The sequence below is a fragment of the Streptomyces sp. NPDC002896 genome, from assembly GCF_040295225.1.
Taxonomy (GTDB): domain Bacteria; phylum Actinomycetota; class Actinomycetes; order Streptomycetales; family Streptomycetaceae; genus Streptomyces.
The window spans coordinates 57672-113794 of sequence record NZ_JBEOVA010000013.1 but is presented as its reverse complement, the minus strand read 5'-3'; the positions used below and the strand labels follow the sequence as shown (position 1 = coordinate 113794).

The window sequence follows — 56123 nt, the reverse complement described above, 5'->3', positions numbered from 1 at the left end:
GTCACGGCATGACGACGCCGCCGTTGGGCCGCAGCGTCTGGCCGGTGACGAAGCGCGCCGCGTCGGAGGCCAGGTAGAGGACGGCCATGGCGATGTCCCAGGGCTCCCCCGTGACGCCGAGCGGTGACTGCGCGGCGCGGTCGGCGAACACGGCCTCGCGGGCCCCGCGGTTCACGGAGCCGTCGGAGCGGACGAAGTTGTGGCTGACCATGGGGGTGTCGACGAAACCGGGGGCAATGCTGTTGACCCGCACGCCGTAGCGTCCGACCTCGGTGGCGAGGCTGCGGGTGAGCATGAGCACCGCCGCCTTGGACATCGCGTAGGCGGAGATGCCGGCGGCCGGCATGTCGGCGCCGGCCGAGGCGGTGTTGACGATGGCGCCGGAGCGCTGGGCGGTCATGATGCGGGCCGCGGCAGCGCAGCCGAAGTAGGTGCCCTTGACGTTGCTGTCGAGGACGAGATCGAGGTCTTCCTCGGTAGTGTCGGTGACCAGCCCCGTCCGCATGACGCCGGCGATGTTGGCCCAGATGTCCAGGCTGCCGTGCCGGGCCGCGGCCTGCTGGGCGAGCGCGTCGACGGCGGAGCGGTTGCGCAGGTCGACCACGACCGTGAGAGGGTCCTCGACGCCGAGGCCGATGAGCTCCTGACGGGTCTTCTCCAGACCCGCCGCGTCGATGTCACAGATCACCGGGGTGGCGCCCGCCCGGGTGAGGACGAGGGCGGTCTCGCGTCCGATGCCGGACGCCGCGCCGGTGACGACGGCAGTCCTGCCGGTCAGGCGCAGCGCCGCAAGATCGGGGGACGAGGTCCGGGTCTCGGGCATGTCTCCTCCTGGGGTCGCCGGCACGGGCCCGTTCGCCTGCGCTGGTCCGGTAAGCCGCGCGGGCAGGGCGCGACGGAAGTGGGCTTGGGGCGTTGGGCTCAGTGCGGGGCAATGTCCATGTCGGGCATGGGGTAGGGGAACTTCGCGCTGACTCCTCCGTCGACGGTGAGCACCTGGCCGGTGACGTAGCGGGCGAGGTCGCTGGTGAGGAAGAGCAGCGCGGCGGCGATGTCGGACGGCAGCGCGACGGAGCGCAGGGGCGCGTTGTCCGCATTGGTCCGGTGGCCCTTGGCCCCGAGGTAGCCGGAGACCCGCGGGGTCCAGACGGTCCCGGGTGCGACGGCGTTGACACGGATGCCCTTGGGGCCCAGTTCGACGGCCGCGGAGCGGACGAGGGCCATCAGCGCGGCCTTGGCGGCGCCGTAGGCGGCGTGCATGGGTGCTCCGGTCTGGCCGGAGACGGAGGCGACGAAGGTCATCGTTCCGCCGCCCTGGGCGACCATGTGCCGGCCGCCGTATCGGATGGCCAGCAGGGCGTGCCGCAGCACGATGTTCTGATGCCAGGCCCAGTCCTCGTCGGTCGTGGCGAGGAGGTCCTTGTAACGGCTCATGCCGATGATGTCGACGACGGAGTGGACACGCCCGAGGCGCTCCTCCGCGTCGTGCCACAGGCGCTCGGCATCGTCGCGGGAGGTCGCGTCGCCGGACCAGGCGATGGCGCCTGTCTCCTTGGCGACCTGTGCGGCGCGGGTCTCTTCGAGGTCGACGGCCAGCACCTCGGCCCCGCACTGGGTGAGGGCGTGGGTGACCTGCCGGCCTATTCCCTGGCCCGCGCCCAGCACGATGATGCCGCGGCCGTCGAGCCTCAGTCGGCCGGGGTAATCGACAACAGCGTCGCCGTCGGGCAGGTCCGCGGTCTCCGGGTTCTGCGTCATGGTTGCTCCAGGAAGGGCGGCGTGTCGGGGAGGTGCCGATGGGCGGTGCGACGTGCGTTCGGGTGCCCACGGCGCGCACCGGTGGCCGGGCCCCACGTGCGACGGTCCGGGACGGATGCACCGTGTGTGGAGGCGCGCGGGTGTCGCCGAGCGGTCGTACAGGCTGGCGGGGCGTCAAGTGCGTGCCCGACGACCTTGCCACCGCGTCCCACGGATTTCGATATTTCGAAGAAGGCTTTGGAACCTCAGAGGATTGTGTGCGAGGTGACGCAAGGTCACAAGACCCGGCGCAGAGCGCGTTGCTGTCGCCTCTGTGCCCCGGGCCTCATTCCATGGGCGCTCCATCAGGAACGAGCCCGGGAACCACAGTCGTACACGGCAACCACCACGCGGCGCGCACACGGTGGCTCAGCCGGCCGGCTGCTCCGGGTAGGCCTGGTTGCCGTGGAGCCCACGCAATTCCCGCTTGAGGATCTTGCCACTCGGGTTCTTCGGCAGCGTGTCGGCGAACACGACGTATTTCGGGCGTTTGAAGGAGGCGAGATGGCGCTTCGCGTGCGCGTGCACCTCCTCCTTCGTGAGCGTCACTCCCGGCTTCACGACGATCACCGCGGTGACCGCCTCGATCCAGCGTGGGTGGCTGATCCCGAAGACCGCGACCTCGGCGACCCCGTCGAGCCGATAGATCGCCTCCTCCACCTCGCGGCTCGCCACGTTCTCCCCACCGGTCTTGATCATGTCCTTCTTGCGGTCGACCACCGACAGGTAGCCGTCCTCGGTCAGCACTCCGAGGTCACCGGAGTGGAAAAAACCGCCGCGGAACGCCTCGGCGGTCTTCTCCTCGTCACCGTAGTAACCCAGTGCCGCGTGCGGGCTGCGGTGCACGATCTCGCCGACCTCGCCGGGCGGAAGCGGCCGATCCTGGTCGTCCACGACCAGCGTCTCGACGTTGATCGACGCCCGGCCCGCAGAACCGGCATGGGAGAGCTGCTCATGCGGGCGCAGGATGGTGGCCAGCGGAGCCATCTCCGTCTGGCCGTAGAAGTTCCACAGCCGCACTCCCGGCAGCCGCCGCGAGAGCTCGCGCAGCACCTGCACGGGCATCGCCGACGCGCCGTAGTAGCCCTTGCGCAGGCTCGACAGGTCGGTGGTGTCGAAGTCCGGGTGGCGCAGCAGCGAGATCCACACCGTCGGCGGGCAGAACAGCTTGGTGGCCCGCTCGCGTGCGATGGTCGCCAGGAGCGTCGCCGGGTCCGGGCCCGGCAGGATGACGCTGGTGGCGCCCAGGTAGACGTCGACGGACAGGAAGCAGTCGAGCTGCGCGCAGTGGTAGAGCGGCAGCGCGTGCACCTCGACGTCCTCGGCGCTCATCTCGCCGTCGATCGCGCACGAGACGTACTGCGAGATAAGCGAACGGGAGGTGAGCATCACGCCCTTGGGCCGCGACTCGGTGCCGGAGGTGTACATCAGCCGCAGCGGATCGTCGTCGGCGATCAGCACATCCGGTGCGTCTGCGGGGCCGGCCGTCCACCAGCCGGCCACGTCCTCCCAGCCTTCACGGGTCGCGCCGACACAGCCACGGACGCCGATCCCGGTGTCCGCGGCGGCCAGCGCCTTCTGCGCGGTCGGCACCAAGGCATCCTCTGCGACCATGGCGGTCGCTGCGCTGTGGCGCAGGATGAACGCGATCTCGTCGGCGTTGAGCATGAAGTTCACGGGTACCAGTACAACGCCGAGTTTGGCGGTGGCGAACGCGAGCACCACGTACTCCCATGAGTTGTGGGACAGCAGCGCGAGCCGGTCGCCCTTGGTGAGGCCACGCGTGGTGAGCGCGTGCGCGGCGCGGTTCACCGCGGTGTCGAACTCGGCGTAGGTGGCGCGCAGTTCTCCGGAGACGATGGCGAGCTTGCCCGGGTGCCGGGAGGCGGTCCGGTGCAGCAGGTCGCCGATCGAGTGCTGCCGGGCACGAACCACCAGGCCGGCTGTACGGGGGGTGAATCGGGCATCCATCTCAGCGGACCCCTCTCGCAGTCCTGGACGTGCTGAAGCACGCTTCGGTGACGCTGTTGCTAATACGGTGAGCAGTCTGACGTGAAGTCAGGAGAACTGTGCACGCACATGGACAACCGAATAAAATTTATATTATACAAAAGGCAGTGTCGCAGTCGCCGCTTCCGAGGTTCGCGCTCACCGATCGCGCGCTCGCCGATCACCGGAGGGATCGTGCCGTACTCGTTCGACGATGAACTGAGTCCGATCGCCTCGATGCTGCCGCCCCTTGATGTCCGGGACGTCACGGCAGCCAGGGCAACGCTCGCCGCCATGGGCGGCCCCGACGCCGCGCCCTCCCCGCCACCGGGTGTCACGGCGGAGTGGGCCACCGTGCCCGGCCCGCCCGGCGCCCCGGACGTCAAGGTCCTCGTCATGCGTCCCCGGAAGGCATCCGGGCCCCTGCCCGCCGTGCTGTTCATGCACGGCGGGGGCTATGTGCTGGGTAGTGCAGGCACGATGCAGGACATGCCGGCGCTCCTCGCCGGCGAGGCGGGAGTCCTGGTGGCTTCGGTGGACTACCGGCTAGCGCCGGAACACCCTTACCCCGCCGCCCCGGACGACTGCTACGCGGCGCTGGTCTGGCTCGCCAAGGAAGCCGCCACACTGGGCGCCGACCCCGAGCGGATCGCCGTGGCCGGCACCAGCGCCGGCGCGGGCATCGCGGCTGCCGTGGCACTGATGGCCCGCGACCGCGGCGGGCCACCACTCTGTTTCCAGCTCCTCGACTCCCCTATGCTCGACGACTCGCTCACCACCTCGTCGGCACGTGCCTTCACGGGCGCCCCTCTGTGGGCGAGTTCCAGCAACGAAGACGCATGGCGCCATTACCTGGGCGCGCGGGCAGGCGAGCCCGCTCCGCCCTACGCGGCGGCCGCGCGCGCCACCGACCTCACCGGACTCCCGCCGGCCTTCGTGGCCGTCGCCTCGTACGACCCGCTGCGGGACGAGGGCATCGACTACGCCCGCAGGCTCACGGATGCCGGCGTACTCACCGAACTCGTCCTCTATCCCGGCACGTTTCACGGTTCCTCCGGCGCGGTGCGCGAGGCGGCCGTGTCCCGCCGCGCCCGCGCCGACCTCGTCGCTGCCGTCGTCCAAGGAGTGGCTCCATGAGTACCAGCGAGCGCGGCGCCGACCGCGCCACAGTCACCGCCGGGGCACCGCTCGACCACGACGTCATCCTCATCGGCGCCGGATTCGGCGGTCTTTACCAGCTGCACGCGCTGCGCCAGGCCGGCTTCTCCGCGCACGCCTTCGAGACGGGCAGCGGCGTCGGCGGCACCTGGTACTGGAACCGGTATCCCGGCGCCCGCTGCGACGTGGAGAGCATCGACTACTGCTATTCCTTCTCCCGCGAACTGCACGAGGAGTGGGCCTGGTCGGAGCGGTTCGCCGGGCAGCCGGAGATCCTACGGTACGCCGAGCACGTCGCCGAGCGCTTCGACCTCCTACCGCTGATCACTTTCAACACACGGGTCACGGCGGCCACATACGACGACGGCGATCACACCTGGACCGTCGAGACGGATCAGGGTGATCGGCTGCGCTGCCGGTTCCTCGTCACCGCCGTCGGCGCGCTGTCGGCCTCCCAGATCCCAGAGCTACCGGGCCGGGACCGTTTCACGGGCCCCACGTACCACACCGGCCGGTGGCCCCACGAGGGAGTCGACTTCACTGGCAAGCGGGTCGGGATCATCGGCACCGGCTCGTCCGGGATCCAGGCCATCCCGGAGATCGCCGCCGAAGCCGCGCACCTGACGGTCTTCCAGCGCACCCCCAACTACAGTCTCCCTGCCCGCAACCGGCCCATGTCCAGCCGCGAGATCTGGGCGGCCCAGCGGGACTACGAGGGACTTCTCATCGCCAACACCACCACCCACACCGGCGGGGTCTATATCGCCGGCACCGACCGCAGCGTCATGGCCGACACCCCTGAGCAGCGCACGGCGGAGTTCGAGCACCGGTGGGCCATCGGCGGCCCCGAAGTGCTGCGCACCTACAACGACACCGCGCGCAGCGTCGAGGCCAATGACATCGTGGCCGAGTTCGTACGCGGCAAGATCCGCGAAAAGGTCACCGACCCGGGGACCGCGGAGTCGCTCGTTCCGAAGGACTACCCGATCGGCGCGAAGCGGATCTGCCTCGACTCCCACTACTTCGAGACGTACAACCGCGACAGCGTCACCCTGGTCGACCTGCGCCGCGAACCGATCACGACGATCACCGAGACCGGGATCGACACCGCGGCGGGCTCCCACGAACTCGATCTGCTGGTGTTCGCCACCGGCTACGACGCCCTGACCGGCCCGCTCACCCGCATCGACATCCGCGGCGTCGACGGTGTCTCACTCGCCGAATGCTGGAAGAACGGCGCGCGCAGCCTGCTGGGAATCGCCATAGCCGGATTCCCCAACCTGTTCACCCTCACCGGGCCCGGAAGCCCGTCCGTGCTGGCCAACGTCATCCGCGCGCTGGAGCAGCACTCCGACTGGGTCGTCGCCTGCCTGAAGCATCTGCGCGCCACGGGCATGACCCGCATCGAGGCGGACGTCGAGGCGCAGGACAAGTGGGCCCAGCACGTGCAGGTGGTAGCGGACCAGACCCTGTACGTGCGTGCCGACTCCTGGTACCTCGGGGCCAACATCGAAGGCAAACCGAGGCAGTTCCTGCCCTACGTCGGCGGGATGCCCGCCTACCGCGAGGCATGCGAGGCATGTGCCGACGCCGGCTACGCCGGATTCCAGCTGTCAGGCGCCACGCTCGGCGGAACCACGTCGGCCGGTACGGCCACCGCAACTTCCTGATCCTCCATCTCTCTCGGAACCATCTTTCTGGGAAAACGACAAGGCAGGAGCACTGATGGGACGGTTCGACGGACGCGTGGTCCTCATCTCCGGCGGAGCGCGCGGGCAGGGCCGGTCGCATGCGCTGCGGTTCGCCACCGAGGGCGCCGACGTAGCGGTCTTCGATGCGCCCGCGCAGCCCGGATCCGTGGTCTACCCGGTGGGTACGGCCGAGGAGCTCGCGGAGACCGCCAAGCTGGTCGAGCAGCTCGGCCGGCGCTGTGTGACGGTCACGGCCGACGTCCGCGACCCGGCGCAGGTCGCGGAGGCGGTCGCGACGACCCTCGGCGAGCTGGGTCGCCTCGACTTCTGCCTCGCCAACGCCGGCATCTGCAGCATGAGCGCCATCGGCGACATGACGGACGAGACCTGGCAGGACGTCATCGACATCAACCTCACCGGCGTCTTCCACACCTTCAGGGCAGTGCTGCCGGCGATGACCGAGCAGCGCTTCGGCCGCATCGTCGCCACGTCGTCGCTGGCCGGGCGTATCGGCGCTCCCCACCTGGGCCACTACGCCGCCACCAAGTGGGGCGTCATCGGCCTCGTCAAAACGCTCGCCCTGGAGGTCGCGGAGCTGGGCATCACCGTGAACGCGGTCCTGCCGACCTCGGTCGAGACGCCGATGATCACCAGCCAGGAGATGCTCCGTGAGATGCTCCCGGATCGGGAGAACCCCACGCCCGCGGACGCGGCCGATGCCTATGGCAAGACGCACGCCATCCCCGTGCCCTGGGTCGACCCCGCCGACATCTCCGGCGCCATGGCCTACCTCTGCTCCGATGACGCCCGGTACGTCACCGGCGAGACGCTCACGGTGACGGCCGGGGCGATCGCGAAGAACTCCGCATGAGCCTCTGAGGCCAGGCACCAGGAACGGACGGCGCGCCATGGGCCAAGGGCCTGGACGGGCGTGCCGATACACAACCGCAGCACCGTATCGGGCCATGGCTCCTGCCTCCCCTTCCAGGCGCTCCGGGGCAGAGCGTCAGGCCAGACGGACCGAGCTCAGGAGTCGCGGCATGACCTCAACGACGCGTTCGCACCGCCTCATCGATCTGCACGTGCCACCCGGACGCCCCGACAGGGCGGAACTGGAGAAGCACCTCTCCGGGGGAGATCCCGCGCCCTTGCTGATGGCTCTTGTACAGATCACGGGAGATGTTTCGCTCCTGGACCAGTTTGGTCCCCCTCTCACCCTGGAACCGCGCACCGGTGGGCGTCTGCTGCCTGTGGGCCGCCTTCCGGAGGAGGACCGCGCCGAGTTGCACAGGCTCCTGATCGAAGCTCTTGCCGAAGACGGTCCGACCGACTACGTGCAGGTCCCCGACGACGAACTCTTCCTGCGGATGATCAGCCTGGTGGCCGGTACCGAGGTGGATCCCGAGTTCGTCGGCGTGGTCAAGGAGCAGGCAGGCTTCGTCCCGAGCACGCCCGCCCCCGACGAGGCGGCCGTCGGCGACTTCACCGTGGCGATCCTCGGCGCGGGCATGTCCGGCATCGGTGCGGCCATCGCCCTGGCCGACGCGGGGTTCTCCTACGAGATCTTCGAGCGCGGCGACGACATCGGCGGCACCTGGCGTATCAACACCTATCCCGGCGTCGCCGTCGACACCCCGAGCGTTTACTACTCCTTCTCCTACGAGCTGGAAGCGGGCTGGTCGAGGTGCTACCCACTGGGCGGCGAGTACCAGGACTACCTGCGCCGCGTCGTCGACAAGTACGGCGTCGGGCAGCACATCCGGTTCAACACCGAGATCACATCCATGGCCTGGGACGACGAAGCCCAGGAATGGATCATCACCACCACCCAGGGCGGACGGACCGTCACCTCCCGCGCCCACGCGGTCATCACCGCGGCGGGCTTCCTCAACCGGCCCAAGTACCCCGATGTTCCCGGCCGTGACACCTTCGCCGGCGTCAGCATGCACACCGCACTGTGGGACCACACGGTGGATCTCGCGGGCAAACGCGTCGGAGTGATCGGCGCCGGCGCCACCTCCGTCCAGGTCGTCGACGCCGTCATCGGCGAAGTGGAGCACCTCACCCTGTTCCAGCGCCAGCCCCATTGGATCCAGCCCAACCATCTCGGCAAGGGGATCGTCCCCGACAGCGAACGGTGGCTGCTCGCCAACCTCCCCTTCTACGACCGATGGTCACGCGCCAAGGCATACTGGTTCATCAGCGACACCAACTACCCCGTGATCCGGGTCGACCAGAAGTGGGCAGCCGAGCACGAACGGTCGATCTCACCGGCCAACGAGGTATTCATGCAGAGGTGCATGGCGCACCTTCAGGCGTCCTTCGGCCACGATCCCGATCTGCTGGCCGAGATGACGCCGGACTTTCCCGTCTTCGGCAAGCGGATCGTCCGGGATCCGGGCGGCTACTACGCCGCGCTCGCCTCCGACCGGGCCGATGTCGTCACCAGCCCGCTGACCGAGGTCATCCCGGAAGGCATCCGGACGGCGGACGGCGACCTGGTCGAACTCGACGTCATCATCTACGCGACGGGCTTCACCCTGGACTTCCTGTCCCCGATCGATATCACCGGTCGGGGCGGGGTGCGGCTGGCCGACCAGTGGGCTCAGGGCGAAGACCCGCGCGCCTACCTGGGCGGCACCGTCCCGGGCTTTCCCAATCTTTTCGTCACTTCGGGCCCCAACTCCTCCAACGGCCACGGGGGCGGCCACAACTTCCTCACCGAGATCGTGGCGCACTACATCGTCCGATGCCTGCAGCTGGCCGTCGCCAGCGGCGCCCGCTCGATCGAGGTGACCCAGGAGGCGCACGACGCGTTCCTGCAGGAGATCGAGACCCAGACGGTGGGCTCGATCTGGGATCACGCACGAGGAGCCCACACCTACTACCGCAACACCACCGGCCGGGTGATCCTGCCCAATCCCTGGCGGATGGTCGACTACTGGCGGCTGCTGCGCTCCCCCGAGCCGTCCAAGTTCGTCCTGCGCCGGGACGAGGAGAGCAGCCGATGACCATACTCGACGCCGATGCGGCGGCCATCGTCGAGGCCATGGAGAAAGCCGGCATCCCACCGCTGTACCAGGTCGGGCTCCAGGCGGCCCGCGCCCGGGCAGCCGCCGTGCTGCCATCCCCCACACCCGAGATGACAGAGGTCACCGACAGCTCTTTCGAGGGCCCACATGGCACAGTGCCCGTGCGCGTCTACCGGCCCACCGAGACCGCCAATGCTCCCGCCATCGTGTACTTCCACGGCGGCGGCATGATCATGGGAACACTCGACACGTTCGACGGACTGGCCCGCAACCTGGCCGCCTCCTGCGAGGCCGTCGTCATCAGCGTCGACTACCGGCTCGCTCCAGAGCACCCCTATCCCGTCGCCAACGACGAAGCGTACGAGGCGCTCGCCTGGGCCCACCGCTCGGCACACGACCTTCGCATCGACCCGGCCAGGATCGCGGTCGCCGGGGACAGCGCCGGCGGCACGCTCGCCGCCGCGGCGGCCCTGCACGCCCGCGACGAATCCGGACCGCCGATCCTGGCTCAACTCCTCTTCTACCCCGGCGTGGAGCGCGAGGTCGACCGGCCCTCCATGGCCGAATTCGCCGACGGCCCCGTGATCACCCGCGGGGACATCGTCTGGATGAAGAACGCCTACCTGGGACCCGATCCCTCCACCGACACCGCGTACGGCGTTCCGGCACTGACCGAGGACCTGTCCGGGCTCCCGGACGCCATCGTGGTGTCGGCCGAAGCAGACCCGATACGGGACGGCGTCGAGGAGTACGGTCAGCGGCTGCGCGCGGCGGGAGTTCCCACCGCGCTGCTGCGCTACCCCGGCGTCTGCCACGGCTTCCTCTCCCAGGCCGCCTCGGTCGGCCGGGCCCGGACCGCCTTCGCCGAGATCGGCGCCCTGACCCGCACCAAATTCGCCGCGGCCCGCTGACCGTACGGAGCGGCCTGGTCCAAACGGCTTCGGGCGGCGGGCGCGCTCGGTTCCTCAGCGTGCCCGCCGCCCCTCGGACCCGGCAGATCTCTCAGTACTGGGTGGTGAGTCCTCCGTCGCAGATGTACGCGGCACCGGTGAGATAGCGGGCCTCGTCAGAGGCCAGGAACGCCACCAGCGCGCCAGCGTCCTCGGGCGTTCCCACCCTCTTCAGAGGGGCGTTCCGCTCCATGGCCTGGTAGGCGGTCGCTGTGTCCGGGTACTGGCCAAGACCCACTCGGTGCTCGAAGGCCTCACGGAGCAAGGGTGTGTCGATGGTGCCGAAATGGATGGAGTTGACCCGAACGTTCTTGCCGCCGAGTTCGCGAGCGGCACACATCGACAGCATGCGTACCGCGGCCTTGGAGACGGCGTACGTGAGGTAGGTCGGGTCGGCGAGGTAGGCGCCCACGGACGAGTTGTTGATGATCGCTGTGCCGCCGGGCCACCGGTCCGCCCGCTCGATCAGTGAGCCCATGCACGTCTTGATACCGATGAACTGGCTCTCGAAGTTCACGCTCATGCCCCTGCGCACATCCTCCAGGGAGAGCGTCGCCAGTGAGCCCGGGCAGCCGGCGCCGGCGTTGTTCACGAGGATGTCGAGGCCGCCGAACCGGTCGAGCACAGTGGCGTGGACCTGCTCCCAGTCCGCCTCGGACGAGACGTCCTGTCGGAGGAAGAGCACTCGGTCGTCACCGAACTCGCTCGCGGCGACCTTCAGGGACTCGGCGCCGGAGCCCGTGTCGATGTCGGTGAACAGCACGCCTTCGGCACCGGAGCGCAGCAGGGCCTTCACGACGCCCTGGCCGATGCCGTCAAGGTGACCGGCACCAGTGACCAGCGCGACTCGTCCTTGCAGATTCGTCATGTCACGTCCTGTCTAGAGGTTCGGGCACGTAACCGTTCCGGGCACAGGACCTCGCCAAGTGCATCGAGGCATCGGGGAACCCCACTACGCCCGTGTCAGCGACTTCTCTGAACGGCCCTCCGGCAGGCGTGGTGAACCGCTGGAAGCCCGGAGCGTGGCAGCCGGCTAACAGGCAAACGGGGTGGTCAGCCAAGCAAGGGTGATGGTGGTGTCAGATCCCCGGTCCTGCAGACATCGCCGGCCGCCATTCCAGCGGGGCTTTCGTGAGCACCCGCACGGCACCATCCCGTTGTTTGTAGCATTCACCCCTATTGGTTGCCTAGGCTCTGGGCGGCCCTGAGGAACGGCTACCGCTACCGGTCCGGGCCTGCCGTGCTGCGGGGCGTTCTCCTCGGATCGGCCGCCGGCGCATCAGGGAGGGCAGCGGGGATGCGTCCTCCTGTCTCCTTGGTGATCCCACGCGCAATCGCGGCCAGCGCCTCGCCGATGTCCATGACTTGACGGCCCGTCACCTGACGTAGGCCATTGACCGTCAAGGCAAACGCGACAGAGCCTGCGGAGTCGTGCACGGGAGCCACCAGAGCAGCGATGTGATAGAGGGCATCGGGCTCGATGTCGATCAGTTCGTAGTCGTGTTCACTGAGAGCCGCTGCGAGGGTGTTGAGGCGGTCGTGCAGCTCATCCGCCTCCGCGGGGTTGTCCGCGAGGCGTTGCAGGACGGTGCCGATCTCGACGCGCGTGGGGCTCTCCACAGCAGCCGAGTACCCGCGCTGCCGCACGGCCGTGAGTGCGGCCGGCATATAGATCCGGGCCATGGGCTGGACGCGGGGGTCGAGCCGTTTCAGCCACCCCTCGACACGACCCTCGGGCGACCAGGCGTAGAACACCTGGCCCAGCGGAGGGATGAGAGGGACACGCTGGCCCGGGCGGACATCGGCCGAAGCGACTTGCGGAGTTCCCTCGGTCGCAAGGATGACCACGTCTTCGGCGACGGCAGCGGAGATCACGGTCTCGGTGCCGAGCTCTTCCGCCAGGGCGCGCATCCGGCCACGGGCCAGGTCCACCGCTGGATTTCCCCGCAGCGCGGCGTCCCCCAGAGCGACAGGGTACGGCCCGAGCTCGTAGGTCTTGCGGCGCGGATGACGGACCAGATAGCCGGCGTCCTCGAGTGCCTGGAGCACCGACAGCGTCGAGGCCAGGTTGATCCCCAGAGCCGACGAGATCTCGGAGAGGGTGAAGGATCCGCCGGGGTGTGCGGCGAAGAAGCTCAGTATCGCGACGGAACGGGTGGCGGCGAGCGCGGGACGGACCATGGGTCTCCTCCTAGGTGACTCCCCATCAGAAAAGTGCCGTCAACCGCTGTGAGAGGGCTTGCGGCTGCCGGACAGCGACCCCACAATCCTTCCGCACTCCAAAGCCGTTTTCAAAATGTCAAAAACGGAGGCCGGCATGAAGCTGGATGTGCTCTACGAGGTCGACGTCCCCCGCCCCTGGGAAGGCCCCCATCCGTACGGCCAGCGCCGCGAGGAGCAGCGCGCCTACCGTGAGGCGGTGGAACAGATCAGGCTGGCGGACCGGATGGGCTTCAACACCATCTGGGCGGTGGAGCACCACTTCCGCGAGGGCCGCTCGCACATGCCCGCTTCCGAGGTGTTCCTCGGCCACCTGGCCGGGCTTACGGAGCGGATCCGGCTGGGTTTCGGCGTCACCCTCACGCCGTTCGGATTCACCCCGCCTCAGCGCATCGCGGAGAAGGTCGCCACCGTCGACATCCTGTCAGGAGGTCGCGTGGAGTGGGGAACCGGGCGATCCACGCCGATGGAGCAGACGGCGTTCGGCGTCGACATCGCCAAGTCCCGCGCCGACTGGCGCGAGGCCATCGAGATCGTGTGCGGGATGTGGCGTGAGGAGTACTTCGAGTACGAGTCGGAGCGCTTCAGCTTCCCCCGGCGGATGGTCACGCCCAAGCCGTTCCAGGACCCGCACCCGCCGGCCTGGATGGCCGCGACCTCCAACGGCTCCGCCGAGGTGGCCGGGGCCAACGGCCTGGGCCTGCTGTCCTTCTCCATCATGCAGCCCCTGGAGGTGATGGCCGCCCAGGTGGCCGCGTACCGCGCCGCCGCGGCCGCCGCCCAGCCGCTGACCGACGTCACCACCAACAAGGTCGCCGCCTACACCCTCGTGCACTGCCCGGGATCCAAGAAGGTCGACCGCAAGGTCTGGGACTCCGTGGCCTGGTGGTACAGGAACCTGGCGATGTTCACCCTCGAGTGGGAACTGCCGCACCTGTCGGAAGAGGAGCAGGACAAGACGTTCCCCCTGCTCAAGCCCATGTTCGAGGGCAACGTCCCGGTGGAGACCTTCGACGCCGCCGACATGATCGTCATCGGCGATACCGAAACCTGCATCACCAAGATGAAGCGCTACGCCGACCTCGGCGTCGACGAACTCATCTGCTACGTCCAGTGGGGCTACCTCGACCACCAGGACATCCTGCGCACCATCGAGGTGCTCGGCAAGGAAGTCATCCCCGAGCTCAACGCCTACACCCCCAAGGCCCAGCCGCCCACTGCCGGTTGAAGCCCGCAGGACCGTTGGGACCGGTCAGGTGGGACCGGTCAGGTGCTCTGCCGAGAACCCGTTGCTCCCCCACGAGCCCCGCTCAACATCGCCTCTCCTGGGAGGTCCGCATGACCCGTACCCCCTCGTGCACAGCCGCACCGCCCGGCTCCGCCTCGATCATGGACTCGACCGAGTTCCGCCGGGTCCTGGGGCACTTCTGCAGCGGTGTCACGGTCATCACGTCGATCCACGACGGCGTCCCCGTCGGCTTCGCCTGCCAGTCCTTCCAGTCACTGTCCCTGGAGCCGGCGCTGGTCGCCTTCTCCGTCGCCCGCACCTCCACCACCTGGCCGCGTATCGAGGCATCCGGCCGCTTCTGCGTGAACATGCTCAGCGCCGAGCAGGAGCGGCTGTGTCGCGACTTCGCCATGAGCGGCGGCGACAAGTTCAAGGGCGTCGGCTGGCAGCCCGCCCCCTCGGGTATGCCTCTCCTGGACGGCTCGCTCGCCTGGGTCGACTGCGTCATCCAAGCGGTCTACGAGGGCGGCGACCATCAGATCGTCGTCGGCTGCGTCGAGGCCCTCGACGCCCCGTACGAAGGCGAGCCGCTCCTGTTCTTCCGCGGCGGCTTCGGCCGCTTCGGCGCCTGAGCAGGTGCCCAGGGTGCTCATGACCAGGATCACTCCTGACCAAGATCACCCATGACGGCCCGGTTCGCCGGGTGCAGCATCGACGAAGGGAACGGCGATGGGTGCACAATTCGACCTGACCGGCAAGGTCGCGATCGTGACCGGCTCGACGAAGGGCCTCGGCCGAGCCATGGCACACGGGCTCGCTGCGGCGGGTGCCAGCGTGGTGGTCAGCAGCCGCAAGCAGGATCTGTGCGAAGAAGTGGCGAAGGAGATCGCGGCCGCCACTGGCGCCGAGACGCTCGGCCTCTCGTGCCATGTCGGCGACTGGGACGCGATCCCGGGGTTCGTCCAGCAGATCGTCGAGCGCTTGGGGACGGTTGACATCCTCGTCAACAACGCAGGGATCAACCCAACTTTCGTCGGCATGGCCGACATGCCGCTCGATCTGTGGCGCAAGGTGTTCTCGGTGAACCTGGAGGGCCCCTTGCGCATGAGTCAGGCGGTCGTGCCGGTCATGCGCGAGAGGGGCGGCGGCAGCATCATCAACATCGGAACGATGGGCGCGTACGGGGGCGGTACGGGGGTCGGTGCCTACGGCCCGTCGAAGGCGGCGCTGCTGAGCCTCACCCGTATCTGCGCGACCGAGTGGGCGCCATGGCGGATCCGCGTCAACGCCATAAGCCCCGGCCCGATCGAGAGTGAGATGACCAAGAGTGCAGAGCGCAGCGCTCCCGGATTCCGCGAGCGCATGGCGAAGGCCACCATGCTCAATCGGATCGCGGAGTCGCATGAGATCGCCGGACCGGTCGTGTATCTGGCAAGCGACGCGTCCTCCTTCGTCACCGGGGAAGACCACCTCGTCTCCGGCGGTATGCTCCGTTGACTTCCGGCCATGCTCCACGGGTTGCGTTCAGCCGGCGAATTCCCGCCAAGGGCCCGCGAGATGACCACCGTCGATGACGAACTCAGCCCCGGTGCAGTACGAAGCCTCGTCGGAGGCCAGAAACAGCACGAGATTCGCCACCTCGTCCGGTGTTCCCATACGGGCCAGGGGCTGGCGATCCAGATAGGTCCGCAGTTTGTCGAGTACTTCCTGCGGAGCCTGCTCCACCATGGGGCTGCTGATGACGCCCGGGTGCACGGAGTTGACGCGGATACCGTGTCGCCCCCATTCGAGGGCAGCTGTCCGGGTGAGGCCCGTGACCGCGAACTTGCTCGCGGTGTAGCTCGCCATTCCTGCCACACCCACGAGCCCGTCGATGGACGAGATATTGACGATCGCTCCGCCACTCCGCCTGCGGAGGGCCGGCAGAGCCGCACGCATCCCCAGCCACACACCGTTGAGGTTGACATCCAGGATGCGGGCGTGGTTCTCGGGATCCATGTCCTGCAGCGGCTCCGCGGGCAGGCCGATACCCGCGTTGTTGACCAGGATGTCAAGGCCTCCGAAGTGCTCCTCGGCCGTTGCGACGGCCCGCGCCCAGTCCTGCGCGTCGGCTACATCGAGGTGGACGTAGAGGGCGTCATCACCGAGTTCCTTCGCCAGGGCGAGGCCCTCCTCGTCCAACACGTCACTGACGACGACCTCAGCGCCTTCGCGTACGAACCGGCGCGCTTCCGCCGCGCCCTGTCCGCGCGCGGATCCGCTGATCAGCGCGATCTTGCCATCCAGCCTTCCCACAGACGCCACGACCCCTCCCTTGAACCGACGACACGAGTCCTCGCATGGAACTGAAAACTGACTCCAATTGACACACACTCACTTATCAAGAATATTATATACATTCGTCTTTCCTGTAAGGAAGGACGCCGGCGGCGGGAGGCAGACCGCGATGCTGTCCAACCAGCTCGATACCCTGCCAGACCAAGTACGCGAAGCTCTGACGGGCCCGGGCGGTCCGTTCGAGCTCACCACCGAGGAAGTGCGCGGGGTGAAGATGACGGTCTTCGCCCGCCGTGCGCCGAATCTGCCCGCTCTTCTGATCAGCGCGGCCCAAAGCCACCCCGACCGCGACTACCTGGTCTTCCCTGGCAAGTCGGTCAGCTATGGCGAGACCGTACAGCTCGTGCCCAGGATCGCCGGCGTGCTGCGCGATCGCTTCGGCGTAGGCCCGGGTGACCGTGTCGCGCTTGCTGGCGCCAACAGTCTCGAACATGCCCTGACGCTGTGGGCGGTGCTGTGGCTGGGCGCGGTGGTGGTCGGTCTCAACGGCTGGTGGACCGGTGACGAGCTGCGGGAAGGGATCGACCTGACCGCACCCCTGGTTCTTCTCGGGGACGAACGCAGGCTGGCCAGGCTCGAGCAGCAGCCCGGATCCCGCGTTGCAGGGACGACGTTCACGGACTGTATGCCTGGCCCCGGCGCCGACGCGGTGCCGCCCGCCGAGATCGACGAGGACAACGCGGCATCGATCCTCTTCACCAGCGGCACCACGGGCCGCTCGAAGGGAGCGGTGATCACCCATCGCGGGCTGGTCAATTACGCGATGGACGCCCAGCTCCGGGGCGCGATCGACGCCGCACTGAGCGGGGAGACCCAGCAAGCGCCGGGCCCCGCGCCGGTGATGCTGCTCGCCAGCCCCCTGTTCCACATCTCCGGCATCGGACCGCTGCTTGCCAACGCGCCGTCGACCGGCATGAACCTGGTGTTCCCGCCCGAGGGCCGCTGGGATCCCGGCCGCCATCTGGAACTGACCGCGCGGTACGGGGTGACGTCGTGGACCGGTGTGCCGACGCAGCTGATCCGGCTGCTGCGCCACCCCGACGTAGATCGCTACGACCTCCGCCAGGTGCGCTCGGTGGGGTTCGGCGGGGCCCCGCTGCCGGCCGCGCTGGCCGCGCTCCTGGGGGAAAAGCTGCCGCACGCCCGGGTGGCCAGCGGGTACGGCATGTCCGAGACGTGCGGGCTCGGCACCGCCACGTCCGGCGCGCGGCTGCTCGGGGACCCGCGTTCGGCCGGACCCGCCACGCCCACCTGTCAGGTGGTGCTGCGGGACGCTGAGGGGAACGATATTCCGGACCGGCGGACAGCGACGCACGCAGAGGAGTACGGGGAGATCTGTATCCGGACCCCGAGTTGCTTCCTCGGCTACTGGAACGACGAGCCGGCCACTGCAGCGGCGCTGGACATCGACGGCTGGTACCACACCGGGGACTACGGACGGATCGCCGACGGCGTGCTCTACCTCGAAAGCCGCATGCGCGACCTGATCATCCGTGGCGGCGAGAACATCTACCCGGTGGAGATCGAAAACCGGCTGACCGAGCATCCTGGTCTGCTCGATGCCGCAGTCATCGGCGTGCCCCACGAGGAGCTCGGCCAGGAGGTCATGGCGGTGGTCGTGCCGTGCGACACCGCCGCTCCCTCGGCAGCCGAAGTCCGGTCTTGGGTGGCGCAGAAGCTCGCCCCTTTCAAAGTGCCCAGTCAGGTTCGCTTCGTCTCCGGCCTGCCCTACAGCCCGACCGGCAAGCTGCTCAAGCGTGAGCTCGAGCAGCAGATCGCGGCGGCCCAGCGCTGAGGCCGGTTCAGTTACCGGCGACGGGAGCCGGATGCGCATGCGCGCGCCTCCGCTAGCTCCGCACCGCATGGTTGCTCTTGCGCGATGGTCGTTCTTGCGCGACGGCGCCCTCGCCGTGGCCGGGCTGCCTGCCTGGCCGCAACAACGCGGTCAGTTCTCGTCCGAGACGACGCCCTGGTAGCTGCCGAACACCGCGAGTTTCTGCCCGTCGCGCTCGACCTCCGTCAGCTTCACCGTCCGCCCGGTCACCTCGGTGTCGGCGGGCAGCACGCTGAAGCGGACATGGACGGGGCGGGAGGTCTCGGGGTCGGTGATCTCGACCAGGATCGCGATGATGCCGGTCTTCTCATCACACTCGACCTGCGTCACACGATGTCGCGAGGTCAGCTCGAGGAAGGTGTGCTGACCGTGAAGTTCGAACCGGACCGGCGCGCAGAGCTCCCCCTGTCGCGGCGGAAGGCACAAGGTGATGGGTTTCACCGGACTCCTAAGTCGCTCGTCTGGACAAGGTGTTGTTGCCGCCCGGAAGTGCACCGGGAAGAGTTCATCCTCCGCGTGCGGATAAACGGCCGCCCCCGGACCGTCGCGTCCGGCTGTGCGCTCACAGCCCCTCCGGCCTGGTGCCGATCACCTTCTGTTCGGCCAGCGCACGGATCTCCGCCTCGTCCTTGCCGAGAACACCCGCCAGGATCTCGTCGTTGTGCTGGCCGAGCAACGGAGCGGCAGTCCGGGTCCAGGGCTCGGTGACGCTCGCGAATCGGAAGGGCATGCCGGGGCTCTGGAACCCGCCCACCACAGGATGCGTGACCCGCTCCCAGAACCCGCGTGCGGCCAGCTGCTCGTCGGCGAGCACATCGGCCGGGCAGTTGACCCGCACGGCAGTGACACCGGCCTCGCGCAGCCGCTCCACGGCAGCGTCCACTTCCAGCTCGGCGATCCACGCGCCGATGACCACGTCCAGTTCATCGGCATGCTCCCGGCGACCGGACTCGTCGGCCAGCTCAGTGCGCTGCGCAAGGTCCTCGCGGCCCAGTAGCCGGGCCAGGCCCGCCCATTGCCCGTCGTCGAGCACGGCCAGGGCCACCCACTCGTCGTCGCCCTTCGCACGGAAGACGCCCTGCGGGCCGGCGCCCGGCCCGCGGTTGCCGTCGCGCCGCAGTTCCCGGCCATAGGCGGTGGCCTCGACGACCGCTTCGGCCGCGACGTTCAACGCGGCCTCGATCATCGTCGATTCGACGTGCGGGCCGACGCCGGTGGCGTCGCGGACCTCGATCGCGGCGAGCGCAGCGAAAGCCGCGTGCAGCCCGGCGATCGGATCGCACACGCCCCGCGGGATGAGCGGCGGGCCGTCGACCGGGCCCGTCATCCACGCCATACCGCTGGCCTGCTCCATCGTCTGGGCGAAACCCACGCGATCGCGCCACGGCCCGTCCAGGCCGAAGGCCGGCATGCGGACCACGGCCGCGCGCGGGTTGTGGGCGTGGATGGTATCCCACGTCAGGCCGAGGTTTCCCATCACACGCGGCGAGAAGTTCTCGACCACCAGGTCGGCCGTGCCGATCAGCTCCAGTGCGATGTGACGGGCGGAGTGAAGACTGAGCTCGAGCGTGAGATCGCGCTTGTTGCCGTTGTTGGCCAGGAAGAAGGATCCCGTTTCCCACCAGGACTCGGTCGTGGGCGGGCGAGCGCCCGCGAAGCGCATCCCGTCCGGGCGGTTCAGACCCTCGATCTTGATGACGTCGGCGCCGAGCGCGGCCAGGGTCCCGGTCGCCGCCGGCCCGGCCCAGAACGCCGTGAAGTCCACCACCCGCAGCCCGGCCAGTGGGCGCTCCCCGGACCGGCCGCCTTCGCGCATGCGCGACCGCGCGGGCCAGTGCACCGAGCCGCTGTGCGCACCGGGTTCCGGTACTTCGCCCGGCGGTACGGTGTCGAAAGCCGCGCTGCGGTAGGGGACCCTGGGCTGAAGATTCCCGGCGATGTTCTTGAGGAAGACGCCGCGCTCGCGGAAATGATCGATCTCGGTGATCGTGCGGGGCGTGGCGATCGGGGCCACCGGAATCCGCAGCGCGGCGGCGACTTCGATGATCTCAGACGTGGTGCGGGTGGCGGCCCAGCGGTGGACCATCTCGAGGAACTCGTTGCGACGCCGTGCGCGGCCCGCGAAGGAGGCCAGGTCGGTGTCCTCGATGAGGTCCGGCCGCTCGATCAGCACGAGGAAGTCGGCGAACTGCTGGGCTGTGATCGTGCAGAACCCCACCAGACCGTCGGCCGTGGGCACGACCGAGGGCAGTTCATGGCTCCGGCCCACCGCCGGCTGGCCGGTCTGAAGCAGGCTGGCCGAGACCGCGGTCAACCCGCCCATCGTCAGCACCATCGCCTCGAACACGGATACGTCAACCAGATCCCCCTGGCCTGTGTGCCGGCAGCGGCGCAGGGCAGCAGCGGCCGCCACTGCCCCGTACGTCCCGGCCACCCACTCCCCGATCCGGCCGCCGGCCTGCAACGGCTCCTCGCCGGGCCAGCCGCGGCTGCCGATCGAACCGCAGAGGGCCTGGAGGATGAACTCGTTCGCCGCGAGTCCGTCCCGTACATACGGTCCGTCCAGCCCGAACGGAGTCAGGGTGAGCACCACTGTGGCGCTGCCGTCGGGCAGCAGTTCCCGGATCGCGCCGGGGCCCCAGCCACCCGAGGTGTCGGTAACGACGAGGTCGACGTCGCGGAACAGACCGGTGGTGCCCGGGCCTGGCCGTACCGAACGTTTGCCCGCATGCAGGTAACCGAACAGGGCACCGCTGCGCCCCTCTGCGATCGAGGCTCCCGATGCGCTCCACCGGCGCATCGGGTCGCCCTCCGGTGGTTCGATCTTGACCACGTCGGCGCCCGCGTCGGCGAACATCTTGCCGCAGTAGGCTGCGGGAATCCCCGCTGAGACCTCCAGGACCCGGAGTCCGGAGAACGGCGTTCGCTGCGTCATCGTCACCTCGTCGTGGAAGGATGCGGTGGGCGGGCGGCCAGTACTCAGGTGCCACCGGAACCGGTGTCAGCTCTGCTTGGCCGACTGGGCGGCCTGCGCGAAGCGGGTCATCCGCGCCCACGCATCACGATCGCGCTGGCTGGCCTTGCGGCCGACATGTGTGACCACGTCGACGTCGGTGGCCTTGGCGCGCAGCGCGCCGGCTCGAGCCTCGTCCTTGGGAACGTACGCGAACGGGTCGAAGGAGTAGGCGTTGATCGCGTTCTCGTGGGTGATCTTGTTGATCACGGCGTCGTCGAGATGGCCCATCGTCTCGACGACGTCCTCCGGCGCGAAGGGCCAGTTGCTGTCGGAATGCGGGTAGTCCGACTCCCAGCACAGCTGGTCCTCATTGAAGTACTCCATCAGCTTGACTCCGACCTTGTCGCTGATGAAGCACGTGTAGATGTGCTTGCGGAACACGTCGGTGGGGCCGCGGTACCCCTTGGGGAAGCTGGCATTGGTCCAGCCGGAGTGCCGGTCGAGCACGTGCTCGGAGCGCCACAGGAAATACGGGATCCACCCGACATCGCCCTCGGTGAGGGAGAACTTCAGATCCGGGAACTCGCCCCAGAACTCCGCCCAGAGCAGCTCGATGAGCGAGAACATGCTCATCATGGACGAAGCCGACATCGCCACACTGGGCGGTGCGTCGGAGGACACCATCGGGCGCCTCGAGGACGAACCCACGTGGCAGCACAGCACCGTTTTCGTGTCACAGGCCGCTTCGAACAACGGGTACCAGTAATCCGTGTGGATACTGGGCATGCTCAGCGCCTCGGGGTTCTCCGAGAAGGTCACCGCGTGGCAACCCTTGGCCGCGAGCCGCCGCACCTCCTTGGCCGCCTCCTGCACATCGAACAGCGGCAGGATGCCGCAGGGGATGAACCGGCCCGGGTAGGCACCGCACCACTCGTCCACGTGCCAGTCGTTGTACGCCTTGATCATGATCAGGTTCAGGTCGCGGTCCGGCCCCTGGTTGAGAACCTGTCCGGAGAACCCGGTCCAGTTCGGGAAGTTCAGCCCCGCCAGTTGCCCGCCGGCGTTCATGTCCCGTACGCGCTCGTCGACGTTGAAGCATCCCGGGCGCATCTCGTCGTAGCTGCTCGCGTCGATGTTGTACATGTCACGCGGCTTGCCCGCGACCGCGTTCAAACCCAGGTTCCGGCCCCGCAGATCCCCGTAGTACCACTGCTGGGTGCCGTTCTCCTCGAGCACAACGCGTGGAGCCCGGTCCTTGTACCGCTGCGGCACGTGCGCCTCGAACATGTCCGCCGGCTCGGCAATGTGATCGTCCACGCTGATCAGAATCAGATCGTCTTTGCGCACCAGAACCTCCGTTGACCTACTTGGCGGCGAGACGAACAAGTGGGCTGACAAGGATCTCCGCGCACCGGGCCGCCTCAGGCAAGCAATCTTAGATAAGATAACCTACTTAGCCTTTGCAGCACATCGACTGAACGCTGGTGAATCCCCGGGACACCTCGAAGGACGGACCGACGTGAAAGAAACGCGAAGCATCCCACGGCGAAGGGACTCCGACCGGTGAGCCCGCGGCGCGCGGCCATCGTCGGCGTCTACAACACTCGTCAGGCAAGACGCCTCGATGGATACAGCACCGCCACCCTGACCGCCGAAGCCGCAGCCGGCGCACTGCGCGACGCCGGCCTGACCCTGACCGACGTCGACGGAGTGACCTACGACGGCGGTGCCACGTCCCTGATCTACGACCTCCGGCTGGGTCCCGCCTGGCAGGGCGCCCAGTTCGGGCTGCCCGCCATCACGGAAGCGGCCCACGCCATCGAGGCCGGCGAAACAGATGTGGTCCTGATCGTCGCTGCGGCCACCGGCATCTACACCGACCGCGCGGCCACGGCACCGTGGACGCGGCCGGAGAACGAGTGGGTCGCCCCGTTCGGGCTCTTCACTGCCGCTGAATTCGCCTTGATCGCCCGCCGTCACATGACGACCTACGGGACCACGCCGGAGCAACTGGCCGCGGTTGCGGCGACCATCCGCAACAACGGCCATCACAATCCCGAAGCCGTCTACTTTGGACGCGGACCGTTCAAGCCCGCCGACGTGCTCGCCTCCCGCATGGTGGCCGACCCGTTCCACCTGCTCGACTGCTCGATGACGTCGGAGGGGGGCTGCGCGCTCGTGCTGGCGAGCACCGACCGGCTGCCCGACATCCCTGCGAAGCCCGTCTTCATCCTCGGCAGCAGCGCCGACCACTTCGGCCCGGCGTACCGGTATCCGCCGAGCTGGGATCTCGCGGGCCGGCGCGGTGGCCCGGTCAACGGCGAGGTCGGCCGGCGAGCCGCGGACCTGGCCTTCCGCCACGCGGGACTGCGCCGGTCCGATGTGGACGTTCTGGAGCTCTACGACCCGTTCTCCTTCGAGATCATCCGCCAGTTGGAGGCGTTCGGCTTCTGCGGGCCGGGCGAGGGCGGTCCGTTCGTGGCGGACGGCCACATCGGCATCGACGGCAGCCATCCGGTCACCACCGATGGCGGAACGATGTCCTTCAGCCACGCGGGCGCGTCACCCCAGATGTACCAGCGTGTGATCCGCGGTGTTCAGCAACTACGCGGAGACGCCGGTCCGTTGCAGGTGCCCGGTGCCGATGTCGCGCTCTGCAGCGGCGGTGGCGCGGGAGCCCTGTTCACCTCTGTCATGCTGCTCGGATCGGAGGTTACGCAATGAGCACACTCCTCGTTCCGCAGCGCGGCGAGCTGCCGCATCCCGTACCGCGGGCCCTAAGCGCCCCGTTCTGGAAGCAGTGCGCTCAGGGGAAGCTCGTGTTCCAACGCTGTTCCTCGTGCCGCTGGGCCTGCTTCCCCCCGGCGGAAGTGTGCCGCAACTGCCTTGGCACGGACCTGAAGTGGGAGACGAGTTCCGGCCGTGGCACCCTCTACAGCTGGACCGTGGTGTACCGCCCGGTGACACCGGCCTTCGAAGCCCCGTATGCGCCCGCGATCGTCGACATGGAAGAGGGCTACCAGTTCCTCACCAACCTCATCGGGATCGCGCCGGAGGACATCCGGCCCGGAATGGCGGTAACGGCCGAATTCCACGAGGTGGGCTCCGGTCTGCACCTGCCGTACTTCCGGCCCGTGTGAGCCTGCTCGCGTCAGTACCCGCGCACGCCACGACCGGGGCAGTTCCTCCACGAACTGCCTCTTGGTGTAACCCGTGCATGGCTTGCCCTGGGCGCTCCGAAGCCGCAAGGCGGACTTCGCCGCAGAGCGGCGGCCCTCAGCCCTGGGCCTGGTGGTCCAGCTCCGCCTCCGGGCCCTGGTCCGGGCGGTAACACGCTTTCAGCAGCCCGGCCGCTGCGGCGCCACCCAGTGCCGCGGCGATCAGCGCCTGCGCCGGACCGTCGCTGCGGCGGCCCAGCATGCCGTCGAGCGAGAACCGCCCGTGACCGAGAGCAGCAAGCGCCAGGGCGGCGCCAGCGACGACTCCGGTGTACTCCCAGCCACCCTTGAAGACGAAGAATCCCTTGCCGCGGTGGTCGGTACGTGCGGCCACGGCCATCAGTCCGACGGCCGCAGCGGCCGGAAGGGGGTTGGCCAGGCCGAGCGCGAGTCCGGCCCCGGCTGCTATCTCCGTACCGGCGGCCATCCGTGCGTGGATCGCGGCAGGGCGCAGGCCCAGGGACTCGAACCAGCCTGTGGTGCCCTTCAGTCCGCCCGGCCCGGCGACCTTGTTCCAGCCGTGCGCGAACAGCATCGGCCCCAGTGCGGCGCGCAGTACGAGGGCCGCGGTGTCCCGGACGGCCGGACTGGCGGCGGTTCGGGAGCGGGTCGTCACGGTCATGGCTAGCTCCTCCTCGGTGGCGGAATGGGCTCGGGCAGAGGCCTGCGGTCGACTGGCCACGCCGGCGACCGAGGGCCGGCCGCGGCGGTCAGGACCGCTCGGCGATCCGCCATCGCACGGTTTCGCCTGGTTCTTCGTGTACCAGCCCGCGCCGTGCCAGAGCGCGCAGATGGGCAAAGGCCTCGCCCACGGCAGCCTGCTGCGTGAAGCCTTCCATCCCTCCCCAGGGGCGCGACCAGTGCATGTGCGCGGCCACGTCCCAGGCGACCTCCGCCCCGGCCTCCAACGCCGCCAGGACCTCCTCGAAGCGCTGGTCGTGATGGCGCCGCAGATCGGCGAGCCGACCCTCGAGGTCCGTGAACCGCCGCTCGTGGGCGGGCAACGCCTCGGACGCACCCCACCCGTTGAGACGGTCGAGCGAGCGGAGGAAGTCCCCGAGCGTGTCGGCCCCCTCATCGCGGGGCGGGGGCACGTTGGGCGTGATCCGTGGCAGTACATGGTCGCCGGTGAGCATCAGGCGGTGGCGGGGCTCCCAGAAGCACAGGTGACCTGGGGAGTGACCCGGGGTCCAGATCGCGGACAGCTCCCACCCGGGCACGGCAGGCCGGTCACCGTCCTCCAACAGCACATCGGGCTTCGGCATGTCGCGCCGCGGATCCAGAGCACGCAGCCGCCGGTGCTGACGGTCGAGTACATCCTGCGGCGCCCCGGCGCGGCGGAGCATGGCAAGGCCGAGCGGATCCGGGTCGGCTTTCTCCAACACGGGAATGACGGCCGCGTCGGCGGGGTGGAGGGAGATCCATGCGCCGGACGCCTCACGGACACGCCCTGCGAGCCCGTAGTGATCGGGGTGGATGTGCGTGACCAGGACTCCCTGGACGTCCTGCATACGGGTGCCGATGCCGGCCAGCCCCGACGCAAGGGCGTCGTACGCCTCGTCGGTGTCCCAGCCCGCATCGACGAGGTACGGTCCGGCGTCGGTTTCGAAGACGTACACCAAGACGTAGCGCAGCGAGGTGTTGGGGAGCGGCACGGGGATGCTCCACACTCCGGGACGCACCTGGCTGACCGGCGGCAGCGGCCGGTTCGGGTGCCCGGTGGGAGCGGTGCCCCCTGAATCGGGCACGTGCGGGGCGGGGCTCGTCATGACGTCCTCCTCGGACGTGACTGCGGCTGGTTCACGGGCCGCGGATAGTGAAATGACTATGGTTGACCACAGCACTCTGGCGGCCCGGTGGGCGCTGCAGGTGCCAGGCGCCCGCAGGTCTCACCAACGGCCCGCGCACGAGCCGAGGAGCCCTGGCCGTGCACGGGCGACCCGTCACTCCCGATTCGATGCCGAGGCATCGTCAATCGAGTTCATCCGTAACCCCGTTCCCGTGTCTGGAACAGCAGCGCTCGGTGCCGACCGAGAAAACCACTGTAGCTACAGGCACGTTGCCTGCAGGTGTGACTCCGCGCACAAACGGCTGGTCTGATCCCGGCGCTACTCACGACCTCAGCGAACAGATCCGCGAGGAGTAGTCATACGGACGTTGTCGGCCACCTGGGTGCGGGTGTCCTGTCCCTTCGGGTCACACGAGGTTCGAGCCCACCTCGGATATACAATATGCATGTAGTCAAAGGGAGCTGGTCCGGGAAAGTCAATCAGGCCGCCAGAAGCCCCCGGGACTTCAGGAGCGACACGACACTCACCGCTTCGGTCCGCAGTATCTCGGCGTACTCCGCTTCCGCCGTCAGCCCGTCGCCGGCTTTGATGGCACGCAGCACCGCCCGCAGGCCCTTCTTGTGAATCCGAACGGCTCCGGCAACCTCTTCGAAGTACTTTCCCGACACGATGCTGATGGCCATGACGCGTGACATCGCGGCGATCCGCCGCGACCGCGCCATGACGAGCAACTGACGGTTGAATTCGAGGTTGATCTCCCAGAGCTCATCCGGGTTGTCGGTAGCCTGGAACGCGCGGTTCAGTTCTGTCAGAGCCTTCACTCCGACCGGAGTTCCGCGCTCGGCGGCACGCCGAGCGGCAAATCCGTAGAGCATGCCGAGGAACTCGTAGTGGTCCAGGACGGTGTTCTCATCCAGACCGTTGACAAACGCCCCACGGTGGGCTTCCGTTGTCACCCACCCCTCGCGGTCGAGGGCGATGACAGCCTCGCGGACCGGCACCCTGCTCACTCTCAAGGCGGCAGCGATGTCATCCTGGGGGACCCGTTCCCCGGCGCGGAGCTCGTTGTTGAAGATCATACGCCGGATGTGCTCAGCAACCTGCTGGGCACTCGTGGGGCGTGACAGTCCACCGGAGTCGCCGATATCGAATCTGGGGCCGTGCTGTGCGACCGACCGAGTAGCGATCACGACCTCCTGGGCCTCGTGTGGATCCGGGCAAATCCCGGGCTTAGTAAAATATATCATTCGTCGCAGCTCACGCAGCACAGGAATCCACACGCGCCGCCTGGCCGAGCCGACTCGGCCGCCATGCGGTCGATGGCACGGCCGCCTTGCCTGGCATCGCTGGGTGTGTGGCGGCGCGCTCACGGTGGCAGTGGCTTGAACGGCCGCTCCGTCCACCACGGGTAGAACGAGGGCATGTCCGTACTGACCCGGCCGGGGAAACGTGCAGGCCGTTTCTCCAGGAAGGCGGTGATGCCTTCCTTGACGTCCTCCGACCGCCCGCGTTCGTACATCGCCCTGGAATCGAGCTCGTGAGCCCGCATCGGGTCACTGGCTCCCAGCATCCGCCACAACATCTGCCGGGTCAGCGCCACAGCGACCGGGGCGGTCGCGTCCGCCATCTCCCGGGCCAGCGCACATGCGGCCGGCAGCAGCTCCTCCGGTTCGTGCACCGAGCGGATCAACCCGGCCTCGAGCGCCTCCGCGGCACCGAACACCCGCCCCGTGACAGCCCACTCCATCGCGCGGCTGATGCCGACAACGCGCGGCAGGAACCAGCTCGACGCCGCCTCGGGAACGAGCCCGATCCGCCCGAAGGTGTACCCGAACCGCGCCCGGCTCGAAGCAAGCCGGACGTCGGTGGGGAGCAGAACCGTCGCGCCGAAGCCTACCGCCGCGCCGTTCACGGCGGAGATCGTCGGCTTCAACGACGCGAAGATCCGCATCGCGATCTTTCCGCCGAAGTCGCGATGGTTCGTGCCGTCAGGGTAGTCAAACCGCGATGGCCCACCTTCGGCGAGGTCGGCGCCTGCGCAGAATGCCTTGCCCGACCCGGTGAGGACGACTACGCGCACATCGTCGTCGGCATCGGCCCGGTCGAAGGCGTCGAGCAACTCCTGCCCCATCAGTGGGGTGTACGCGTTGAGCCGCTCCGGGCGGTGCAACGTGAGCGTCAACACGCCGTCGACCACCTCGTACCTGACATGCCGGTACTCCCGCCCCATCACGGGTCCACGTAGAGGTCGATGGTGGGGTGGTCGCCACCCCCGTACCGACTCAGATCCGTGACCCCGCTCTCGGCGAGCACTTCGGCGTCGATCAGAGTACGGCCGCTCCGCGCCGACGGCGCGGTCGAGAGCACCTCGATCGCGGCGTCGGCCATGATCTGCGGGCTCCGTGAGCGAGCGGCTGCCCCCTGGCCGCCCAGCAGGTTGACGACCACCGCGGTCGCGATCCGGGTCTGGGGCCAGAGGCAGTTCGCGGCGATGCCCGCTTCCGCGAACTCGGCAGCCCAGCCGAGCGTCAGCAAGGTCATCCCGTACTTCGACAGCGTGTAGGCCGGGAAGCGGCCCAGCCAGTGGGGTGCGAGATTGATCGGTGGCGAGAGTGTGAGCACATGCGCGTGATCGGACCGTCGCAGGTGCGGCAGGCATGCCCGGGTGAGTGCGAACGTGCCGCGCGCGTTGACGTCCTGCATCAGGTCGTAGCGCCTGAGTGACAGCTCCTCGGTGCCGGTTTGGCTGATGGCGCTGGCATTGTTGACGCAGATGTCGATTCCGCCGAATCGGTCCACGGCTGCGTCGACCGCCCGCTGCACGTCCTTCTCCTTGCGCACGTCGCCGACGACGGCGACGGCTTTGCCGCCGGCCTCTTCGATCTCGGCGACCGCAGTGTGCACCGTGCCCGGCAGCCGCGGGTCGGGCCGGTCAGTCTTGGCCAGCAGGACGGCGTTCGCCCCCTGCCGGGCGGCAGCCACGAGGATCGCTGCTCCGATACCCCGGCTGCCGCCCGACATCACGATCGTGCGACCTTGCAGCGTCTGATGGCCCATGTTGCGGCTCCTTGAGGGTCCAGAGGGAGGCCACGTCCGATCCTCGGTGCCGGGCGGAGGGGCTCGACACGGAAAGACAGTCGCATAATTTATATTACGCATGTGGCCCGTGTAACCCCTCGTCGGGCCTTCACGGACCGCTCGTTGGTCCGGTGACTCAGTCGCTGGCGGGGAGTGGCTTGGCGGCCTTGAGGACGAGGTCCTGCTCGCCGTCCGACATAGAGCCTTCACCTCCCATGGTCACGAGTATCTCGACGCTGTCGTCGTCCGGGTGGGTGTAGCGCTTGCCGAGCAACGAGCCCCGCATCTGTTCCGGGACGGGCGTCATTTCTCCCCGACCGGATGCGCCGAGCTCGAGCATGCGGACGCCGCCGCACCACAAAACCACGGGCTTGTTCCCCGCCCGGACGACGATGACTTGGGTGGTGCACACCTGACTCTTGAGCCGCATACCGGCGCGTAGACCGACGGCTTCATCGCTCATGACCAACTCCTTGACGCTGTGTCAACTGATCCGTTTCGCCGCGGCTACGCTGCGGGGGCGTTGGCGAGGAGTGCCTCGTTGGGGTTGTCGGGCAGTTCGGTCAGCGGGCGCACGACCTCAGCCACGGTGGGCCCCAGTTCGGCGGCGCGCGGACCCAGTGCGTCCAGGTCGAAGCCGTACACCTGGGCGGCGTTCTCGGCCAGGACCTTGCGCACGTCGGCCTCGGGCCAGTCGTGGAAGACCTGGCGCAGGGCGAGGGTGGTGTAGGGGTAGGTTCCCTCGTCGTGGGGATAGTCGCTGCCCCACATGAACTTGTCCACACCGAGGACCTCGCGTGCGGCTCGGACGTCGGCGACCTTGGGGAAGCTGACGCCGAGCCAGACGTTCTGCCGGAAGTACTCGGTGGCCGACTTCGGCAGGACATGCTCCGGCTTGAACCGCAGTTCCCCGACGGCGCCGTTGTCCCGCACCGACTTCAGGATGCCGTCCAGCTGGTTCAGCAGAGGAGGCAGCCAGGCGCTGCCCTGCTCGGTCATCACGAGCTTCAGGCGCGGGAAGCGCTCGAAGACCCCGGACAGCATGAGGAACAGTAGCGGCCTGCGGGAGTAGTGGGCGACCTCGGAGAGCATGATCAGCGCCGAGGAGGGGTGGGGCGCGTAGGCGGGAGCGCCGGTGCCGCCGTGCACGTTGACCGGCACCTCCAGCTCCTCGCACACCGCCCACAGGCGGTCGTAGTCGGGATGGTTGAGCGGCTTGATCCAGTCCACGTCCGGGGGGATGGTCGGCAGCAGGACTCCGCCGCGCAGGTTGTGCTCCTTGATCCAGCGGACGTCGGCGATGGCGTCGTCGATGTCGTTTAGGAAGATCTGCCCGATGCCGGCCCGGCGCTCGGGTGCACGGTTGCAGAAGTCCGCCAGCCAGCGGTTGTGGGCCCGAATGCCGGCCAGGCGGCGCGGGTACTCGTCCGCCTTCGGGGGCCGGGCAAACAGGACGAAGCTGGGGAAGAACGGCGGAACGGTGTTGGGGAAGATGACCTCCCCGACGACCCCGTCGGAGTCCTGCTGGGAGTTGCGCATCTCGTCGTCCCAATTGCGGTAGCGCCGGGCGTCGCCGAGGTCGCTGAAAGGGTTCTTGTACTTGCCACGCCAGGCGTCGAACTCCTCGTGCCACTGCCGGTCGAGGTACTCCCGGTACATGGCGTGGCTGCCGCCGGCATGGGTGTCCGAGGAGATCACCGTGTAGCGGTCCTCGGGCCGGAATGTGGTCATGAATCCTCCGTGGATGGCGTAGGGGATGGTGCGTTCGTAGAAGCCCTCCGGTTGCGGGCCGGTCGCGCTCATCGGGGCGACCAGCGCTGCGGAGCACAGCTGTGGGGGCCCGTGCAGATCAGCCGCGGGGCAGGCCAAGGATCCGTTCGGCGATCACGTTGAGCTGGATTTCAGCCGTGCCGCCGCCGATGAGCTGCGGAGGCACCGACAGATAGCCGTGCGTGGCGGCGCCGCCGGGTCCGGTCGCCGCGGCGGCGTACGGGCCGTGCCAGCGCATGACCTCGGCGGAAACGTGCTGGTGGTGCCAGCCGACAGCGACCTTGAGCACGCTGGCCTCCGCGCCGGGCCGCAGCCCGGAGAGTTGCCGCAGCGTGGCGCGCAGGCCCAGCGCCGACAGTGCGTAGCGTTCTGCCATCAGCTCCCCGAGGGAGCGCTCCACCTCGGCCGCGTCTGCCATGACCTGCGGCGAGGTGGACATGGCCACAGGATCGGCGCCGGTGCCGATCATCCCGCCCATACTCACGCGCTCGTTGCCAAGCGTGGTGCGTGCCATGGCCCAGCCCTCGTTGACCGCGCCGACCAGCCGGTCGTCCGGGACGAACACGTCGGTGAGGAAAACCTCGTTGAACAGGTAACCCCCGTTGGCCTCCCGCAGCGGCCGGACTTCCAGACCGGGGGCGTGCATGTCGACCAGGAAGCAGGAGATCCCCTTGTGCTTCGGCGCGGCCGGGTCGGTGCGGGCCAGGCAGATGCCCCAGTGCGCCTCGGCCGCACTGGACGTCCACACCTTCTGGCCGTTCAGCCGCCAGCCGCCGTCGGTCTTCTCCGCCCGGGTGGACAGCGAGGCCAGGTCCGAACCCGCGCCCGGCTCGCTGAACAGCTGGCACCAGGTGATGTCCCCGCGCAATGTGGCCGGCACGAAGAACTGCTTCTGCTCGTCCGTGCCATGGGCGAGGATCGTCGGCAGAACCCATTCTCCGATGATGGTCTTCGGCTGTTCGACTCCCGCCTTGGCGTACTCCTGGGCGATGACGATCTGCTGTGCCGGGCTTGCGTCGATGCCGTACGGGGCCGGGTAGTGCGGCAGCACCAGGCCCAGCGTCGACAGTCGTGGCCGGCGTTGCTCCTCGGGCAGCGTCGCGACCTCCTCGAGCTGCGCAGCGATCCGCGCGCGGAACGCGGCGTCGTCGTGGGTCAGGGCGACGTCGAACGAGCGGCCGGCGGTGCGGGCGAGCCGCCCCAGCCGCCGCTGCCAGCGGCTCACGGGACCGAGCAGGCTCTCCATCGTCATGGCGCGGCGCCAGAAGAAGTGGACGTCGTGCTCCCAGGTGTAGCCGATCCCGCCGAGCAGGGTGATGGTGTCCAGTGCGAGGTCGTTCGCGCCGGGCAGGCAGACCACCGCGGCCTCCGCGGCGGCCAAGGCGAACTGCTCCTCGGCGTCAGGCCCGTCGGCCTCCGCCGCCCGAGCGGCGTCCCAGGCGGCAGCGGCCATCGTCTCCAGACGGATGAAGAGCCGGGCGCACTTGTGCTTGATCGCCTGGTACGACCCGACCGGGCGCCCGAACTGCTCGCGCACCTTCACGTACTCCAGCCCCGTCTCCACGCACCAGCGAGCGAGGCCGACCGCCTCGGCGGCACACAGGGCGGCAGCCATCGACCGGACGGTGGACGGGTCCACGGGCACTATGCCGGCAGCGGGGACGACGACGTCGGTCGCGGTGAAGCGGGCGAGATCGCGGGTGAGGTCCACCGCCGGGAGTGGCTCGACGGCCAGGCCGTCGGCGGTGGCGAGGTCCACGGCGAAGACCACTTGGCCGTACTCGTGCCGGGCCATGAGCAGTACGACGTCGGCGCGCGCCCCGCCCAGCACCGGCACGGACGTGCCGTTGACCCGGTAGCCGCCGGGGACCCGGGCGGCCACCATTCCGTCCGGGGACAGGGCGACGGCGCCACGCGCCCCGACCCCGAACCGGTCCCTCAGCGCGGGGACCGCTGCGCCGCGGTTGCCTGGTGACTCATCACTTGATGTGGCGTCGGATCGGGTGAGTGGACAGGAACGGGCAAGAATCGCGCTCGCGATGGCGGTCGGCAATAACGCCCCCGGGGTCAGGCCCCGCGCGGCCTCCTCCACGACGACGGCCAGGTCCCCCACGCCGCCACCGCCTCCGCCCGCGTTCTCCGGCAGGTGCACGGTGGCGAATCCCTGCTCCACCAGGGCCGCCCACAGGCTGTCCTCGTGCTGCCGCGCCCCTCGGACGGCATCCGAGTCGCCGCTCGCTGTATCACGGTCTGCCGGCCCGGCCGCCAGGTCCACCGCCGTGCGGGTGCGCGACCTGGGGGCGTGGCGCGAGGCGAACCCCGCGACCGACTCCGCCAGCGCGGCCTGTTCCTGGTTCAGTGCTATCGACATGTCGCCTCCTCGTGACCGCTGCCCGTCTGGTGCGCTTCCGTCCGCATCAGCGGTCAAGTTTGAGGACGCGGGCTGCGTTCTCGTAGAGGAACTTGGGCCAGACCTCGTCGCGGAACGGCACGTTGGGCATGTCGGTCATGATCCGTTCCAGGGACAGGCCCATGGGGAAATAGCCCGCGTAGATGATCTTGTCCGCGCCGCGGGTGTTGGCGAAATCGATGACCTTCTGCGGGTAGTACTTCGGTGCGAAGGCCGAAGTGGAGTAGTACAGGTTCGGCCACTTCAGCAGCAGCTTGACCGCGAGCTCCTCCCACGGCTCACAGCCGTGGCGAGTGACGAACACCAAGTCGGGGAAGTCGTACATCACCTCGTCGATGTACTCCACCCGCTGCGGTTCGAACTTCAACCGAGGGCCGGGTACGCCGGCGCAGCAGAAGATCGGGATACCCAGCTCCACGCAGGTCGCGTACACCGGGTACATCTTCTTGTCGTTGATCGCGACCTGCGGGAAGGTGCCGGCAGGGAAGGCGCCGACGGCCCGGATGCCGTATTCCTCGTAGTCGCGCTTGATCTGCCGGACCGTCTCGACTACCTGGTTCGGATCGTCCACGTTGCCGGAGGGGATGAACCGGTCGGGGTGGCGTTTCAGGGCCAGCTGCGCACTTTCCCCGGTGACGCCGATGAGCGCTTTCTCGATGCTCCAGCGGTCCATCTCGTGCAGCGTGACGCTGACCGGGTCCTCGGTGGGCAGCTCCTTCGGCACGTGCTTGAACATGTACTCCGCAGGAAACTGGAACTCCTGCTGGGATTGCCGGTCTTTGGTCTGCTTGCGGATGAAGTCGTACTGCTCGAAGCCGACGGTGGGGAACCCCATCATCGTGTCGATGATCGGCTGGCCGTGCGGGAAGGTCATGACAACTCCGCTGGTTGTGTTCGGCGCCCGACAGGCGATCGGCTGCGCGTGCGGGCGTCGGGATCAGACGGGCAGCCGTCGACTCCGACCCGTGTCACCGCGGCCGTCTGTCCGGGCACGGCCATGTGAGCCCGATATTGAAACCGCGTTTCAAAGATGTCAAGACCTTGGTGCGGCATCCTTGGCCTGCGATGCGGCCAGGACATCGCTATATGAGCAGGTCAGAGTGTCAGTACGGTCGAGGATGGTAGAGGCTACGGACTCACCCAGCACAGCAGCCGAGTAGCAGAACGACCTAGAACGAGCTTTCAGATAGGATTAGGCCGTGCCCAAACCTGAGACGCTGCCTCTGCCTGTGGAGAGCATGACGCCGCGCCAGATCGCCAGGCGCCAACTGTTGACCGACGCGGTGATCTCGCTCGTCGACGAGATCGGGCCGGAGAACGTCCAGATGCGGAATGTGGCGGAGCGTTCGGGGGTGGCGCTCGGCACCGCCTACCGTTACTTCGCCTCCAAGGACCACATGTTGGCGGCGGCCTGGGCGGACTGGCACCGTCGCCTGACCGACCGGGTCCACGCGGAGTTGGCGCGCCAGCGCTCGCGAGCCCGTCGCGAGGTAGGGGCATTGGACCGTGTGCTGTCCTTCTTCCGCCGTGAGGTGCGCTCGTTCCAGCGCCATCCGAATTTCGCCCGGCTGGTCGTGTTGGTCCAAGGGTCGTCCGACCCTTTCGCGAGCGAGGCGCTGGCCACGGTGGCGAGTTCCCAGGATGAGGTGCTTGTGGAGTTGATGGAGGGCGTTCCCGAGGAGATCGCCCTACCCGCGCGGGTGGCCATCAATGCGGTGCTCAGTACCGGCCTGCAGGAGTGGACCACCGGGCGGCGCACCATCGGTGACGTGCAGACCAACCTGGAGTCGGTGACCCGGCTGGTCCTCGGGTCGGGTGCGCTGCGAGGCGGCGGTTCCGCCGGGCAGGAAGTCCGATGAGACCGGGCGCCTGAGTTGGGTCCTGCCCCCCTCCTCCCAGGTCCGTCGGGTTCTTCTGCAGATTTCGGCCTACCCAGATATCACAGCTAAGATAGAAATCATTGGCTAACCAGGCCGCGAGCGGAAGAGCTCGACGGAACAGGAGACGAGATGCGACAGCTGCGCCAGCCCCGGTTGGCCGAGATGGTGGCGGCCAAGCTGCGTGAGGACATCCTCACGGGACGGCTCAAGGAAGGTGACAGCATTCCGCGGCAGGAGGACCTGTACGCGGAATTCAAGGTCAGCCTGCCGGCGGTGCGCGAGGCCATGCGCATCCTGGAGACCGAGGGCCTGATCTCGGTGAGACGAGGGAATGTGGGCGGTGCGGTGGTGCACCAGCCCACCGCCGACCGCATCGCCTACATGGTCAGCATGGTGCTGCAGACCCGCAACACGTCTCTGAGCGACGTCAGCGGCGCACTGCTTCAGTTGGAGCCGGTGTGCGCGGCCATGTGTGCGGCCCGAGATGACCGCGAGACCGCTGTGCTGCCGGCTCTGCGCGCCGCTGTGGAAGCGCAGAAGGCCGCATTCGACGACCCCGGTCAGTACTCGCCGCTCGCCCGCCGGTTCCATGAGGAGTTGGTCTCGCTCTGCGGCAACGACACGATGATCGTGCTCATCGGTTCGCTCGAGTCCATCTGGTCCTCGCACGAGTCCGCCGTCTGGGGTGCGGTGGCGGGGCGCGAGGCAGACGCCGGCTCCCCCATGTCCGCCGCCACGCGCAGGGCCGCGATCCGCGACCACGAGAAGCTGATCACGGCCATCGAGGCGGGCAACACGAGCCGGGCCATGACGCTGGCCTCGACCCATCTCGCGGCCACCCGGGCGAGCACCCTGGCCTCTGGGACCGCCCAGCTGATCAAAGCCAGTGCAGTGGGCGGCTCCCAGCCCGTGGCCTGAGAGGACGTCACGGTTTGCTCGTTCGTGGCTAATCGATTACGGGTGCGACCGAACATACCTTTGCACTCACAGACAAGCTGCGTGACGCGTTTGACCGGCAGGAGCCACGTGATGCACGTGATCTGCGGAACCTACAGCAGTTCCGCGACGCGATCGTCGTGCAGGGCGGGAGTGCCCAGGATCTCCCGGCTCGACAGGGCGCGCTTGTAGTAAAGGTGGGCGTCGTGCTCCCAGGTGAAGCCGAGGCCGCCGTGCAGTTGGATGGTGGCGCCGGTCACCTGGGCGTAGGCGTCGGAGCAGAAGCTCTTGGCCACGCTCACCGCGAGCGCGCGCTCGCGCACATCCCCACCGGACGCCGCGCGCACGGCCTGGCCGGCGGCGGAACGGGCCAGTTCAACCTTGATGAGCATGTCGGCCAGGCGCTGTTTGACCGCCTGGAAGCTGCCGATCGGGCGGGCGAACTGGATGCGGGTCCGGGCGTGCTCGGCGGTCATGTCCAGGCAGTGCTGAGCGCCACCGACCTGCTCCGCCGTCAGCAGGGCGGTGGCCGCGTCCCATGCGGCCTCCAGACTCGGCCTCGCCTGCTCACCCGGTTCGGCGACAGGAGTAGCGCGGGCACGGTCAGCGGTGACGCGGGCGAGCCGCCGGGTGAGATCGAGGCCGGCGAGCGGAGTGCGGCGGGTCCCTTCGCCCTCCAAGACGAAGACTCCGGGTCCGGCGTCGGTGTCGGCGATGGCCAGCAGCAGGTCGGCGCCGGCGCCGTCCACGACGTGAGGGTAGGTGCCTGTCAGCCGCCAGCCGTCGTCGTCACGAACGGCCCGCGGAGCTGTTCCGGCGGCGCCGCGAAATGCGGCGAACGCGACCGTCGCGGTGTTCTCCCCGGAGCTGAGCCGGGGCAACCAGTGCTTCTTGGCCTCCTCATCGGCGACGGCGACGAGCAGCGGCGCGGCCAGGGCGCAGGTGGCGAACAGGGGCAGACAGGCGAGGGCGGAGCCGGCGGCCTCGAAGACGACGGCCAGGTCCTCCAGGGCGCCGCCGCTTCCTCCGTACTCCTCGGGCACGGCCAGGCCCGGGATGCCGATCTCGCGAGCCAGCCGTCGCCAGACGGCGGGGTTGTGGCCCAGCGGATCGGTCATCAGCCGGCGGACCTCGGTCATCGGGCACAGGTCGGCCAGGGCGGCGGTGATGGCCTTGCCGAAGTCGTCGGTACTGTCGGTCATCGGACGGCTCCCTTCTCGCGCGCGGTGGCGATCTCCTGGGCTGTCAGCCCGAGTTCGGCGAGCTGCCGGGTGGCGAACGGGCCGACCACTGCCTGTTCCAAAGCGACGACGGTGATGCCGTCGAGGGGGCGGGGCATCAGTCTCGCCCGGAGAAGACGGTGACCGCGGCGTCCATGGCCTCCTCCAGGCTCGTGCCGGGCTGATCGGGCAGCCGTACCGGGCCGTGCTCGCGGCTGGGCAGCAGCACGGTGGCCTTGCCGGTGGTGGTGGTCTCGCCGCGCTGGTTGACGGCCGTCAGGTCGAGGTCGGCGGCCGGGCGGCCGCCCTCGTCGCGGTGCAGCCGGGTGACGGTACCGGAGAGGTACTGCGCGTCGCCGACGTAGTTGAACTTGCGGAACTCCACGCGCAGCCACCGCAGCCAGGCATCGTCGCCCATCCAGTCGGTGAGCAGGTGGATCAGCCAGGTCTCCCGCATCCGGCCGTAGTCGTAAGTGGTCGGCAGCCCGGCCTTGTGGGCGTAGGCCGGGTCCCAGTGAACGCGCTGCATGACGTCGGGGATGCCGAGCGCGTCGGGCTCGTAGAAGCGCGGTATGCGCCTGCGATTGGCCCGCGCGAGGTCGAGGGCGGCGACGCCGTAGATACCCATGCCCATGCCGACGTGCCAGCAGATCATGTCGGTGACGGTCAGTGGGCCCTTGATCATCGTCCCGGTGGAGTCGCCGACGGAGAGATCCTCGAACCAGCGTGGCTCAGCGCCTCGGCGGGTGTGCGCCTCTCCGGCAGCGTCGATCTCCGCGATCTCCTCCGGGCCCCACGTCTGGGCCTGGACGCTCTCCTTCTTGCGTTTACGGGCCTTCTCGCGCTCGGTGCGCACCATGCAGCGGTACTGGCCACCCACCAGCACGCCGTCGTCGGTACGGAAGAGTTGCGCCTCCCACTCGTACACGGCCCGGCCGCCGAACTGGCTGGGCTTGTCGTGTACGGCGACCAGGGCGTTGCGCCGGCTGAGGGAGTGACCGGGAGTCAGCGGGGCCCACCAGTCGCGCTCGGCGGCGGCGTAGAAGGCGTGCACACCCCGCAGCGGGTCGCCTTTGAGCGCCTTCGCGGCCTCACGCTCGGTCCCTGACAGTACGTCGGTACCGATCAGGCTGTCACCGCCGACCAGCGGCGGCGGTGCGATCAGGCCGCCCCACCTGCTCTTGGCCGCGTAGTCCGGTTCGCTCCATAGGGGGTTGTCGTCCCCGTAGCAGCGGGCGACGTTGCGGAACGCGTCCTCGCCCGGCCGACGGTAGTGCGGGGGAACGGGATTGGGATGGGGGATACCGATACGGGCGCGCAGTGCCGCCACACCCTCGTCAGTGATCAGGCCAGCTACCATGGCCGCCATTCTATTATCTTTGCTATCCTTATATCTATGGAGGGGCCGCAAGTGAGTGTTTGCAATGAGGTCGGGTGGCCGGTCTTCGACCGCCCGGGTCACGGCAACGCAGGATCGACGCCGCCGAAGCCTTGAGACTCGGCCCGGCCACGATGTCCTCCCGCCAACCAACTGGAGTCCGCGGCCCCGAAACCCGGCGAGACGAGCGTGCGCGCCGCTCCACCATCCGCCCAGGCACCCCGCAAATATTCCTGTGGAACGCATTGGAGGTCCGTCGTGGCAGCGGATTCTGACGAAGAATCACCGGAGCCCAAGATCACAGCAGAGCGAGCTGCGGCCGAGGTACGGGCCTGGGTGACGGCCAACGTGCCGCCCTCCTGGCGGGAGGCAGCAGAGCGCGGTGGCCCCGCCGAGGTGCGCACCGTACGCACCCCCGAGGAGTACCGCGCCTGGTATCCGGTCTTCGGTGCCTCCGGCCTGGTCGCCCCCACCTGGCCCACGGAATACGGCGGCCGGGGCTGGAGCGTGCCGGCCGCCCGCGCCGCCGAGCATGCGCTGCGCACCTACCACCTGCCCCGACTTAACCCGCTCGGCCTCAGCCTCACCGCGGCCGCCCTGTTCGCCCACGGCACCCTCGAGCAGCGCCGGCGCTTCCTGCCGCCGATCACCCGCGCCGAGGAGATCTGGTGCCAGTTGTTCAGCGAGCCCGGCTCGGGCAGCGACCTGGCGTCTCTGTCCACCCGGGCCGAACGCGACGGCGCCAACTGGATCATCAATGGGCAGAAAGTGTGGACCACTTGGGCCGACCGCGCCGACTACGCCGTCCTGCTCGCCCGCACCGACCCCGACGCCCCCAAGCACCAGGGCCTCACCTACTTCCTCATCGACATGCACCAGCCCGGCATTCGGGTGCGCCCGCTGCGCCACATGGGCGGAGCCGTTGAGTTCTTCCAGGTCTTCATCGACGACGCCGTCGTCCCGGACGCCCAGCGGGTCGGAGACTGCGGCGCCGGCTGGAAGGTCGCACAGGCCACCCTGGGCGGAGAGCGCCAGATGGTGTCGGGCGCGGGCTCCGGCGGCGTGGACCGGATCGGTGGCGGCAGCGCCGAGCGCCTCGTCGGCCTGGCGCGCAAGCGCTCGGCCGACGGACTGCCGGGCGGCTGGGACGAACCCGAGGTACGCCGCGAGGTCGTCCGGCTGTGGGGCGAGGAGCAGATCCGCCGCTGGACCAACGAGCGCATCCGCGACAGCGCCGCCGTCGGCCGCCCGATCGGTCCGGCCAGTTCCATCAACAAGGTGCACGGCTCCGAGCTCAACCAGCGCATCCAGGAGATGGCCGTCAAACTGCTCGGCCCTGACGCTCTGGCCTGGGAGGGCGATCTGGACGACTACGCGTCCGGCATGCCCGACGAGATCCGCGGCCTCCTGCGCAGCCGGGCCAACACTATCGAGGGCGGCACCAGCGAGATCAACCGCAACCTCATCGCCGAGCGCGTCCTCGGTATGCCCAAGGAGCCCGACCCCTGGCGCGGCCGGCCGTGGCGGGAACTGCCCCGCGGATAAGCAGCCGCGTGGACAGGGTCGCGACGTGGCGACCCTGTCCACGCGGCATCCAAGGCGAACCCCGGGCGCCGGCCGCGTGCCGCGTGTCCACGGCCGGCTCCCCGAATCCTCCCCTGCCTCCGAACTCACGCCCGGCCATCGGCTAGGCGCGCGGGCCGGTCGCCCATTCTGTTCGGAACTCCGAGGGCGGTCTGGGGCCCCACGCTCCCCTCGCGCCGCGGGGCCCCAGACCGCCCTCATTCGCTGTAGCGCACCAACCAGCGTGCTGCACAGACCGGCTTCGAGCCGAGGGCTGGCATGCCGGGCCCGGTGTGTACACCACCAGCGTGGCGATGTTCTCCGGCGCACGCGGCTCGAACCGAACCGGTCCTCCGCAAGCTCCCCGCTCCACCGCGGCAGATCCTCGGCCATCCGGGTCAGCGCCGCCCGCGCCACCGCGTTGGCCCTCATCCCGTAACGCCCCAGCTCCTGCGCGGCAGCGCCCGTCAAAGCCGCGATGCCGCCCTCGCGCCGTAACTCCCCTGCCCCGGATTGCCATACACCAGCGACACCGCGACGGAGTGGAGGTGCCGTCCGGGGTCGTCGTCGGCGCCCCTGCCGACGATGTTCCGAGAGTGACAGCCCGGTGATCATTCACGCTCGGCGAGGTCGGCCTTGACCTGACGCCGGATGATCTTCCCGGTGGGGGTCATCGGCAACTCGGCGACCAGGTGCAACCGTTGAGGTGTCTTCAGCGAACCCAACCGCCCGCGCAGCCATTCGGCCAGGTCGCTGTCGCGTGCGGCCTCGCCGGGGTGCAGCACGACGGCGGCTGCGATCCGCTCGCCCCACTCCGGGTCGGGCAGGCCCACGACGCAGACGGCAGCCACGGCCGGGTGGCGCAGCAGGGTGTCCTCGATCTCGCCCGGGCCGATGTTCTCGCCGCCGCGGATGATGGTGTCGTCACCACGTCCATGCACGAACAGGTAGCCGGCGTCGTCGAGGGTGGCCAGGTCGCCGGTGGCAAACCAACCGTCGGCGTCGGTGGCGGCGCCGGAGCCGGCCGCGGCGACCTGCGGCCCGCGCAACAGCAGCTCGCCGCGCATCCCCGGCTTGACCTCGGCGCCTGTCTCATCCTGGATGCGTACCTCGATGCCGGGAACAGGGCGGCCCACCGACCCCAGGCGGGCCCGGGCAGCCGCGTCCCCCTGGTGTGCCGCGCGGTGGTCGTCGGGGCCGAGCACCGCGATAGTGGAGCTGGTCTCGGTCAACCCGTAGGCGTTGACGAAGCCTGCGTCGGGGAACAGCTCCAGGGCGCGCTCCAGCACAGGTAAAGGCATACGGGCTCCCCCGTAAGCGAGGTGGCCGAGGGTCGGGACCCGCAGGGACGGGTCGGCTTCCATCGCCTCGACGATGCGGGCCAGCATGGTGGGCACCAGGAACGCATGGGTGATCGCGTGGCGCCGGGCGGCAGCCAGCCACGCCTCGGCGGTGAAAGCCGGGAGGGTGACGATGGTGCGGCCGCAGTACACCGAGCTCAGAACGGCGGAGACTCCGGCGATATGGAAGGGCGGGACGGCGAGCAGCAGCCCCTCGTCCTCGCCCGCGCTGCCGAACTCGACTGTGCCGAGGATGTAGGCGATCAGGTTGTCGTGGCTCAGCTTGATCGCCTTGGGCTGCGCGGAGGTGCCGCTGGTGAACAGCAGGATCGCCGGGGCCTGGGGTTCGAGGGGACCGTCGGGGACGCCGGGGGCGGCGAGCAGGCCGGCCAGCCAGTCGTCCAGCGGGGTGACCGGGTGCGCCCCGGCTTCGGTCGCAGTGGCGAGATCCTGGGTGCGGGCCACGGCCCGGGCGGGCAGGGTGCGGGCGATGAGCGCGGACAGCGAGGCCGCAGGCAGGCGGTGGTTGAGCGGGGCGTACACGGTGCCTGCATAGGCTGCGCCGAAGAGCGCCACCGGCGCGGCAGGGTGGGTGGGACCCAGGTAGGCCAGTGCTGCGCCCGGCGCGGCAGCCCGCAGGTCGGCGGCGACAGCGGCGGCGGTGGACCGCAGCCGGGCGTAGTCGAGTGTCAGGCCGTCAGGCTCGGCGGACCGTAGTGCAGTCCGGTGCCCGAATCCGTCGGTGGCCATGTCCAGCAGCATCGCGATGTTCACAGGCAGTTCTCCAGATGTCGAGCAGGTACCGGTCTCGGACCAGTGGCAGGTCGAACCGAGAGCGTCGTCGGTGGCCGCGTCGTCGGTGGCCTAGAGGCCCCCGTCGTCAGTCTGAGGCGGGCAGGTGCATCGGCTGGGCGATGTCCATCGGTGCGCTGTCTGTCATGTGCCACGCCCCGGGTACGGCCCGTTCCGCCAGTCCCCCGACACCGAGCGGCGTATGATCCGCCAGCCCTGCTCCGTGCACACCACCTCGTCGTGGTAGCGGACGCCCACCACGAGGTTGTCAGGATGATCGGCTCCGGCCGTATCACCCTGGAAGTGGTAGGCAACCGCGTACGTCTCGACTTGTCCGGACCGGCAGCCCTCGTCGACGTCGGCGAGCTGGTTGCCCATGAAGTGCATGGTCACGGGGAAGCACTCGACTCCCGGGCGCAGTCGCGCCAGGTACTCGTCCACGGGCAGGGCATCACGGGTTCCGGCCACAAAGGCGCCGTCCGCGAAGCAGGAGCGGACCAGCTGCCAGTCGCGCCGGTCGACGCCCCGCGCGTACAGCATCGGCAGCCTGCGGACGCACCGTTCTGCCCAGAGCAGCTCCGTGTGATCGGCTGCCAGCCGACTCCGGCGGTAGGTCATCGCGGCGCTCCCCCGGACTCGAGCGCGCCGGTGTCCTCAAGCCAGGCCAGGGTGCGGCGCAGGCCCTCCTCGAGGCGCAGCGGGGTGTGGCCGAGCCGGGCTCGGGTGAGCGTGTCGGTGTAGTAGGGCTCGGGGAACCGGCGGTGGGCCAGGGCCACCAGGCTGGGGCCGTTGGCACGCTGCAACTGCGGGTCGGCGTCCAGTTCCTTGGCAGTGAGGTCGACGACGCGGTGGTCGGAGCCCGCCAGTTCGCAGGCGCGGTTGAGGAACTGCGCTGTGCTGCATACGTCGTCGGGGGAAGCGAACGCCAGGTACTTCTCGCCTGCGATCCCGCGGTCAAGGGCGGCGACGGTCACTGCGGCCACGTCGTCTGCGTACGACCACGGGATCGGGAAGTACACGGTCGCCGCGATGGCCCGCTCGAGCGCCAGCTTGATGCGCAGGTTGTAGCTGGGCGCCTGCATGGCTCGGCCGGATACCGGCGACGGCCCGAAGGTGCCGCCGGGAATGACCACACAGGCGTCCTGGCCGTCGCGGGCGCGACGCATCAACTCGACGAACGCTGCGCGCTTGGAGACGGTGTACGGGTCGCTCGGCGGATCGTCGAGCAGCGGTGAGTCCTCGGTCAGAGGTGCGGTGGTGTAGTCGAAATAGGTGGTGGTGCCGAGCGCGACAGTGCGACGGCAGCCGACCGCGGCCGCCGCGTCGAGTACGTGCCGCAGACCGAGGGTGTTGACGCGGGCGTGTTCCTCCAGGTCCTGGGAGGCACCGCCGAGGACGGCTGCGGAGTGGACGGTGAACTCGGCGTCCTTTGCGGCGGCCAGAACCTCCTCGCCGCTAGTGATGTCGCCTTCCACAGGGACCACGCCCAGTTCACGCAACGGCTCGTACGCGCTGCCCGGGCGGACCAGGGCGCGTACCTCGTCGCCGCGCTCCCGCAGGCGACGGCAGATGTTGGCGCCGATCAGACCGGTCCCACCAGTGATGAACACAGTGGCCACGACGAGCCCCTCCTCAGCGTCTGCCGGGCGCTGCGCCCGGCATCATAGAAGCCTTATGGGCGATCTTTGTCACGATTGCGGGTGACAGCTGCACCGACGGCCACGGTGGCGCAGCCTCGTGGGCCATGAGACCGACCTCAGGTGCGGAAGCCGCCGAAGCCACCGCGAAAGAACAGCAAGGGTCGGCCTTCGCGCGGAGCGTCGAGGTCCTCCACGCGACCGACGACGATCTGGTGGTCTCCGCCCTCGTACACGACGTCGATGACACAGTCGATCCATGCGAGCGAGCCGTCCACGAGAGGCATCCCGGAGGGACTGGGCCGCCAGCCGACGCCTTTGAACTTGTCGCCCCCGCTGACGGCGAAGTCGCGGCACAGCTGCTCCTGCTCGGCGCCGAGTACGTTCACGCAGAATCGGCCGGATGCCTGGATACGCGGCCAAGTCGTGGACGTACGCCCCACGGAGAAGGCGACCAGTGCCGGCTCCAGGGACAGCGACTGGAAGGACTGGCAGGCGAAGCCGACGGGAGCGCCGTCATCGATCGACGTGATGACCGTGACGCCGCTGCAGAAGTGCCCCAAGACCCGACGAAACTCTGCAGAGTCGACGACCGGTGCGAGGCTGGGCTGCGCTGCCGTACGCGGCGACACAGCCGTCACCGCTCCCTTGCCCCACGCCGTCCCGTGTCCGCGCATTCTCCATCGACCGCTGCCGAACACCTCGCCCACCGCGCCTGATCTTCACCCATCGCCCTTTCCGCCTTCCTCGTTTTCCAGCGAATCGTCTCCATGGAACCCTGCCCGTAGTATTGCCATCTTTTAAAGGATAGCAATACTAGCTCTACCGGGCGACGGCAGTTGAGGTCGGCGCGAAGGCGAACGGGAGAACCGGCAGAGGTGCCGCGACCGGATGGCACTCCTCGGACCGTCAGGAGGGCAAGGCAGCATGGACTTCGGACTGTTCGTGCAGGGGTACGTTCCCAAGATGCGGGCCGAGGGCGATCCGCTCGCCGAGCACCACGCACTCCTCAACGAGGCACGCGCATCCACATCGGCTCCGCCATCTTCAACCCGCTCGCCCCGGTCAACCACCCGGCTCTGGTCGCCGAGAGCGCTCATCGCCGAGGGCGCACTCGTGTGCGGCGATCCCTCCGAGGTGGTCGAGCAGTGCAAGCGCTGGGAGCGTGCCGGCGCCGACCAACTGGGCCTGTCCCTGCCCATCGGCCTGCCCTCGAGGACGCCTCGAACACCGTCCGGCTCATCGGCGAACCGTCATCGACACCGACCCAGTGCCCCGCACCACCCGCTGCCGGCTCGGCACCGGGCGCCGCCCGGGTCGACGGCGACCTGCAGACAGGGAAGTAGGCGATGGACGATCTCGAAGCCATCCGGCAACTCAAGGCACGCTACTTCAGGCTGCTCGACACCCAGGACTGGGGCGCCTTTCGGGATGTGTTCGCACCGGACCTGCACATCGAGGTCGAGCACGAGCCGCCGTTCGTCTTCGACGAGCGAGACGCCTACTTGACCGCGCTCCAGCCGATCCTGGCCGGCGTCCGGACCTGCCATCACGGGCACACCCCGGAGATCACGCTCACGGCCCCCGACCGGGCCACCGGGGTGTGGGCCATGGAGGACCACGTCTGGTACCCGAACGGCGCCACCCTCCACGGCTACGGCCATTACCACGAGACGTACGCCAAGGGGGACGACGGCGCCTGGCGCATCGTCTCCTTGCGACTCACCCGCCTGTGGGTTGACCAAACACACCCGACCGCCGGCTGACCGGCACCGCCGAGTCGCCCGTCTCCTGACCGGTTCGCCCGGCTCGTGCAGCTCCGAGTCGACCAGTCGACCGGTTCCGTGTCGACTTCGACCTTCGCGGACGAACCTCATCCACCACTCCTCAAGGAGGCTCCCTTGCCCGTCATCAAGCCGCAGGAGATACCGCAGAACGGGGGCGGCCGCTGGCCTCACACCGGCTTCCGCTCGGTGCAGTGGGGCGACATGGAAGTCGGCTGGACCGTGGTCGACGGCCCCATCGACTGCACCTCTGGTTACAAGGGCCTGCCGGGCGACGTGTGCCAGTGCCCGCACTACGCCTACGTCCTCAAGGGCCGGGTGCGCTGCGTCTACCCGGGCTCCGACTGGCCGGACGAGGTCGCCAGCGCCGGCGAGGCTTACTTCTTCCCCGCAGGCCACAGCCTCATCTACGAGGAGGCCAGCGAGGTACTGGAGTTCAACCCCGCCGCCGCCCTGCAAACCCTGATGAACCACTTCGAGGAGACCATGGCCAAAGGCTGGGACGGACACACGGACGGCAGCAGCTGACGGATGATGAGGCATCTGCCGGCCAACGCCGCCCGAGATGACGCCCGCCTGGCTGTCGTCGGTTCTCTCCGTCGGCGGCCGGGAGGGGCGGTCCGTCACGGCGGTCCAAGTCGACTGCGTCATCGACGGATCGCCGCAAAGGGCCGACTGCCCGGCCGTCAGTAATCGTCCGTGGGCTCGTAGAGGCCGGCGAACTCCAGCTTGCCGTTGCGGACACGGCCGTAGTGCAGCCAGTCACCCTTGAACAGCTGGTGGTCGTAGGGCCCTCCGGCGATATGGGTGTGGGGGCCGCCGGTGACGGCGGGCATGAAGCGGATCCGCTCCAGACCCTCCTTCACTCCGGGCCCGGTCAGGACGGGGGCCCGGTGCAGGGCCTCCACCACGACCGCGGCCATGTCGTAGGCAAGGCCCGGGATGGCGTTGGGCCACATCCAGGGATCCTCCCCGTAGCGGGAGACGAAGCGGTCGCGGAAGGTGTGCATGCGCGGATTGTCGGGGCACCACTGGTCGATCCCCACCCAGCCTTCCAGCTGTTCGAATCCCCAGATGTACTGCATAAAGGCGGTGGTCATGATCCGGGGAGGGTCCCAGGCGAGCTTCTCCAGGGCCTGCCGTACCGCTCCTGAGACGACAAGGCCGCCGTATCCGAGCCAGACCAGAGCGTCGGCGTCGGCGGATCGCAGGGCCGCGAGCTTTTCGGCCAGCTGATCGGCGGTGGTGGCGGCGCTCACCGACTCCATGGCCGCGATCGACACTCCCAGTCGGCGGCACTCCTGCCGGAAGAACCGGAAGTACTCCTCCGCGATCGGCGACCAGGGGCTCACCACTGCCGCGCTGCGGTGGCCGTTGCGTTTCAACCAGTTGACCATCAGGGCCGGGTCGCCGCCGACGTCGCCGTTTCCGAGCCGGAAGCAGTACTCCCCGTGGAAGGCGTCGGTTCCGCACATGCTGATCAACGGCACCCGACGGGCGTTGGCGTGCTCGGCCAGGACCATGGCCGAGTCGGTGTAGTTTGCTCCCACCACCGCCAGGCAGCCTTCGTCGACGAGCCGGTGGAACGCGTCGACGCCGCTCTTGGCCGAGCCCTGGGGCAATCCGGCCTCGTCCTCCATGACGAACTCGTAGGGACGGTCGAGGACTCCGCGTTCGACGCCCTCCTCGAAGGCCATCCGGATCTCGCGCTCGAAACGCGCCCACTCCATGCCGAGCCAGCCGACCTTGATCGGCGCCAGCCCCAGCCAGCGCTCCTCGATCGATGCCATGATGCTGGCCCTTTCAGTACTGGGTGGTGAGTCCGCCGTCGCAGATGTATGCGGCGCCGGTCAGATAGCGGGCCTCGTCGGAAGCCAGGAACGCGGCGAGGGCGCCGGCGTCCTCAGGCGTTCCCATCCTCTTCAGCGGGGCGTTTCGCTCCATGGCCTGGCGGGCGGCGTCTGTATCCGGATACTGGCCCATGTCGACCCGCCGCTCGAAGGACGCGCGGAGCAGGGGCGTGTCGATGGTGCCGAAATGAATGGAGTTGACCCGGACGTTCTTGCCGCCGAGTTCTCGGGCCGCACACATGGACAGCATGCGTACCGCGGCCTTGGAGACGTTGTACGTGAGGTTGGTCGGGTCGGCGAGGTAGGCGCCGACGGACGAGTTGTTGATGATCGCTGTGCCGCCGGGCCACCGGTCCGCCCGCTCGATCAGTGAGCCCATGCACGTCTTGATACCGATGAACTGGCTCTCGAAGTTCACGCTCATGCCCCTGCGCACGTCCTCCAGGGAGAGGGTCGCGAGTGACCCACCGAAGCTGGCGCCGGCGTTGTTGACGAGGATGTCGAGGCCGCCGAACCGGTCGAACACTGCGGCGTGGGTCTGTTCCCAATCCGCCTCGGACGAGACTTCCTGACGTAGGAACAGCAGACGGTCGACGCCGAACTCGCTCGCCGCGATCTTCAGCGACTCTTCGCCCATCTCCGTGTCGATGTCGGTGAACACCACGCCGTCGGCGCCGGAGCGCAGCAGGGCCTTCACAATGCCCTGTCCGATACCGTCGGGCTGACCCGCACCGGTGACCAGCGCGACTCGGCCATGCAGGTTCGTCATGTCACGTCCTCCGTCTCAACACTCGGGCTTCTTGACTGCTGGGGATTTCACTGTTGGGGGCTGGTTCCGCCGCCGGGTCTCGGCTGCTCCCTCACTCTGTGCGAACGAGTCCCTTGAGCATCTCCGCCGGGTCGCGCGGCGGGCTGAGCGTCTGCAGTACGTTGGCGCGTGCCGCCACACTGGCCTTGCCGAGATCGTCGTGGGTGAAGACCCAGAAGTCTCCGCGGGCGACCCCCTCGAGCAGGTGCTCGGCAGCCTCGAGAGGACTGAGGGCGACTGTGTCGTTGGCGTGCTGTAGCGCGTCGAACACCTGGTTGGCCATGGGGTTGTCGGTGGGTGCGTCACGCCGGGCGGCAGCGAAGATCTGGCTGCGCACCGCGTGCGGCAGGACCACGGAGACCTGGATCGGCGCACCCACCAGCGCAAGCTCCTGGTGCAGGCACTCGGTCAGCGCCAGAACGGCATGCTTGCTCACGATGTACGGCGCTTGGAGCGGCGCGGTCGCCACACCTCCCACCGAGGAGATGTTGACGATCGTCGCCGGTGCGCCGGCCTGGATCATCCGGGGCACGAAGGCTCGCAGCCCGTGGAAGACGCCGCTGACATTGATGCCCATGACCTTGTTCCAGCGGTCCGCTCCGACCTCCCAGATCAGGCCGGCATTCTCCACACCCGCGTTGTTCACCAGCAACTCGACCGTGCCGTGGGCCTTCAACAGGGAGGCGGCCATCGCCTCCACGGCGTCGGCGTCGGCGACGTCGACCTGGTACGAGGCCGCCGACGCACCCTGCGCGCACAGATCGTTCGCGACACCCCGGGCCGCATCGGCGTCGATGTCCGCGACCACGACATGCATGCCAAGTGCGGCGAGATGGCGGACGAGGCCTTCCCCTATGCCGGAACCCGCTCCGGTCACCACCGCCGTTCCGCCGTTGAACCTCTGTGCTGCGCTCAACTTGACTCTCCGTCCGTGTGAAGGGATGGGATTCGCCACGAGGGCTACCGGGTGGTGCCCACCATCATCGTGAGCAGGCGAATCGGCTTGTCCCCGTGGTTGCGCCAGGCGTGCCTGGTGCCCCGCTGCACGACGCAGTCGCCGGGTTGCAGGACGGTGGAACCCTCGTCGAGGAGCAGTTCCACGGGGCCGTCGAGGATGAAGACGTAGTCGATGGTGTCCGTCTGGTGGAACCCCTCGGCGTCGATGTCCTGGTGGATGTCCCCCTGCTGCTCGCTCACCTGCGCCAGCGCCGCGCGGACCACATGGTCCGGGTCCAGGGAGACGATGCGGAAGTATGTGGCGCCGGGTGTCGGCTGCAGCGGCTGCGGGCTCGCCCCGGGGTCGCTTCCGTAGGGCAGCTCCGGGGTGGCCATCCAGATCTCGTCGCACCAGATGTTCGGTGCCTCTGAGTCGGTGAGAATCCGCGACTTCCCGTCGCTCTCATCGGTGATCACTCTACGGACGGTCATGGTCAACTCCTTGCGTCAGGCCGTTTTCGGCTTCGGTTCGGTACCGGGCCTGGACCGATCCGGGCGCGAGAGTGCTTCAGCCCGCGGCTGCCTCGGCGAAGGCAGCGAGTTCGCCGAGGATGTCCGGTCCTACGGGGTTGTAGACGACCTCGGCGATGCCCGCGGCACCGGTCTGGTCGAGCCGGGTGCGGATGGACTCGGCGTCGCCCGTCCAGCCCTGGCTCAGGATGGCGGCGCCCGCGGCCTGGACGCCGGCCCGGTCGCGGTCGGTCATGTAGCACAGGTGGCCCTCGTGTACGGCGAGATGCCGCTCATGGTCTGGCCGGGCCGGGAGCATCGCCTCGCGCCAGACCGCGCCGCCCGGTGTCTGGTCGAGGGCCTGCGGCCACATTTCCCAGATGCCGTGGAAGCCGGTGCTGTACTGAGGTCCGATGGCTTCGACGAGGCGAGGGGTGGTGTGGTCTTCGCCCGGACGAATGACGGTGCCGTTGATCAGGAGTGCGTTGGACTTCCAGGCGTGGTGTTCGCCTTGCTGGGGAGGGGAGCTCAGGATGACGCCGTCGAGGTCCAGTTGCCGCGACACTTCGAAGCCCTTGGGCCCGCTGGGTGCGGACCAGATCGGGGTGGTGATCGGGCCGTCGGGTGCCCAGCCGGACGAGTGGATCATCTGGGTGGCGAGGCCGTCGATCTCGACGACCTCCCCGGCGAGCAGACCGCGGATCTGGCGGATGCAGGTGGCGAGTTCCGACCATTTCATCGGCTTCTGGCCCATGGCTCGGCAGGCGGTGAATCCGGCGCCGAAGGCGACAGTGAGCCGATCGGGGGACAGTTCCTCGATGGACGCGATCGCCGACGCGGTCACCATCGGGTGGCGGGTGCTGGGCACGGCGACGCCGGTTCCGAGCTTGATGCGCTGGGTCTGCTCGGCGAGCCGGCCGAGCGCCACCCAGATGTCCCCGTACAGCGCAGGCGAGTCGAACAGCCACAACCGTTCGTATCCCAGGTGTTCGGCGGCGAGTGCGTAGTCGACGACGTCCTTGCTGGGTGGCAGTGCCACGGAAAGTGCCGGTCGGGTCATGGGGTTTGACCACCTTCTGCCGGTTCGGGATGCGGGAGAGCGGGTGGCGCCGTTACGGGCGGCCGCCGGCCTCGTCCGGCCCGCTCTCTGCGGTGCGCACAGCAGGCCGGGGGTGAAGCGGAGTGGGCAAGCGACGCTTCTGATGACCGTCGGGACAGCCGGGTTCCGTCGTGCTCCCGGAGGCTCATCTGAGGGGCGGTCAGCGGGCTGAGGCGAAGTCGGTCGGATCATCTTCGGCCAGGGCCTCGACCAGGAGTCCGTGCAGCTCGGCGCGGTCCTCCTCCGGCAAGCGCCCCATCGGCAGCAGGCGCGCATCGGCGCGCTGCTCCATGGTGAGCCCGGGCCCGAAGCGGTCCAGGAGCGAGGCATCGCCGGTGATCTGCACAAGAGCCGTCAGCAGGAGCGCGGGATCTCCCCCAGGAAGGTGCTTCTCGAGCTCGGCCCTGTCGGGGCGGCTGGGTGGCACGTGCAGGTCAATGAGGCGGTGCGAACGCGTCGTTGAGGTCATGCGGCGACTCCCGAGCCGACCGGTCTCTGTGTTGTGACGGTCAGTCAAACCACGTCACCGTGTGTTGTCAACCATTTGGACTGCAAGATAGGATCCAATTTTGGATGATCATTCTCGCGGAAGGACGGTCTCATGGCATTCGCTCTCCGTGCGGTCTCCGAGCTTCCCGAGCACCTGCAGGAACTCCGGGCCGAGGTCCGGGACTTCCTCGAGAAGGAGACCGCAGCCGGTGCCTTCAGGCCGCAGAACGACGCCTGGATGTCAGGGATCGATCAGAGCTTCAGCAGACGGCTCGCCCAGCGCGGGTGGGTCGGCATGACGATCCCTCCCGAGTACGGGGGGCACGGCCGCTCCGCCCTGGAACGCTACGTGGTGACAGAGGAGTTACTGGCCGCCGGGGCACCGGTGGCCGCACACTGGATCGCCGACCGGCAGATGGCGCCGAGCATGCTGCGTAACGGAACAGAAGAACAGAAACGCCGTTACCTCCCCGGCATCGCGGCAGCTGAGAGCTTCTTCGCGATCGGCATGTCGGAGCCGGACTCCGGCTCCGACCTCGCCTCCGTCCGCACGCGCGCGATCGAGACGGACGACGGATGGAGACTGACCGGTACCAAGGTCTGGACGAGCGTGGCGCACATCGCGACCGCGATGATCGTGCTCGCGCGCACCGACCCCACCGACGACAGGCACCGCGGGCTCTCCCAGTTCATCGTGGACCTGCCCCACCCGCGGATCCGGATCCGGCCGATCATCACCATCGACGGCGCTCACCAATTCAACGAGGTGGTCTTCGACGATGCGCTCATCCCGCCGTCCGCGCTCCTCGGCGCACGCGGCGACGGGTGGCGCCAGGTGACCGCCGAGCTCGGCAATGAGCGCTCCGGACCCGAGCGGCTGCTGAGCACACTGCCGCTGCTGCGCGAGTGGTCACGCTCGACCCGCGCCGCCGCGGACCCGGTAGCCCGCGCGGACCTCGGCCGACTGGTCACCCGACTGGTGGCCCTGCGTGAGCTCTCCCTGTCCGTCGCCGACCTGCTGGACCGCGGAGAGCAGCCCTCCGTCGAGGCGGCTCTGGTGAAGGACCTGGGGACCGCCTTCGAAGGCGACGTCGTGGACGTCGTGCGAAGGCACACGGGTCCGGAGCCCTCGGCCGACTCGGGCCTCGCCTCCATGCTCGCCGAAGCGGTCGCACACGTACCCGCCTTCACGCTGCGCGGAGGCACCAACGAAGTCCTGCGCTCCATCGTCGCGAAGGGACTCAGTGACTGATGAGCGATCATCTGGAAGACCTGACCGTCGCCGTCCGGGATGTGTTCGCGGGGCGGCACCCCGTGGGCTCGTCGCCGCCGGCCGGGTCCGACCGGAAGCTGTGGGACGACCTCGAACGGCTCGGATTCACCTCCCTCACGGTTCCCGAGGAGCTGGGGGGCGCGGGCGGCACCTTGCGGGATGCGGCCGTTCTGGTCCGTGAGGCCGCTTCCGCGAGCGCCGCCATCCCACTGGCCGAAGCACTGTTCCTCGCCGGTCCGCTGCTGGCCGCCGCACAGGCCGCCCTGCCTGCCGGCATGCTCACGGCCGCCACCGGCGACATCACCGCCGAGACAGGGTCCTGCGGATCCTGGCGGCTGAGCGGGTCGCTGTCCCGGGTCCCCTGGCTGCGCTCCGCCGATTTTCTGCTCACCCTGGCCGACACTCCGCAGGGCCCGGCCGTCTCACTGGTCTCGACCGACGAGCCCGGGCTGCGCGTGTCGCCCGGGGAGAACCTCGCCGGAGAGCAGCGCGACAGCGCGATTCTCGACGGAGTCGAGGCCTACGAGATCCACTGGCCGGCCGACGTCTGCCGGCAGGGCGAGCTGTCGCTGTACGGGGCAGCGGCGCGAGCGGCGCAGCTGGCGGGTGCCGCACGCGCCGTTCTGGACGCCACGTCCCGGTACGTTTCCGAACGGGTGCAGTTCGGCAGGCCCCTGGTCCGCTTCCAGGCGGTGCAGCAGCAGCTTGCGCAGCTCGCGGGTGCTGTGGTCACGGTCGAGGTCTCGGCGGACGCCGCCGTACTGGCCCTCGCGGAGGGCACACGCCACAGGGAACTGGCCGTGGCTTCGGCCAAGGCCGAGGCTTCAGCGCTGGCCCGGCAGATCACGGCAATCGCCCATCAGTTGCACGGCGCGATCGGTTTCACTCGCGAACATCGGCTCGGCGCCCACACCACACGCCTGTGGTCGTGGCGTGAGGAGTACGGCAACGAGCTCTACTGGCAGCGCCGAAGCGCCGACCTGGTGGCGGAGGCGGACGACCTGTGGCAATTGGTCTCCGGCGCGGACCTCAAGGTCCACAACCGCACAACGCAAGGGAGCCGTACCGGTGTCAGCTGAACGCGATCTCAAGTCGGCGCGGCGAGACGCCTGGACGGCGGCGCCGGAAGCCCAGGGCGTCCTCAAAGGCCTGCGTGTACTCGATCTCAGCAGGGTCCTTGCCGGACCGTACTGCGCCCAGATGCTCTCCGATCACGGAGCCGCTGTCATCAAGGTCGAGGGACCGGGGGGCGACGAGACGCGTTCCTGGGGACCGCCCTTCCATACGGACGGAACGAGCGCCTACTACCACGGTCTGAACCGCAACAAGCGCAACGTGTCCCTGGACCTTTCCACGCCCGCGGGCCGGGAGGTCCTCGCCCGCCTCATCGCCGAAGCCGATGTGGTGGTGGAGAACTTCAAGTCCGGGACCATGGCCCGATGGGGTCTGGGCTATGAGGACGTCCTGGCCGAACGGCATCCCCGGCTCGTGTACTGCCGTATCAGCGGATTCGGAACCGACGGTCCACTGGGCGGCCTGCCGGGTTACGACGCCGTCCTGCAGGCCCACGGCGGCCTCATGAGCATCAACGGGTACCCCGACCGGGAGCCGTTGCGCGTCGGGGTGCCGATCGTCGATCTCATGGCCGCCAACCTCGCCTTCAGCGGGATCCTGCTCGCCCTGCACGACCGCAGCGCCGGCGGTCTCGGCCAGCTCGTCGACATCGCGCTCCTGGATGCCGTGATCTCGCTGCTCCATCCGCACTCGGCAAGTTGGACTGCAGACGGGCGCACCCCGCGGCGTACCGGTGGGGCCCATCCCGTTGTCGCCCCCTATCAGCTCTTCCGCACGCGGACCGGCGACATCTTCATCAGTGCCGCCAACAACCGCCAGTTCAGAGCGCTCATGACCGTCCTCGGTCGGCCCGAGACCGCCGACGATCCCCGCTTCGCCGACAACGCCGGACGCATCACGCACCTCTCGGAGCTCATCGCATTGCTGTCCTCTCTGGTCAGCGAGCGGGACAGCGGCCCACTGGGCCAGGAGCTCATCGCGGCAGGCGTCCCGGCAGGCCCGGTGAACGACGTCGGTACCGCTCTGAGCGACCCCCAGGTGGCCCACCGCGAACTGTTCGTCGACGACGACGGCTACCGCGGCGTCGGTGTGCCGATCTCCTTCAGCCGCTCGACCACCCGCAGGCCTACCGCCCCGGTTGCTCGCGGCGCCGACACGGCTGCCGTCCTGGACGGGCTCGGCTACGAGGAGGAGGAGATCGTGCGGCTGAAGGCCGAAGGGGCATTCGGATCGTGAGCGGGCCCGGCTGGACACCACGCAAGCAAAGCAACGAGAAGATGCAGGGCAATCAGGTACCCGAAGCCTAACGAGTGGTACAGCCTCGCACTCCCCTCATCGAAGGAAGCAGGACATGACCGATCAAGCCCCCCACGAGCCCCCGGCCATCGTGAACCTCAGCGACGGCGTGGCGCGACTGACCCTGAACAACCCACGCCGTAAAAACGCCATCACCCTGCAGATGGCCGCGCTGATCGAGGACTTCTGCCGCTCGGTCCACGCCGACGAGACCATCGGCGCCGTCCTGGTCGACGCGGTCGGCGGCTACTTCTGCAGCGGCGCCGACACCCGGGATCTAGGCCAGTCCTCCGCCGATCCGGCCGCCCCCAAATCAGTCGCCCGCACCTCCGCCGTCTACAGCGCGTTCGTGGAGATCGGCAGGCTCCCCGTCCCCAGTGTGTCCCTGGTCGTTGGCGGAGCTGTCGGCGCCGGTCTCAATCTCGCCCTGGCCACGGACCTCATGCTGGTCACCGCAGACGCCGTACTGGACAGCGGCTTCCTCGCCCGCGGCATCCATCCCGGCGGCGGGCACCTGTCCCTGCTCGGGCGTGCGGCCGGATACCAACAGGCCATTGCCCTTGGAGGGCTTGGCATCCCGCTGTCCGGCGCTGAAGCCGTCCGCCGCGGGCTGGCCTGGCAGACCGCCGATCCTGAGGACATGCTCGACGCCGCGGAGGCACTCGTGGCCAAGGCGGCCGCGGATCCCGAACTGGCCCGCCGCATCAAGAACAGCGCCGTCCTGGAAGTCGGGCCACCGGCCATTCCCTGGACGGCCGCGATCGAGGTGGAACGAGGCGTTCAGATGTGGTCGTTCGGCC

51 protein-coding genes and 1 pseudogene (1 of these 52 only partly in view) are annotated in these 56123 nt (G+C 68.8%); 21 read left to right on the top strand and 31 right to left on the bottom strand.

Translation table 11 applies throughout. The features are described from left to right. Window position 1 precedes the first annotated feature (1 nt). The 3 genes from ABT009_RS25120 to ABT009_RS25110 form a co-directional block, all read right to left on the bottom strand. Window positions 2-823, bottom strand: a complete 822-nt coding sequence (locus ABT009_RS25120; RefSeq protein ID WP_351299056.1) for an SDR family NAD(P)-dependent oxidoreductase — start codon at window positions 821-823, stop codon at window positions 2-4. Window positions 824-921: 98 nt separating this feature from the next. Continuing rightward, window positions 922-1758 carry an SDR family NAD(P)-dependent oxidoreductase gene (locus ABT009_RS25115; protein ID WP_351299053.1) on the bottom strand — a complete coding sequence of 279 codons (837 nt, stop codon included), beginning with the start codon at window positions 1756-1758 and terminating at the stop codon, window positions 922-924. Between the two features lie 408 nt (window positions 1759-2166). Beyond that, a complete protein-coding gene (locus ABT009_RS25110; protein WP_351299050.1) occupies window positions 2167-3768 on the bottom strand; it encodes an acyl-CoA synthetase in 1602 nt (533 codons plus the stop codon). Between the two features lie 213 nt (window positions 3769-3981). Between ABT009_RS25110 and ABT009_RS25105 the strand changes: the two genes are divergently transcribed. From ABT009_RS25105 to ABT009_RS25085, 5 genes are all read left to right on the top strand, one after another. Then, window positions 3982-4923 (top strand): alpha/beta hydrolase, encoded by a 942-nt coding sequence (locus tag ABT009_RS25105; RefSeq protein ID WP_351299048.1) that lies wholly within the window; start codon window positions 3982-3984, stop codon window positions 4921-4923. Then, window positions 4920-6614, top strand: a complete 1695-nt coding sequence (locus ABT009_RS25100; protein ID WP_351299045.1) for a flavin-containing monooxygenase — start codon at window positions 4920-4922, stop codon at window positions 6612-6614. Before ABT009_RS25105 ends, ABT009_RS25100 begins: the two co-directional genes overlap by 4 nt. Before the next feature lie 55 nt (window positions 6615-6669). After that, on the top strand, window positions 6670-7506 hold the full coding sequence (locus tag ABT009_RS25095; RefSeq protein WP_351299042.1) for a mycofactocin-coupled SDR family oxidoreductase: 837 nt from the start codon (window positions 6670-6672) through the stop codon (window positions 7504-7506). Window positions 7507-7675: 169 nt separating this feature from the next. Further along, window positions 7676-9646: a flavin-containing monooxygenase gene (locus ABT009_RS25090; RefSeq protein ID WP_351299039.1), complete on the top strand. Its 1971-nt coding sequence runs from the start codon at window positions 7676-7678 to the stop codon at window positions 9644-9646. Further along, entirely contained in the window at window positions 9643-10578 is a 936-nt protein-coding gene (locus tag ABT009_RS25085) for an alpha/beta hydrolase (RefSeq protein WP_351299036.1), read from the top strand. Before ABT009_RS25090 ends, ABT009_RS25085 begins: the two co-directional genes overlap by 4 nt. Window positions 10579-10669: 91 nt before the next feature. Here the strand turns inward: ABT009_RS25085 and ABT009_RS25080 are convergent, their stop codons facing one another. Beyond that, the gene (locus ABT009_RS25080; protein WP_351299033.1) at window positions 10670-11485 is read right to left on the bottom strand and encodes an SDR family NAD(P)-dependent oxidoreductase; all 816 of its coding nucleotides are present in this window, start codon (window positions 11483-11485) and stop codon (window positions 10670-10672) included. Window positions 11486-11838: 353 nt separating this feature from the next. After that, a complete protein-coding gene (locus ABT009_RS25075) occupies window positions 11839-12798 on the bottom strand; it encodes an IclR family transcriptional regulator (RefSeq protein WP_351299030.1) in 960 nt (319 codons plus the stop codon). A 136-nt stretch (window positions 12799-12934) separates the two neighbouring features. Here ABT009_RS25075 and ABT009_RS25070 point away from each other — a divergent pair, with 136 nt between their 5' ends. The 3 genes from ABT009_RS25070 (at window position 12935) to ABT009_RS25060 (ending at window position 15562) form a co-directional block, all read left to right on the top strand. After that, entirely contained in the window at window positions 12935-14065 is a 1131-nt protein-coding gene (locus tag ABT009_RS25070) for an LLM class flavin-dependent oxidoreductase (protein ID WP_351299027.1), read from the top strand. A 110-nt stretch (window positions 14066-14175) separates the two neighbouring features. Then, a complete protein-coding gene (locus ABT009_RS25065) occupies window positions 14176-14697 on the top strand; it encodes a flavin reductase family protein (protein WP_351299024.1) in 522 nt (173 codons plus the stop codon). Between the two features lie 97 nt (window positions 14698-14794). Next, window positions 14795-15562, top strand: a complete 768-nt coding sequence (locus ABT009_RS25060; protein WP_351299021.1) for an SDR family NAD(P)-dependent oxidoreductase — start codon at window positions 14795-14797, stop codon at window positions 15560-15562. A 27-nt stretch (window positions 15563-15589) separates the two neighbouring features. Here the strand turns inward: ABT009_RS25060 and ABT009_RS25055 are convergent, their stop codons facing one another. Then, window positions 15590-16369 (bottom strand): glucose 1-dehydrogenase, encoded by a 780-nt coding sequence (locus tag ABT009_RS25055; RefSeq protein ID WP_351299018.1) that lies wholly within the window; start codon window positions 16367-16369, stop codon window positions 15590-15592. 142 nt (window positions 16370-16511) lie between these two features. Here ABT009_RS25055 and ABT009_RS25050 point away from each other — a divergent pair, with 142 nt between their 5' ends. Then, a complete protein-coding gene (locus ABT009_RS25050; RefSeq protein ID WP_351299015.1) occupies window positions 16512-18197 on the top strand; it encodes a class I adenylate-forming enzyme family protein in 1686 nt (561 codons plus the stop codon). A gap of 150 nt (window positions 18198-18347) precedes the next feature. Here ABT009_RS25050 and ABT009_RS25045 read toward each other — a convergent pair whose 3' ends face one another. The 3 genes from ABT009_RS25045 to ABT009_RS25035 form a co-directional block, all read right to left on the bottom strand. Further along, window positions 18348-18566: a hypothetical protein gene (locus tag ABT009_RS25045; protein WP_351299012.1), complete on the bottom strand. Its 219-nt coding sequence runs from the start codon at window positions 18564-18566 to the stop codon at window positions 18348-18350. A gap of 232 nt (window positions 18567-18798) precedes the next feature. Next, window positions 18799-21171, bottom strand: a complete 2373-nt coding sequence (locus ABT009_RS25040) for a CaiB/BaiF CoA-transferase family protein (protein ID WP_351299009.1) — start codon at window positions 21169-21171, stop codon at window positions 18799-18801. A 66-nt stretch (window positions 21172-21237) separates the two neighbouring features. Then, on the bottom strand, window positions 21238-22539 hold the full coding sequence (locus ABT009_RS25035) for an amidohydrolase family protein (protein WP_351299006.1): 1302 nt from the start codon (window positions 22537-22539) through the stop codon (window positions 21238-21240). 216 nt (window positions 22540-22755) lie between these two features. Between ABT009_RS25035 and ABT009_RS25030 the strand changes: the two genes are divergently transcribed. Together ABT009_RS25030 and ABT009_RS25025 are read left to right on the top strand one after the other, a co-directional pair. Beyond that, window positions 22756-23916 (top strand): thiolase family protein, encoded by a 1161-nt coding sequence (locus ABT009_RS25030; protein ID WP_351299003.1) that lies wholly within the window; start codon window positions 22756-22758, stop codon window positions 23914-23916. After that, entirely contained in the window at window positions 23913-24332 is a 420-nt protein-coding gene (locus tag ABT009_RS25025) for a Zn-ribbon domain-containing OB-fold protein (RefSeq protein WP_351299000.1), read from the top strand. The genes ABT009_RS25030 and ABT009_RS25025 overlap by 4 nt, the downstream gene beginning before the upstream one ends. Window positions 24333-24468: 136 nt before the next feature. Here ABT009_RS25025 and ABT009_RS25020 read toward each other — a convergent pair whose 3' ends face one another. The 9 genes from ABT009_RS25020 to ABT009_RS24980 form a co-directional block, all read right to left on the bottom strand. After that, entirely contained in the window at window positions 24469-25032 is a 564-nt protein-coding gene (locus tag ABT009_RS25020; RefSeq protein ID WP_351298997.1) for a DoxX family protein, read from the bottom strand. An 88-nt stretch (window positions 25033-25120) separates the two neighbouring features. Continuing rightward, the gene (locus tag ABT009_RS25015; protein ID WP_351298993.1) at window positions 25121-26179 is read right to left on the bottom strand and encodes an MBL fold metallo-hydrolase; all 1059 of its coding nucleotides are present in this window, start codon (window positions 26177-26179) and stop codon (window positions 25121-25123) included. Between the two features lie 500 nt (window positions 26180-26679). Continuing rightward, the gene (locus ABT009_RS25010; RefSeq protein ID WP_351299345.1) at window positions 26680-27447 is read right to left on the bottom strand and encodes a GntR family transcriptional regulator; all 768 of its coding nucleotides are present in this window, start codon (window positions 27445-27447) and stop codon (window positions 26680-26682) included. Between the two features lie 119 nt (window positions 27448-27566). After that, a complete protein-coding gene (locus ABT009_RS25005) occupies window positions 27567-28430 on the bottom strand; it encodes a crotonase/enoyl-CoA hydratase family protein (protein ID WP_351298990.1) in 864 nt (287 codons plus the stop codon). Next, a complete protein-coding gene (locus ABT009_RS25000) occupies window positions 28430-29257 on the bottom strand; it encodes an SDR family oxidoreductase (protein ID WP_351298987.1) in 828 nt (275 codons plus the stop codon). The genes ABT009_RS25005 and ABT009_RS25000 overlap by 1 nt, the downstream gene beginning before the upstream one ends. A 157-nt stretch (window positions 29258-29414) precedes the next feature. Continuing rightward, entirely contained in the window at window positions 29415-29741 is a 327-nt protein-coding gene (locus tag ABT009_RS24995; protein WP_351298984.1) for a hypothetical protein, read from the bottom strand. A 44-nt stretch (window positions 29742-29785) separates the two neighbouring features. Further along, window positions 29786-31081: an amidohydrolase family protein gene (locus tag ABT009_RS24990; RefSeq protein WP_351298981.1), complete on the bottom strand. Its 1296-nt coding sequence runs from the start codon at window positions 31079-31081 to the stop codon at window positions 29786-29788. Between the two features lie 46 nt (window positions 31082-31127). Continuing rightward, entirely contained in the window at window positions 31128-33419 is a 2292-nt protein-coding gene (locus tag ABT009_RS24985; RefSeq protein ID WP_351298978.1) for an acyl-CoA dehydrogenase family protein, read from the bottom strand. 46 nt (window positions 33420-33465) lie between these two features. Then, complete coding sequence (locus tag ABT009_RS24980) at window positions 33466-34332, bottom strand: amidohydrolase family protein (protein WP_351298975.1); 867 nt, start codon at window positions 34330-34332, stop codon at window positions 33466-33468. Window positions 34333-34696: 364 nt separating this feature from the next. On the opposite strand from ABT009_RS24980, the gene ABT009_RS24975 reads away from it, so the two are divergent. Together ABT009_RS24975 and ABT009_RS24970 are read left to right on the top strand one after the other, a co-directional pair. Further along, window positions 34697-35317: a TetR family transcriptional regulator gene (locus ABT009_RS24975; RefSeq protein WP_351298972.1), complete on the top strand. Its 621-nt coding sequence runs from the start codon at window positions 34697-34699 to the stop codon at window positions 35315-35317. Between the two features lie 150 nt (window positions 35318-35467). After that, window positions 35468-36256, top strand: coding sequence for a FadR/GntR family transcriptional regulator (locus tag ABT009_RS24970; protein ID WP_351298969.1), 789 nt, complete (start codon window positions 35468-35470; stop codon window positions 36254-36256). A gap of 131 nt (window positions 36257-36387) precedes the next feature. On the opposite strand, the gene ABT009_RS24965 is transcribed toward ABT009_RS24970, so the two are convergent. From ABT009_RS24965 to ABT009_RS24955, 3 genes are read right to left on the bottom strand one after another with little or no spacing between them, the layout of a single operon-like run. Then, window positions 36388-37476, bottom strand: a complete 1089-nt coding sequence (locus ABT009_RS24965; RefSeq protein ID WP_351298966.1) for an acyl-CoA dehydrogenase family protein — start codon at window positions 37474-37476, stop codon at window positions 36388-36390. After that, window positions 37473-37613 carry a hypothetical protein gene (locus ABT009_RS24960; protein WP_351299356.1) on the bottom strand — a complete coding sequence of 47 codons (141 nt, stop codon included), beginning with the start codon at window positions 37611-37613 and terminating at the stop codon, window positions 37473-37475. The genes ABT009_RS24965 and ABT009_RS24960 overlap by 4 nt, the downstream gene beginning before the upstream one ends. Then, the gene (locus tag ABT009_RS24955; RefSeq protein ID WP_351298963.1) at window positions 37613-38854 is read right to left on the bottom strand and encodes a MaoC family dehydratase; all 1242 of its coding nucleotides are present in this window, start codon (window positions 38852-38854) and stop codon (window positions 37613-37615) included. The genes ABT009_RS24960 and ABT009_RS24955 overlap by 1 nt, the downstream gene beginning before the upstream one ends. A gap of 276 nt (window positions 38855-39130) precedes the next feature. On the opposite strand from ABT009_RS24955, the gene ABT009_RS24950 reads away from it, so the two are divergent. Beyond that, window positions 39131-40417: an acyl-CoA dehydrogenase family protein gene (locus ABT009_RS24950; protein WP_351298960.1), complete on the top strand. Its 1287-nt coding sequence runs from the start codon at window positions 39131-39133 to the stop codon at window positions 40415-40417. Window positions 40418-41046: 629 nt separating this feature from the next. On the opposite strand, the gene ABT009_RS24945 is transcribed toward ABT009_RS24950, so the two are convergent. From ABT009_RS24945 to ABT009_RS24930, 4 genes are all read right to left on the bottom strand, one after another. Beyond that, complete coding sequence (locus ABT009_RS24945; RefSeq protein WP_351298957.1) at window positions 41047-42549, bottom strand: class I adenylate-forming enzyme family protein; 1503 nt, start codon at window positions 42547-42549, stop codon at window positions 41047-41049. 162 nt (window positions 42550-42711) lie between these two features. Beyond that, window positions 42712-43185 carry a nuclear transport factor 2 family protein gene (locus ABT009_RS24940; protein WP_351298954.1) on the bottom strand — a complete coding sequence of 158 codons (474 nt, stop codon included), beginning with the start codon at window positions 43183-43185 and terminating at the stop codon, window positions 42712-42714. After that, window positions 43182-44186 (bottom strand): NAD-dependent epimerase/dehydratase family protein, encoded by a 1005-nt coding sequence (locus tag ABT009_RS24935; RefSeq protein ID WP_351298951.1) that lies wholly within the window; start codon window positions 44184-44186, stop codon window positions 43182-43184. The genes ABT009_RS24940 and ABT009_RS24935 overlap by 4 nt, the downstream gene beginning before the upstream one ends. A gap of 137 nt (window positions 44187-44323) precedes the next feature. Beyond that, window positions 44324-44881, bottom strand: coding sequence for a flavin reductase family protein (locus ABT009_RS24930; RefSeq protein ID WP_502989951.1), 558 nt, complete (start codon window positions 44879-44881; stop codon window positions 44324-44326). Between the two features lie 418 nt (window positions 44882-45299). Between ABT009_RS24930 and ABT009_RS24925 the strand changes: the two are divergent. From ABT009_RS24925 to ABT009_RS24915, 3 genes and pseudogenes are all read left to right on the top strand, one after another. Next, a pseudogene (locus ABT009_RS24925) lies at window positions 45300-45498 on the top strand (LLM class flavin-dependent oxidoreductase); the annotation flags it as partial. 55 nt (window positions 45499-45553) lie between these two features. After that, window positions 45554-45970: a nuclear transport factor 2 family protein gene (locus tag ABT009_RS24920; protein ID WP_351298948.1), complete on the top strand. Its 417-nt coding sequence runs from the start codon at window positions 45554-45556 to the stop codon at window positions 45968-45970. 135 nt (window positions 45971-46105) lie between these two features. Further along, on the top strand, window positions 46106-46516 hold the full coding sequence (locus tag ABT009_RS24915) for a cupin domain-containing protein (protein ID WP_351298945.1): 411 nt from the start codon (window positions 46106-46108) through the stop codon (window positions 46514-46516). Between the two features lie 158 nt (window positions 46517-46674). On the opposite strand, the gene ABT009_RS24910 is transcribed toward ABT009_RS24915, so the two are convergent. The 6 genes from ABT009_RS24910 to ABT009_RS24885 all read right to left on the bottom strand — a co-directional run bounded on the left by ABT009_RS24910 (window position 46675) and on the right by ABT009_RS24885 (window position 51660). Then, window positions 46675-47778, bottom strand: coding sequence for an ABC transporter substrate-binding protein (locus ABT009_RS24910; RefSeq protein ID WP_351298943.1), 1104 nt, complete (start codon window positions 47776-47778; stop codon window positions 46675-46677). Window positions 47779-47791: 13 nt separating this feature from the next. Beyond that, window positions 47792-48607, bottom strand: a complete 816-nt coding sequence (locus ABT009_RS24905; protein ID WP_351298940.1) for an SDR family NAD(P)-dependent oxidoreductase — start codon at window positions 48605-48607, stop codon at window positions 47792-47794. Between the two features lie 91 nt (window positions 48608-48698). Beyond that, window positions 48699-49562: an SDR family NAD(P)-dependent oxidoreductase gene (locus ABT009_RS24900; protein WP_351298937.1), complete on the bottom strand. Its 864-nt coding sequence runs from the start codon at window positions 49560-49562 to the stop codon at window positions 48699-48701. Window positions 49563-49606: 44 nt separating this feature from the next. Continuing rightward, on the bottom strand, window positions 49607-50074 hold the full coding sequence (locus tag ABT009_RS24895; protein ID WP_351298934.1) for a cupin domain-containing protein: 468 nt from the start codon (window positions 50072-50074) through the stop codon (window positions 49607-49609). A gap of 76 nt (window positions 50075-50150) precedes the next feature. Continuing rightward, window positions 50151-51152: an LLM class flavin-dependent oxidoreductase gene (locus ABT009_RS24890; protein ID WP_351298932.1), complete on the bottom strand. Its 1002-nt coding sequence runs from the start codon at window positions 51150-51152 to the stop codon at window positions 50151-50153. A 199-nt stretch (window positions 51153-51351) separates the two neighbouring features. Beyond that, complete coding sequence (locus ABT009_RS24885; protein WP_351298929.1) at window positions 51352-51660, bottom strand: hypothetical protein; 309 nt, start codon at window positions 51658-51660, stop codon at window positions 51352-51354. A 132-nt stretch (window positions 51661-51792) separates the two neighbouring features. Between ABT009_RS24885 and ABT009_RS24880 the strand changes: the two genes are divergently transcribed. The 4 genes from ABT009_RS24880 to ABT009_RS24865 all read left to right on the top strand — a co-directional run. Continuing rightward, window positions 51793-52932, top strand: coding sequence for an acyl-CoA dehydrogenase family protein (locus ABT009_RS24880; protein ID WP_351298926.1), 1140 nt, complete (start codon window positions 51793-51795; stop codon window positions 52930-52932). Then, window positions 52932-54032: an acyl-CoA dehydrogenase family protein gene (locus ABT009_RS24875; protein ID WP_351298923.1), complete on the top strand. Its 1101-nt coding sequence runs from the start codon at window positions 52932-52934 to the stop codon at window positions 54030-54032. The genes ABT009_RS24880 and ABT009_RS24875 overlap by 1 nt, the downstream gene beginning before the upstream one ends. After that, on the top strand, window positions 54022-55263 hold the full coding sequence (locus ABT009_RS24870; RefSeq protein ID WP_351298921.1) for a CaiB/BaiF CoA transferase family protein: 1242 nt from the start codon (window positions 54022-54024) through the stop codon (window positions 55261-55263). The genes ABT009_RS24875 and ABT009_RS24870 overlap by 11 nt, the downstream gene beginning before the upstream one ends. Window positions 55264-55378: 115 nt before the next feature. Further along, a protein-coding gene (locus ABT009_RS24865; RefSeq protein WP_351298918.1) for an enoyl-CoA hydratase-related protein crosses the window boundary here: on the top strand, window positions 55379-56123 show its 5' portion. Its footprint extends 62 nt past the window's final position; the window shows 745 of its 807 coding nt (coding positions 1-745); it begins with the start codon at window positions 55379-55381; the stop codon falls past the right edge of the window.

What these genes read in the sequence shown, in the direction of transcription:
- ABT009_RS25120 (WP_351299056.1), bottom strand. Translation starts at nt 823, where the DNA reads ATGCCCGAGACCCGGACCTCGTCCCCCGATCTTGCGGCGCTGCGCCTG.
- ABT009_RS24980 (WP_351298975.1), bottom strand. Translation starts at nt 34,332, where the DNA reads ATGACCTTCCCGCACGGCCAGCCGATCATCGACACGATGATGGGGTTC.
- ABT009_RS25050 (WP_351299015.1), top strand. Translation starts at nt 16,512, where the DNA reads ATGCTGTCCAACCAGCTCGATACCCTGCCAGACCAAGTACGCGAAGCT.
- ABT009_RS25005 (WP_351298990.1), bottom strand. Translation starts at nt 28,430, where the DNA reads ATGGGGCGGGAGTACCGGCATGTCAGGTACGAGGTGGTCGACGGCGTG.
- ABT009_RS25025 (WP_351299000.1), top strand. Translation starts at nt 23,913, where the DNA reads ATGAGCACACTCCTCGTTCCGCAGCGCGGCGAGCTGCCGCATCCCGTA.
- ABT009_RS25090 (WP_351299039.1), top strand. Translation starts at nt 7,676, where the DNA reads ATGACCTCAACGACGCGTTCGCACCGCCTCATCGATCTGCACGTGCCA.
- ABT009_RS24960 (WP_351299356.1), bottom strand. Translation starts at nt 37,613, where the DNA reads ATGCCCCGCCCCCTCGACGGCATCACCGTCGTCGCTTTGGAACAGGCA.
- ABT009_RS25115 (WP_351299053.1), bottom strand. Translation starts at nt 1,758, where the DNA reads ATGACGCAGAACCCGGAGACCGCGGACCTGCCCGACGGCGACGCTGTT.
- ABT009_RS24890 (WP_351298932.1), bottom strand. Translation starts at nt 51,152, where the DNA reads ATGACCCGACCGGCACTTTCCGTGGCACTGCCACCCAGCAAGGACGTC.
- ABT009_RS24895 (WP_351298934.1), bottom strand. Translation starts at nt 50,074, where the DNA reads ATGACCGTCCGTAGAGTGATCACCGATGAGAGCGACGGGAAGTCGCGG.
- ABT009_RS25020 (WP_351298997.1), bottom strand. Translation starts at nt 25,032, where the DNA reads ATGACCGTGACGACCCGCTCCCGAACCGCCGCCAGTCCGGCCGTCCGG.
- ABT009_RS24930 (WP_502989951.1), bottom strand. Translation starts at nt 44,881, where the DNA reads ATGCGCGGACACGGGACGGCGTGGGGCAAGGGAGCGGTGACGGCTGTG.
- ABT009_RS25100 (WP_351299045.1), top strand. Translation starts at nt 4,920, where the DNA reads ATGAGTACCAGCGAGCGCGGCGCCGACCGCGCCACAGTCACCGCCGGG.
- ABT009_RS24875 (WP_351298923.1), top strand. Translation starts at nt 52,932, where the DNA reads ATGAGCGATCATCTGGAAGACCTGACCGTCGCCGTCCGGGATGTGTTC.
- ABT009_RS25085 (WP_351299036.1), top strand. Translation starts at nt 9,643, where the DNA reads ATGACCATACTCGACGCCGATGCGGCGGCCATCGTCGAGGCCATGGAG.
- ABT009_RS25110 (WP_351299050.1), bottom strand. Translation starts at nt 3,768, where the DNA reads ATGGATGCCCGATTCACCCCCCGTACAGCCGGCCTGGTGGTTCGTGCC.
- ABT009_RS25070 (WP_351299027.1), top strand. Translation starts at nt 12,935, where the DNA reads ATGAAGCTGGATGTGCTCTACGAGGTCGACGTCCCCCGCCCCTGGGAA.
- ABT009_RS25080 (WP_351299033.1), bottom strand. Translation starts at nt 11,485, where the DNA reads ATGACGAATCTGCAAGGACGAGTCGCGCTGGTCACTGGTGCCGGTCAC.
- ABT009_RS25095 (WP_351299042.1), top strand. Translation starts at nt 6,670, where the DNA reads ATGGGACGGTTCGACGGACGCGTGGTCCTCATCTCCGGCGGAGCGCGC.
- ABT009_RS24910 (WP_351298943.1), bottom strand. Translation starts at nt 47,778, where the DNA reads ATGGCATCGATCGAGGAGCGCTGGCTGGGGCTGGCGCCGATCAAGGTC.
- ABT009_RS24920 (WP_351298948.1), top strand. Translation starts at nt 45,554, where the DNA reads ATGGACGATCTCGAAGCCATCCGGCAACTCAAGGCACGCTACTTCAGG.
- ABT009_RS24965 (WP_351298966.1), bottom strand. Translation starts at nt 37,476, where the DNA reads ATGACCGACAGTACCGACGACTTCGGCAAGGCCATCACCGCCGCCCTG.
- ABT009_RS24990 (WP_351298981.1), bottom strand. Translation starts at nt 31,081, where the DNA reads ATGAGCGCGACCGGCCCGCAACCGGAGGGCTTCTACGAACGCACCATC.
- ABT009_RS25000 (WP_351298987.1), bottom strand. Translation starts at nt 29,257, where the DNA reads ATGGGCCATCAGACGCTGCAAGGTCGCACGATCGTGATGTCGGGCGGC.
- ABT009_RS24985 (WP_351298978.1), bottom strand. Translation starts at nt 33,419, where the DNA reads ATGTCGATAGCACTGAACCAGGAACAGGCCGCGCTGGCGGAGTCGGTC.
- ABT009_RS25010 (WP_351299345.1), bottom strand. Translation starts at nt 27,447, where the DNA reads ATGATATATTTTACTAAGCCCGGGATTTGCCCGGATCCACACGAGGCC.
- ABT009_RS25015 (WP_351298993.1), bottom strand. Translation starts at nt 26,179, where the DNA reads ATGACGAGCCCCGCCCCGCACGTGCCCGATTCAGGGGGCACCGCTCCC.
- ABT009_RS24955 (WP_351298963.1), bottom strand. Translation starts at nt 38,854, where the DNA reads ATGGTAGCTGGCCTGATCACTGACGAGGGTGTGGCGGCACTGCGCGCC.
- ABT009_RS25040 (WP_351299009.1), bottom strand. Translation starts at nt 21,171, where the DNA reads ATGACGCAGCGAACGCCGTTCTCCGGACTCCGGGTCCTGGAGGTCTCA.
- ABT009_RS24970 (WP_351298969.1), top strand. Translation starts at nt 35,468, where the DNA reads ATGCGACAGCTGCGCCAGCCCCGGTTGGCCGAGATGGTGGCGGCCAAG.
- ABT009_RS25065 (WP_351299024.1), top strand. Translation starts at nt 14,176, where the DNA reads ATGACCCGTACCCCCTCGTGCACAGCCGCACCGCCCGGCTCCGCCTCG.
- ABT009_RS24995 (WP_351298984.1), bottom strand. Translation starts at nt 29,741, where the DNA reads ATGAGCGATGAAGCCGTCGGTCTACGCGCCGGTATGCGGCTCAAGAGT.
- ABT009_RS24975 (WP_351298972.1), top strand. Translation starts at nt 34,697, where the DNA reads ATGACGCCGCGCCAGATCGCCAGGCGCCAACTGTTGACCGACGCGGTG.
- ABT009_RS24885 (WP_351298929.1), bottom strand. Translation starts at nt 51,660, where the DNA reads ATGACCTCAACGACGCGTTCGCACCGCCTCATTGACCTGCACGTGCCA.
- ABT009_RS24940 (WP_351298954.1), bottom strand. Translation starts at nt 43,185, where the DNA reads ATGACCTACCGCCGGAGTCGGCTGGCAGCCGATCACACGGAGCTGCTC.
- ABT009_RS25060 (WP_351299021.1), top strand. Translation starts at nt 14,795, where the DNA reads ATGGGTGCACAATTCGACCTGACCGGCAAGGTCGCGATCGTGACCGGC.
- ABT009_RS24905 (WP_351298940.1), bottom strand. Translation starts at nt 48,607, where the DNA reads ATGACGAACCTGCATGGCCGAGTCGCGCTGGTCACCGGTGCGGGTCAG.
- ABT009_RS24880 (WP_351298926.1), top strand. Translation starts at nt 51,793, where the DNA reads ATGGCATTCGCTCTCCGTGCGGTCTCCGAGCTTCCCGAGCACCTGCAG.
- ABT009_RS25075 (WP_351299030.1), bottom strand. Translation starts at nt 12,798, where the DNA reads ATGGTCCGTCCCGCGCTCGCCGCCACCCGTTCCGTCGCGATACTGAGC.